A 56,768-nucleotide genomic window follows, 5' to 3' on the forward strand; every position below is an offset into this window, starting at 1 on the left:
TCCTTCCCAAGCTGAGACTGCCACTGGTGGCGCTTCTTATCTGGCATACGGAACCTCCCAGGGTAGCGTTGTAAACAAGATGTACATACATTATACACTCGGAGACAACCCTACTTGGTGATATTCGTCACAATCCGGCGCGTCGTTCTTGGGAGTCGTAGAACTCTATAGACTCCTCTAAGTCTCTGTCGGTGACATCTGGCCAGAGGAGATCAAGGAAACGAACCTCGGCATATGGAGAGTGCCACGGGACAACTTCGGATATCCGACTCACCTTACCAGTCCGGATAATGAGATCGATCGGCTTCTTGATGTCACTCTGCTCGATGATATCATCTCGAGTCACCTCGCTCTCGATGTCCTTAAAGTGATTGACGAGGCGGACGACTTCGTTATCAAGCGACCAACCAACTAGGTAGTGGACAAGGAGCGCACCCTCTCTCTTGGCGGTTGGCAGTTGTTCATATCCAACGCGATGTTTCTCACTGAGTAGCTGGCTACCGGTCACCTCAAAAGTTAAGGGTATGTCGGTATAGTCTTGGACATGAAGAAAGTGACTAAGATACGAATCAACTTGCTCAGAAGGCCTCTTAAGGTTGTTCGTCGTACAGACGAGCACCCAGACCTCTTCAATCCCTTGTCTTTTAAGCCAGGTAAATGACTCTCCTACCTTCCTAGCGCAGCGTTTGTAGGCTTCATCAAAGCCGACTTCATTTTCCTGCGCCCATCGCCTGTTACCGTCTGGGATAATAAGAATATTCACCCAAGAAAACTCCTAAAAACAGGATTCATTGTACAAGAATGGTTAAACAGGGGCAATCGGATAAATATTTCCCCTGCAAAAATCAGTCGGAAAGTTGGTCCGGATGAGCCGGATAAGGGATACGACTCAATATCCTAACGATACGTGGTGGTTTGTACGTCTGCGGGACAGGCAGAGGTGTATCGCGATTGTGTTGGTTATGCCAGTACGCCAGGGCACCGACTGCCTTCACGCCAAGGTGGAGGTGTGGACCTCCGAGTAGCGCGTCAATCCCTCGAAGGTCATCGTCTGTCAGCTGCTCCGGATAGGCCAAGACTGCGGCATGTGCGAGTCGGCTGTGTTCCCATCTCTCAGGGAATGTGGCTCTACTACCAAGCGCAACAGTATATCGTGGGTGGCCGCTGCTGGTCTCCATACCCATAACGTGCAACAAAAAAGCAGGAGCGGTTGCCCCCAGGATGGTCATGGCCTCAAGTCGCGTCCCAATTCGTCTGGTTGCGCTCGCGGCTGCCTTTCTGTCGTAACCCGCCATAATTAGCATAGCCTCAAAGTTAGCGGGCTCTCTGGCGAAGACGACATTGTCGATGACGTCAATCCCAGCAGGCGAAACGAAGCCCTTGAAGCCATCTTCACGGCTGTATCCATCAGGTAGTCCAGGTGGCGGTGATAAGGCTTCAGAAAGGTCTATGAACGGAGCTCGAGCCATGGCAGCTCGCAATGCAACCGCTCTGAAGTCGGTAAGGTATGCTGGCACCGGCTCTCTAAGAGCCGACGGTTCCTCGTAGCTCATTACACATACTATACCATCGTTTTACTAAAAGCGCACGGTGATGAAGGCGTATCTATCGATATGACATAATAGTCAGCATGTGCAGGAGTATCAAACCGCTTTTCAACTTTGACCCACCACCCACTGAAGATGAGGTCCACGACGCAGCGCTACAATTTGTGCGTAAACTGTCTGGGTTTCGTAGCCCTTCCAAGGTAAACGAGCGTATTTTTAATCAAACTGTCGATGACATATCACAGACGACCAGCCACCTACTGAGCCATCTCAAGACCGATGCCAAACCTAAAAATCGCGATGTGGAGACTGCTAAAAAACGAGCGCGGTACGCCACCCCAAATAATTGAAGCTGCAAACTTCTCGGTAACTTAGCAGCCATCAAAAAAGACCCTTCTTTATCAGAAGAGTCCCGTTGGTGAACCACCTCATGTTGAATTGGAACCGTATCTTGCCTGAGATTAGTGAATGGTATGAGATATTAAGACGGTTACCTCAGGAAATACACATCCCCGTGAGAGATGGATCCGGCTTTGACCTGTAAAATATGTCACGTCAGGCTCCTTAATGTATCGTCTATAGCATTTAGCTGTCTCTTCACTTCAGATCTCCTTAGCGCCGTATCGTTAATCGCTTGGGCGGTCTCCCTGACCCATCTACCGAACCATCGTGCTACACGCTGCTGGTGTTGCTCGCAGCGCACACCTTTTGCCTTTGCTTCTTTCCTGACCGCTGTACTTATCAATGGGCACCTTAAACGTAGGCTTGTCTCTTCTCCTATGCCTCCCTCAACTCCTTCAAGCCTCACACTAAGACGGCAACCCTCTCCGCACGGTGGCCTTGATGCTGAAAGCTGGCTATCTACCCTTGTTCGCAGGCCAGGGAAACCTTCTCGCTCTACAAATGAAAGTTGGCGGGTATCAATTATTGCGGATAGCCACAGATGCACACTACTCCCGATCAATTTTGGGCGCATCTTTGCTACTGGATAGTTACTTTGGGGTACTGACTCAAACCGGGTTACTTCGTTGATCATTTCAAGACATTCCGTTTACAAGGAACACCCTACCCCATCATTTAACCCAAGTTGAGTAACCCGTTTTACCTAAGAAAGTTGCGACGTAAGTTCGATCACGGTTTTATCCACTGGCCAGTTAATAAAAGCTTCGACTTCCGCAAGTGTGTTTGGTACTCTCCCATGTTCGTTCAGCCATGTGCTACTACCGTGGATTGTATCCGTCACTATCGATGGCCCAGTGTAGTCGGCATACCAGACAGTCACCATCCGATGAGCCACAAGCTGGCCTTGGTCATAATAACGGATGTTAGCCAGCCCGAGCTCCTTAACGTTTAGAACCGTTTCAAGGTTAATATTGCGTTTATTTAAGATACGTTCAAAGGTACCTTCTAAACTATCCCCTAGCCGGAGCTTACCGAAGGGGAAACCAGTAAACCCGCGAAGCGGTGCTCTTTTAGATTCGTAAAGCAATATACCGTGTTGACCCGAGTGTAACATCACCGACATGCCAGACGTAGGGCGTAGTTTAAGCTTCATATTCTCTAGGGACACGCTGTCTACTAGGAGTCGGCCTTTAGCGGTGAGCCTGTACTTGTCACCTATCTTCTCGACGAGATTCTGCTCCGTCACGTGACGAAGATGATAGTTAAATGAGTTGCCAGTGAGTTCTTTTGGTTTTAGATCTGAATACACACTGGAGTCGTTGATGTAAAGATGATGTAAGATGCTACGTTGAATGTGATTTAGGTTCTCGAGATCTATAACAAAGAGGTCAAGAGGAGTCTTTGAACTTGAGCTGCTGCTTTCCTGAGATGACATAATCTAGCCATATCATAACAGAGTGGCTATGGGAATCGAATTAGTGATGTCTTCGGGAGTTTACATAAAAAGCCTCTGTGAAAATCACAGAGGTTGAAATGCTTATGGTGACCCTATCGGGAGTCGAACCCGAGTTTTCGCCGTGAGAGGGCAATGTCCTAGACCACTAGACGATAGGGCCGTAATCACCTTAAAAACACTGGCAATGGTAGCATAAACAGGGGCGGACGTCTAGCTTAGACGCGTTCCTGAGGAACGTCTTTAGCTCCAGGTTCACGGGGGAATAGCTGACCGATGATCTTGACCAATTTACTAGGCGTAATATTGGCTTTGATAAGATATCCGTCCGCCTGAGCCTGCATGACCGCTCGTGATTCCTCATCTTGGTCAAAGTTGGTCATGATAACGACACGGGCATCACGGACGTTTTCATTGGTGCTCTCACGGATCTCCTTGAGCACCTGCATGCCGTGTTTTATCGGTAGCATGATATCGAGCAGGATAACGTCAAAACGTGTTCTGAAGGCGGTGTCGATGCCCTCCTGGCCAGTCGTCGCGATAGCCACCACGTACCCGGCCTTTTCGAGTGTCCTCGCATACATCTCACTGATGAAGCGGTCATCCTCGATAATAAGTATGGTTTTTGATCCAGCCATGTGAGCCTCGAATTACATCCTTATTGCTATTATCTTCACTTTGCATACGCTTAGCAACCGACGCATAGGTCGGTAACCTGACGCCGAACGTCGCACCCTCACCTTCTTCAGAGCGCACCCAGATTGAGCCGCCATGAGACTCGACGATGGCTTTGCAGAGGTAGAGACCGAGACCCGTACCTGTTATCGTCGAGCTACTTCGGTGTGAACGATAGAACTTCTTAAAGAGCTGGCTGACGACCGATTGTGGTATGCCGATACCAAAGTCCTGGACCGTCGTCTCGATAAAGTCGCCGTCAGTGTAGGCGCTGATAACGATCTCGCCACCCTCGCGGCTGTATTTGATAGCGTTGTCGACGAGGTTGGTGATGACTTCCTGCATACTGCTGATATCGGCAGCAACTTTGGGTAGGTCGGCCGGGACTTTCAACGTCAGCGTACGGTGGTGAGCATGGGCGCGGAGTTCAAGGTCCGGCAAGTAGCCACGTAAGAGCTGTCCCCAGTCCTCTTCCTGAAGATGGAGAAAGAGATGGTTGTGGTCAAAACGGGCGACGTTAAGGATATTGTTGATGTAACCTGCAAGCTGGCTGGCGGAGACATCAAGCCGCTCGATCAACTGCCGCTGATCCGGTTCGAGCTTTGACGATAACTCGTTGGCTAGAACGTCCAGGTAGCCTCGAATAACGGTAATTGGTCCGCGCAGCTCGTGGGCGGCTAAAGCGATGAAGTCCATAGACTCATCGCTGGCGGCATACTCGGCAGTACGGTCGATAACGACAAGTGTTGTCTCGAGTCCATGCTGTTCGTTCTTCATGTAAAGGGCTACGACGTCGAAGATGCGTCTACCTGCCTGACCGGGCTCCTTATCCCCTATCCGCTGCCAGATCCTAATCTCTTGTATCTTGTCTCGCCGGCAGTTATTAACCCAGTCAGTCAGCTTGGCCGTCAGTGGGAAGAGCAGATGAAGACTATCGAAGGTATAGTTGCCATCTTTGAGCGCCGGGAATAGCGAGCGTGAAAGCTCGTTACCGAAGATCAGTCTATCTTCGTGGTTAAAGACCATGACGGCCACCGGTAATCGGGTCAGCAGCGGCAAGGCGATGCTCTGCTGGGCGTTCATCTTATCGAGGCGCTTACTCAGGAGCGGGTCCTTGACCGCTAGCTGGTAGACGGCCTGCACCAATGCTTTGAGACCGCTCTTTTCGGATCGGCGATCGTTAACCTGGGGAGGCGGCATATCGCCCGATTCGCTAGAGACATGCTGGATGGCCTGAGTTATGGTCGAAACGGGCTTGATCAGTTTGGAAACAATCAGAGGGGTTGTGATGACTTCGATAAAGACGATGGCAACGACGGCCAAGATGACCTCGCCCGCTCCGTTGGTCGGGTTGCTGCGTGCGTACATCCAAACCAGCCCGCCACCAACAACTGCGCTGACAAGCTGTTGAAGCAGTAGCTGTGCTGTCGCGACGGTCCGAAAGTAGTTAAGAAATCGCCCAATCATATGCTTGTTTTGTCATGTGCTGGTATGACCGCTTTAAACCAGTCACCATGCCCACTCTTACTCATCGTGCCTGCCGATATTATAGGCTATTTACCTAAGGATAACCATTTCTAGAGTGCTTTCAGGCGATCAAGAGTTCTCTCTTTTCCAATAACATGGAGAGTTTCGAATAATCCTGGTGCAACCGTAGAACCTGTCACCCCCATACGGATAACCTTGAAAAGCGCACCCGGCTTGGTGGCAAGTCTGTCGACCAGCCCTCTCATTCGTTGTTCAAGGTCCGCTTCGCTGAAATCGCTCTCCCCTAATTCGGCAATAGTTGCTTCTACAAACTTCCTGGCAGCTGTCTCGTCAGTCTGGCTGTCCGTCAACTTCTCGATGTCAATCTTTGGGTCACTGAAGAAGTAGCCCGTCAGTTCTGGCAGCTCGCTCAGGAACTTAAGGCGTTCGTGGAAGAGCTCGAGTACAGCCCGCCTATAGTTGTCGTCATACGCTTTGGCCGATTCGGGCCAGAACTTCTCTGAGAGCCTGTAAAGTTCGTCAAGCGAGAGCTTGCGAATATAGTGGCCGTTGAACCAGACAAGTCGTCTCTCATCGAATATGCCGCCGCTCTTCTGGACTCGATCTAGGCTAAACTTTTCAATGAGCTCCTGTCTGCTATAGATCTCTTGGTCGGTTCCGTCGTTCCAGCCGATAAGGGCCAGGAAGTTGACAATCGCATCTGGTAGAAAGCCCATTTCTCGGTATTCGAGCACAGGCTTGGCGCCGTGGCGCTTGCTCAATTTACGCCGGCCCGTCTCGTCCATTACCTGTGGCGCCGTGGCGTTCACCGGTGAGTCCCAGTTGAGGATTTCGTGTGTGGCTAAGAACTTGGGGATACTTGAGAGAAACTCCTGGCTGCGTAGAATGTGCGTGATCTTCATCTCGTGGTCATCGACAATATGCGCGAAGTTATAGGTTGGGAAACCGTCCGCTTTGATGATGATAAAGTCATCAATCATCTCCGGGCCCATAGAGACCTTGCCCATAATGGCGTCATCCCAGCTCCAGTCCTTCGGCTCCAACTTGACCCGCAGTGCTTGTGAACCGTCCCATTTCGGTGGTGACTCTGGGCGATGATCTCGATACAAGAACGGTCGCTTCTCCACCTGTGCTTTCTCTCTAAACGCCTGAAGCTCCTCGGGCGTGTAAGGATCGGCATAAGCCAGGCCCTTCGCAATCAATTCTTCGGCCACTTGCTTATACTTTTCGAGGCGCTGTGACTGTAGGTATGGAGCGTATGGACCACCAACATCGGGTCCTTCCTGCCATTCGAGCCCGAGCCATCTAAGTGTTTCTTTTATGTTCCCTACCCCACCTTCAACCTCACGTTTCTGATCGGTATCTTCAATGCGAAGAATAAACTGTCCGTTGCTCTGTTGAGCTAGCAGCCAACTGAATAACGCTGTTCGAACGACTCCACTATGGAGTGCTCCTGTTGGGCTGGGGGCAAAACGTGTACGCATATTGTCCCAAGTATGACCTACTGGCCACCCTTAAAGCAAGATAGCTGCCCTGGCTATTCCTGGATGTAGTTGAGAACGGTGTCGGCAACTGCCTCGGGTTGCGGCGAACTGTCAATCAAAATAACTCTGTGACGCCGACAAAACTCTTGGAAACGCTGATTCCATGCGAGTAGTTTCTGCAACTCTTTTGAGCCGTCCGACCATCTATTGGGATTACGTTGCCTGAGTCTTTTCGTGAGTGTCTCGTCGTCGACATGTAGGCCGAAACATCGCTCAAATGAGCCGAAAAAATCCCGGTCATTCTCTGCCCCACCACAGAAAAAAGCGATCTCATTGCCCACTTCTGCTAGGAGTTCTTTCATCTTGTCGGTGTCCCATACGCGTCTATGGGATAGCGCCCAGTCATGCTGGTAAGGGTGTTCGGGCACCTTTGCTATCTGCCTGCTACTTCTAAGGTCTGTCCAGTCAATGAGACGATCTACAAAATCTAAGTCCGTGACATGAAAACCACGTCGTTTAAGTTCTCGCCCGACAGTCGTTTTGCCTGAGCCTGCCGGTCCAAGAATTAGATATGCACGCATAACTTACATACTAGTTGCGATATTGAGGATCTGATCACTAGAGAGGTTGGCATTACCGGCTACGCTGTAAAAGATGCCGCCGTTAACCCAGGCAGCGTCTCCATTATAGATATAGATTGTCAGCCCTTCATCTTGATAGGTCATGTAGTTAGAGCTCTGTTTGGTAACATAGTTCTGCAAAAGAGCCTGTGTATCCCAAGTCGACTGACGCTGCGTCAAAGTATATGCCGTCGCCGGTGCCGCGTTCGAGCCGTATTTCAATTGAATCTCACCAGCGGTATAAGCTACTGGGCCGGTCAGACTATAACCAGATGGTTTGTAGGCTGGCATGGTGGCTGAGAAGCCGGCTCTATTTGCAGCAATACGTAGCGAGATGTTAGGGATATTGAGATAGACAAGGTAGCCAACAAAGAGCAAGACAGCCAACGCACCCGTGGCTGCTGAGAGAAGCTTCGGCTGCTTGGCAAAGAACTGTTTAACGCGGTGTTCGTGTCTGTCGGCCTTATGATGGCTGCCGTGTATCGTCTCAGGTTGCGACTTGGAGTGGTCAGCCAACATATGCTCCAGCTTCTCGGACATTGCCTGTGAACCTTCAGCGCTATGCGGCTGGATAGCCACGTCCTGGGCGACTGCGGCAGGAGTCAACTGCGTTAGAGCAGCAGACTTCTCGACGGCTTCATCTTTAATGGGCTCAGGAGCAACCGGTTCTTCTTTTTTGGTGGCAAAGTGGTTGATCGCCTGATGCCGTGGTATGTTGGCAGCCCTGTTGAGATGAGATGGAGCTCTGTGAGCTACGATGTCGTTAACTGGGCCTGCCGATGGCGCAACGGCTCTGTGCTGAACTCCTTTGTAGAGTGCATGAGTTCGTTCGGGCTGCCGGTGGATAGATCGCGCCTGAACGTCAGCAAAGGGAGCGGTTGCTTGCTGGTGATGAGCGGCGTGATGAGTAGGCGGGACTTGGTGTGCATGATGAGTAGAAGCCGAAACTGAGGCTGACGGTCGGTTGACCGGAGTAGCTGGTCTCACTATGTCACTGACGACACGTGTCGGTTGCGCGGCAGGTGAAATCTTCACCTCTTGAGAAGGTGTCTTTGGAACCCTATGGTGTACTACTGGGAGCCCCGTCACCGCATCGTATGTTTTGCCATTGATAACAAGGGCGTTTTGTTGTTTTTGCTTCATATTCTATCTAAATTATGCCCCAACTCTACACATCCGAGTTACGCGCTTACGCTAGTCCTATGGTAATCGAGAAACGTGTCTGCATGCAAGTCTTTTTGCGTTATACTGTGTAGAAGATAGCCGACCGAAGTCTGAATATAAATAGGACTGAAAATATAAAGTAAGGATATTCCCTCACATGCCTACATTCAGACCCACGCTCAGGGTCAATCTTGAATCGAAGCGCGTTCAGATGGCTGTTCGCTTCTTCACCTATGGTCTGATGACGGCCGTAACGGTTGTCTTAAGTGCCATCGTTCTTCTGCTGGCGCTTGGTTACCGCTTCAATCGCGATACGTTGACGTTCGTAAGAGACGGGCTGGTCCAGCTCTCGACAGCACCCGTTAATGCCAACTATGTCTTCAATGGCGGTAAGTTGCATATGGGATCGGCACCGGCTCGACTAACCCTTAATTCAGGGCTCTACCATATACAGCTTAGCTATCCTGGCTATAGACCGTGGTCAAAGGACCTGACCGTTATCGCCGGCCATGTCCATTGGATAACGTACCCCCGTCTCATACCGATCAGCCTTCACCCATCCCAACTCAAGAAATTTGATCAACTCTCATTTGCCGAGGTTTCGCCAAACGGACAGTGGCTGCTGCTCTACTTCGACCAGGGACCCAATAATAAGAATCAGATTGAGCTAGTTGATCTGAGCAATCCGAAGAAGCTGGTCTACTCTACCCTCACGCTGCCTGCCCAGACGCTGACACAACAGTCGGGACCAGTGCCCGGAGATCTGTCGTTCCTCGAATGGTCACTCGACTCTCAGCATGTCCTTTTGAAATACACTGCAGGTACTACGGCGGACTTTCTCTCGCTCGACATCACTGATCCTTCGGCTGTCGTCAACCTGACGCAGCTCTTCCAGTTGCCGATTGCAGAGGTGCACTATAGCGGAAGCGACCCGAACACGATCTATGCCTTAACGTCAGACAATGTCCTGAGGAGCCTGAATGTCTCATCAGATGAGGTAACCGGTGCCCTGCTTGACGGTATCCGGCAGTTTCAGGTCTACGGCAGTGACGAGATTGTCTACGATCGGACCTTTTCGGCCAACGGTTCAGCTGGCTCGCAGCCTGTCCAACAGACGGGACTGCTAATCGGCGGCACGAAGACGATTGTCGAGACCCTCCCGGCTACCCATAATGTCTTCGTCGACTACAACGAATTTGATAATCACAGCTATTTCGTTGTCTCGGATGCCACCACCCATACGGTGACTGTCTGGCAGGACCCGCAGAACCCTGCTACCACTCAGCCTTTCCTGACAATCAACGATATCGCTCCGCAGTACGTTGACTTTGATGCAGCTGGTCGGTTCCTGTTGCTCCAGCAAGGTGGCCACCTTATCGTCTATGACTTCTATGAGAGCCAAAAGTTTGATTACAACCTGCCATTCTCGCTACCGGCAGCTCAAGACGTCTACTGGATCGACGACTTCCACCTGGCCGCAGCTATCGACGGTCAGCTAGAGATGTGGGAGTTTGATGGCACGAACTACGAAGAGATGATTCCTTCTTCCTCAAGTCTCTACGAAGAGTCGATACTCGATAACGGCAACGACATGCTCTATAGCTTCTCTACCCCATCAAAGAGCAAGCCTGGGAACATCGGTTTCTACCAGACGAACCTGAAATTACATTAGAAGATATTTGTCAGCCGGTTAAGAAGCGTTGGAGCATTTGCTCCCGGTAACGTCCCTGACTTATTCTGGGTACTGTTTTTTTGTGGAATCGCCTGTGCGGCTGTAGACGGGTCTGGGCTGATCTGCTTGGCCTGAACGATCAGTCGGTTTAGCGAAGTTCCTGGCGGCGTGCAGGTGATCAGGGAGAGCGTAGGTGTCGATGGGCTGGTGTCGATCAGTGAGAAGTCGTTCGGCGAGACAACTGCTTTGTTATAGACCTGATAGACATAGCGAGTTCCCTGGTAGTTCAACTCGACGACATCACCGTTATCGAGGTCACTAAGCAGGACAAACGCGAACTTGTAGTTACCTGGTGCATAGATTTCGTTGCTGGAGTGGCCGACAATGACGTCGTTGCCTATCTGACCCGGATACGTCGTCGTGCCGTAGTGGACAACCCCGTTTTCAAGGCCGTTTTCGATGTCGGTGTTGTCATATGAAGTGATACCGTAGACAACTGGCACGTCGACCCCGATCTTCGGGATGATGATCTCGGGGTTTGGTCCGATGTCGGCAGCGGTTGTCGGGTCAATGATTATAGAGCCACCCTGGTCTGTTTTGGTGCCCGGGCTGACGTAATACTCGAACTCGGCAGCAATAACGCTGTTGAACTGGACAAGCAAGAAGAGCAACCCCACCACAAGTCCACTAACTAGTGGTTTGAAATGTGGACTACGACGAACTTTTTTGGCTCTCTCTTCGACGTCCTTTCTTAGTCGCGACTTTATCTTTTTAAGATCCTCTTCTTCCTGTTCGGCTTTACCGGTGACCGTTTCAGTTGGCTGATGGATAGGTGTCTCTTTGGCTGGACTTGCCTGTCCGACCTCTTGCTGCTTCTGGGCGTGTAGCTGGTGTAGATAGTAGCGCTGGTAGTACTGCTGATAGTAGCTCTGCCAGGCGTTGTGGTACGTCTGCCAGTCGGGTTGTGGTGGCTGCGGCGGTTCTTCCCGATAGGTCTGCTGGTAGGTCGGAGGAATGGTTTGAGCTGAGGGCTGGACCTGTGGTTGCACGGGAGTAGCTCCGCTCTTCTGATCGCTCTCATCGTAGATCTGAGCAATCTGTTTGCGGATTAAGTCAGTAGCCTCGTCCTGGTGCGGTTGCGGATGGGGCGTATCACGGGGTGGTATGTGGAGTGGCCTGTCCATGAAGTTACCCTGTTTCTTCTTTCATTAGTGTACAATCATAGAGGTTATTTCTCAATTTGCCGGAGTGGTGGAATTGGCAGACACGCGGGACTCAAAATCCCGTGAGGGCGACCTCGTGAGAGTTCAAGTCTCTCCTCCGGCACCATTTTGACATTATGCTTGATGACCGTTACCCGCAATCGCTAACCTCCCTGATGTGGCGGCTAATCGTTGGGCCATGTCGCGCCTGAACGACCTCATCAACTCTGTCATAGAGGCTTTTGTGTAGCCACCTTCGCCCCTTGTAGCAGATATGAGTATCCGAAGTGCCCTTAGGGCCGTATCTCTGTCTGTTGTACCAACGCACTCTTTAATGCCCCACGAAGTTATCTCCGGTATATAACCGCTGCCGCGAGTTCGTACACTGATACCTAGGGGCTTACTCCACTTATCTGAAGCTGCCCGTCTTCTACTTGGTTTCAATACTTGGCCCCCACCAAGGCTACCCCTAAACCTTGGTTCTCTGGGCGGGCGGTCTCTTACAAAGCTGACAGCAAGGCCGTTCTCAGCCTGGATCTTAGCGCGCAGAACCCAGCCATTATCTCGGGCATGATGGAGACCGCTTGGTAGAGTAACTTGTGAGCTAACCAGAAGTTGTGCGACTGGGTCTAGCCCGCTTACGTTTTGTATCGCTTCTGCGTGTAAGCCAACGACAGAGACGTCCCAATTTTCGCGTAATCTACCTCCGTTATCAAGATCTTCCGATCTAGACATAGCACCAGGGTATGCAGAGCGGTCTTGACGTTCAGTAGAGTTGAGAGCGACATACCTCGCGTGTCCAGACCTATCATGCGGTGCTCTGAGGTTGATGGCTAATATTGCAAAGAGCTCTGGAGTAAGACCTAAAAGAGCCGCCTTGGCCTCGTCGTGCGGTGTCTTCTGCCAGGCATGTAAGACACGCTCAGCAACTCCGGCTACTGCCAGTGAATAGCCACGGGTGTGCTCACTGGTGATCGGACCTCGTCTGGCTAACTGACTATAGATTGGGAGGGCCGCCAGGGCGAGTTCATAACGAAACGGCCGATCGGCGAATCTGGGTTCACCTGCCGTATTCGGACCATGCGTAGAAAATAGGCGTTGAGCTTCTGTTAAGTGCGCCTCGACCTTACCAGCGGCTTCAGCTGTGCCGCCATCGATTGAACCACCATGAGCTCCGTACCAGAAAGCCGTTTCGACCTGTGGCCAACCAGCCATGGCCCTGTCGGCGGCATATGGGGAATCCACTAGAGCTCCACCTATTCTGTGCAGCTGTCTAAGATCAATCGGAGCAGATGGCCCAGATAAAAAGTAGTGTTTCGACTTGTCGCCTTGCCGAACCCAGTCTTCGTGACGTTCGGGATCGGACATGTCTGCGTGCACCATGATTACTAATCGTGGGGCAGGTCACCTCATAGAGTTTGTGAGTACTTCAAAAGCCTTGGTAGGCTGCTGGAGTAGTCCAACGCATGCGGTCGCTGCCCTCGCGCCTTTTACTAACACAAGGCTGTCGCCGCACGGTGTGGTACTTACCTTGCCGTTGCTCGCAACGACCAAGTGTTGTTGATGCAACGTTATTATATGACACCTATACGTGATTGTAAACTTATGCAATGTATCGACAAGTTGCGCAAGCTGCATACTGAAAAGTAGCAGTTTTGGGAAGTGAACTGTCTGAAAGATCTTCTGAAGCTGCCCAAAAGTAACCATGACACAGAGATTTGACGAGTTGAGCCATTCGCCTGCTTCCAGCCGGGCAATATCGACCGCATCGCGAGTAATGAGAGTCGGTATGTCTAACTTTAGCAGCTCGACCATGACTACGGCGGTTTCGGAGTTTCTGCCGGTGTCGCCAATGAGCAGAATCCCGTTGGCCCAACTAGCATAGGCTTTGATATCACCAAGTGCCTCTTTGCTAATCCCCCCGTTGGGCGTACTCGATACGAATAGGCACTCAAATGGCGCGCTCTTGATATGGCGCTTAAGGGCATCGGGCAGGACGACACGACACTCCCCCACTCCAGATCGTAGTGCGGCTTCATAGGCTTGCATAACGGCCCCCATGCCGTGAACGTTACCGCCGACAATCAAGAGCCTCCCGGCTAGCGACTTCTGTTCGGGTCTGTTCCACTCGATCTCGGGGAACAGAGGCCTATCTGTCACCTGCTTGTGCCAGTACGTCATCGCATCCGGTGTCACGCGTGGTGTCCTATGCGTCTTTAACGATTGCCCTGAGACGATCGAGATTAGCTTTATCTGGGCCCTTGCCTTCAAGTCCTGGTACTTCGAGGATACCAGGGATCGTTTTGAGCTTCGGGTGGGTCAAGATAGCTTTAAAGCCGTCGCGGCCGATGTAGCCGTCACCGATATTCTCGTGCCGGTCACGGTGCGTATCGAAGTCGGCTTTCGAGTCGTTGATATGCATAACGACGAGGTGCTCGAGGCCAATAAGACGATCAAAATCGTCGAGCATCTTGTCGCAGCCAGCCTTAGTCCTGAAGTCTATCCCGGAAGTAAACATATGGGCGGTATCAAGACAGAACTTGATCCGAGGATGCCTGCCTGTACGCTTAAAGATTTCGGCTAGTTCCTCAAAGCTGTTGCCCATATTGCCACCAGCGCCGGCTGAGTTTTCGAGGACTGCGTAACAGCTTCCACCCTTGTCTATCTCAACCGCTTCAAGAAGCCCGTCAGCAAGGGCCTGAACGCGCGAGTCGAAGCCGTCTCCTTTGTGTGAACCAAGATGAGTCACCACGCCGATACAACCGAGTGTTGTCCCAGTCGTCAGCATATTGCCAAGCCCGTCGATGGACTTTCGTCGTAAGGCTTCGTCGGTCGTTCCGTAGCTTGTTAGATAGAGCATGTGGATGAACGGAATCATGTTCTGCTCCTTGCAGGCCGCCTGAAAACGCTCACCTTCTTCCTTGGTGTAGACTTTCTGCTGCCAGCCTCGCGGATTGCCGGCAAAGAACTGGACGGCATCGCAACCGATATCCCGAGCTCGCTTCGGAAGGCCGGGCAGATCACCGGCGGTTGAAAGATGGGCACCGAATAACATATCCGTATTATACGGTTAGACGATCAGATAGCCAAAATCTCAGTTGAGGATCGTTTTTGGGTATGGTCCCTCTTTGAGTATGCTGTGGACCATATTCCATTCTGACGGGTCGTGGAACTTGGTCATTCGCCAGTACCACCATTCACTGCCCCATAAGTACATGGTATGGATACCCGCTCCGTAACTGTACTGAACGTTCTGTTCAATCCCTTGAGCCGTCATGCTCTGAGCTTGCTGGGCGCTCGTCATATCGATCGTACCGACTGGCCCCCACGGCTCAGCCTGGAGTTCGTGAGTAAAGACCGATACGTGGAAGAGAAGCTCCAGAACACCAGCCCGATATGAATCCCACAGTGTCGGGACAAAGCTGTATGAGAAATACGTGTGGATGATGCCAAACTTGGCATACACCTTGCGGTAGATTGAGAATCCAACTTCGTCGCCAATCGGGCCAAAGAGCGGAATTCCGGACTGGTTGCTGGCGTTGAGAATGAGCGGATGCTTCGAGTCGATGGCTTTAACTGCTGCTACCTCGGTCTTCAAGAAGCCTCTATTGAATGACGGACAGAACGGGCTAAATAATCTGTTGGCGACCTCGTTTTCGAGCTGATAGCTCTGCAGAGCCGGATTATTCTTATAGCGGTCGACGACGACCTTTAGAAAACTGAGCACCTGCTGGTTCTGTTCGGAAGTTGGCAGATTGACCGCCCAGCCGGGGTCGTGACACTCAGGCCACCTAGGCTGTCGGCGGCCAATCGATAAGCTGACTTTGGCGCCATACGCCTGAGCTTCGTTCATCTGCCAATCAAGATCAGTGAAGTTATACTGACCTTTCAAGGGTTCGACATCGTTCCAGTAACTCATCAACCGGAAGTTCTTAAAGCCCATCTTAAGGAGTGCTAAGTAGTTGGCTCTCCAGTCAAGCCCAAGTGACTCTGAGTAGTCTTCCGAGAATGAGACACCTAAAACGAATGGATCATTTCGGTGTTTATGCTGATACCAGACACCTATCGAGATGGCTAAGATCAACCAGGCAACGATCACTCCGAGTAGTATAATGAGGATGCGTTTATAATTGCGTTTGAACCAATGGCCAAGACTCTTCAGCAACGTAACAATTCGGTCGAGTGGTTTAGCGGTCTGTTTTTTCTTTTGCATATACCCGAACTATATTGTAGGATGTCTGTCCCAAAATGAAAACGTTTATTGTCATACCCGTCTACAACGAAGAGGCTGCGATTGCCGAATGCCTCAAGTCTGTGACGGCTCAAACTGTCCCCTTTGACGGCATCGTAGTCGTTGACAACAACTGCCGTGACAGAACTATGGAGATCGTCAGGCAGTACCCGCAGGTCACAATTGTCGAGGAACCCCAACAAGGAATGTCGTTTGCCCGTAGCTGTGGCTTTGACTATGCGGCCCATCACGGAGCGGATATTCTCTGCCGGATCGATGCCGACGTCCGACTGCCAGAAAACTACAACGAGGTTGTCCAGGAATACTTTAAAGTGCCTGGCCACTTCAAGACAGTCGCCATTACCGGGCCTTTACGGATCTACGATTCGTCACTCAAGCACTTCTTGCATCTGGAGAGCCATATGATCGGTAGCCTGACCAAACGTTTCATGGGCGGTAAGGTCTTCATCAGGGGCTGCAATATGGTCTTGCGTGCTGAGACCTGGCTGCAGATCCGTCGGCAGATGTCAGGCTTGGAGCGCATCCATGAGGATATGGATATAAGTTATCAGGCGGCTAAGTGTGGGCAGAACGTCTTCGTGTCGGATCTCATCGCCTACGTCTCATCACGGACGTATATTAAATCTCCTCGTCGCTCAGCGAACTACGTCTGGCGCTGGGTCTATAGTTTTTATTATCTACGTTCAAGCTAGCGTTGTAGAGAATGGTGCCGACTTTCTTACGTGGCTTTCGGGCAGCTAATTTGTCCTGCATGCGGTTGTAACTTTCAGATGACGTAATAATGCCGATGTACTTCCGCCAGCGGACCAGCAGATAGAGGCACACGAAGTAGAGTCCAAAAAGAGCCACCCATAGGAATCTAAAAAGTGTCTGTGAGTGAGCCAGAGATGGGGAGATCAAAGTCAGACCGAGAAAGCTGGCCGGGTCAAGATTATCAGTATGACCCCCGAAGATACCGGAAATGAAGACCAGTGCTAAATGAAAAGATCCGCCGACAAATACGGTAAGGATTAGGGCCTGGAGAGCTCGCCTCCCGAAGCTGAACATGGATCCCATTATACCGTGCCAATCTATCTTCGCCTAACAGTGATCTGTTTATAAAACTCAGTCACCTTATTGTGTTTGTCGCAACTATGTATTATTGTCATCGATATGACGATGGCAAGTTTAGAGCCACTGCGCCCATCTCCGCTGGTTGAGCACCTCAATGAGCACGGAAACGGCTGTATCTATGTCGAAGCTCCGGAGTCCGAGGAAGATGAGACGGCCGGCTACATCATCGATGCCAGCCCCAGCACTTTACGCTATGGCACAGTTGGGATTGACGACGAAGAGGCCTTTCTCAACGAGACGCCGTACCTAACTCGTCGAAGCTACATCCGCCGCGGCCTCGGTGCTGCCGGCGCCTTTCTTCTCGGCCTTGGTGGCCTTGGCATTCAAAATGAACTGGCGCCAAATAGCACGGCGGCTCAGTTGGGTTCCCTGGCCTTCATGGCTGCCAGCTACACCGCCGGTTTCTTCATCGGCAGGCCGCTGTGGACGCACCGTAGGCTGGAGCAAGAACACCAGGATGCGCTCAGAGAGGCCGAGCGCGGCATGCGAACGATCAGACGTGAAGACCTCTGGATGAACCATGCTGAGCTTGAGGAAGCGACCAGGGCGAACGGGGTACTTGTGATGTCGCCGGACCTGAAGCTTGCCCGCCGAGGCGACACAATACGCGTCCGAGAAGAAGATATTGTATCTGTTGTCTCGTCTGTACCCGAAGAAGACGGACAGTTCCGCATTAACCTGGCCGACATCGCTCTGGCTGGCCTTGAACAGCTCAGTACTCAGGAAGCGAGAACCGCGTATTGGCAAGTAGCTGATTCGATCTTGCGGCGGCTTTATAGAAACCAGCTCGATCAGGATTTCGTACATTTGAGAGTCAGAGAACCTGGTCTCCGATACACTCGCTATCCGATTCCATTTGAGGAGAGAAGTGAGCGCATTCGCGGGGTGCTGCACATCGCCGGTACGCTGGCCGTAAGCGCTGCTCTGCTTGCCCGCGAAGAACTGTTAACCATCGATGGTCTTGGCGATGACTTGGAACCCGAGCGTACTGAAATGAGGGCGGTCGTTGAAGGGGCTAACCCGATAGATAGCAGGTGGACCACATGGATTCCTAGGCTGGCACTCGAGCGACAACCTACCGCCACAGCAGCTTAGAAGTCAATTCCCTTATTGGCTAGATATTTCTCGTCAAAGTGATGCTTTATCTTGGTCATCGAAGTGGCGATGTCAACCAGGTCGATAAACTCCCTCGGGAAGTTTCGACCCGTCAGACAGAGGCTTGTCTTTGAAGCCCGCTCAGTTATCAGTGTCTTGTACTGCTCGTCGTTAAGTAGCCCATCGTGAAGAGCGTTATTAATCTCATCACATATGACGAGGTCATAGTCGCCCGAGCGGAGGCAGTGGAGGGCAAAATTGTAGGTCTCTTGAGCGGCTTGCCTATGCTCGGCTTCGGAGACGTTTTTGGCGCTCATCTCTCCAGCGTTGTAAAAGCCTTTACCGCCCTTGTAGAAGGTCAGTTTATCCTCAAAGACGGGCTGGATCCTGCGTATGAACTTGTGCTCCCCAACCTCCCAGTGCTTGATGAACTGGATATACGCTACCCGCCAGTCGTTACCAAGTGCCCGGCACATCAGGCCAATACTAGCGCTTGTCTTGCCTTTGCTTTCTCCGGTGTAAACAAGAACCACGCTCTCCTTGGTCTTGTAATCATCGAACATATATCTAGAGCGCGCCAACTTCTTTTAGACGAGATTCAATCTTAGGACGATCAAAGCCGATGATAATGTCGCCGTCGATGTCTGTTATGGGGACAACGGGCTGGTTGGCCTTCTGGATCGCCTCGTGATAGGCATCGACATCAGTCGTGATGTCTTTCTCAGTAAAGTCGACTTTCTTGTCCTTCAGCCAGACTTTCTCCATGTGGCAGAAGCCGCAAGTAGGTGTGGTGTAGATAGTAACTTTTGCCATAGTCTTACCCAAGTTTCTTACCTATTAATTATAGCCTTTTCACGCTGATTTCTCAACATAAGTGTCGCTAACTTGAGGCAATATCCACTTCATGCTATATTTTAGGTATATGCAGAGTCCACATGCAGAGCGTGGTCGGGATGACGTTGCCTTGAAGACAGCGTTACTTCTCTTGGTTACGCTCGCTGATACGACCTGGCGGATTTTTGTGCCAGTCGGCGGTCTCGCCGGCATCGGCATTTGGGCGGACCTTCACTACCATACTAAGCCGTGGATTACGTTCAGCGGCGTGGCGGTCGGCTTCGTCATCGCTTTCTTCCTCATTCGCCAGCAGCTTAAGGCAGTTATGAAAGGGACTCACTAGATGGTCGGAGTCCCCTTTTTCGCTACGGCCGCTCCAAAAGTCAGTATCGGTGCGGAGACACTCTTCCATGTTGGCCCCATCCCATTCACCAACTCGATGGTCTTAGAAGCAGTCGGCTATCTGCTCGTGCTCGTTATAATGTTCGGAACCGTAATTATGATTAAGCGAAAATCACGGAGTCGTCTACACTACGGCATCGTCTGGGTTTTCGAGACACTGCTCGACACCATAACTGAGGTAACTGGCAGCCGTACACGAGCTAAGAAGCTAGCGCCGCTGGCTATGACTCTCTTCTTCTTCATCCTCATTAACAACTGGCTTGGTTTCTTGCCTTTCCTGAATGGAGCTGTGACTTACCATGGAACAGCTTTCTTTCGGGGCATGGCGTCTGATATGAATACGACTTTTGCGATGGCCATTATTACGATGGTGACCGCCCAGATCTGGGCCATTCGCAAACTTGGACTACTCGGTAACCTCAAACGATACTTCCCAAATCCTTTCACCGACCCGATGCATGCTTTCGAGGGGTTTTTGGAACTCGTAGCCGAATTCTCAAGAGGCTTGGCCCTCTCCCTCCGACTCTTCGGCAATGTCTTTGGTGGCGAAGTTCTCCTGGCGGTGATTGCCTACTTGAGCCACTGGGCAGCACCACTCAGCTTGCCGCTCTTCATGGTCTTTGAGCTTATGATCGATACCATCCAGGCCTACATCTTCTTCATGCTGACCGTGGTCTATATCTCAATTGGCGTGACCGATCCGGATGCCTCACATTTGACTGACGAACGAACGCACCCGACTCACAAAGTGTCAACCCGAACGCTTAAAGCGGAGGCGGCAAGCAGATGAGAGTGTGCTCTGTTAACAACGTAATCGTAAATAAGGAGAGAAATAAATAATGAATGAGCTCGCATTCGGTCTAACCTACGCGATCAGCGCCGGACTCTGTGGAGTCGGTCTCGGCTTGGTCGGTCTCGGCACCATGCAGGCTGCTGGGCGTAACCCAGAAGCCATCGGCAAACTGCGCTCGCTGATGATCCTGACTATGTCGTTCATCGACGCCCTAGCCATCATCGGCTTGGTGGTCGCGCTTATTATTAAGTTCTTGGGTTAGGAAAACTTCAAAAGAGTCTATGACCGATCTTCTCTACTCACCACTGGGCTACTTGGCAGCTGCTGGCCCCAACCTCTTCCAGGGTCTTGGGATCAACTGGGAACTGCTTGTCGTGCAGGCTGGTGCCTTCCTGATTCTGATGTGGGTGCTTGGTAAGTTCGTCTATCCGTATATCATCAATTCGATTGATGAACGACGCAAGACCATCGAGGACGGCCTTGCTAATGCCAAGAAAGCCGAAGACAACCTGAAGACCGCCGAGGAAAAGACGGCCGCCATGTTGATGAAAGCACGGGCTGAAGCCGATGAGATTATAAAGCGCGGACAGCAGGAAGCGATGTCTGCGATCGAAGCAGCCGAAGATAAAGCCAAACTTCGAACGGCTCAGATTATCGAGGACGGCCGCCGTCAACTGCAAGTAGATATCGAAGCGGCTCGCAAGGCGCTCCGCAAAGAGACGGTTAGTTTTGTTTCTATGGCGACCGAGCAGATCATCCATGAAAAGCTTGATGTCGAAAAAGATGCGGCTCTGATTCGAAAAGTTATTGATAAGAAGGAGTCTGCGTGAAACGTGTCAGCCGACGTAGTCTAGCTAAAGCTATCGTTCGCGAGATGCTGGCCGGTCGTCAGCCGAAACCACTCATGAAGAGTGTGGCTGCCTACCTACTACTTCATAGGATGACCGATCAAGCCGACCTCTTGATCCAGGATATCGCCTATGAGCTTTTCAACGAGACAGGACATCTGGTTGCGACCATGGAGAGTGCCAAGAGACTGAGTCAGAGCCTTGAAGCCGACCTCAAGCAGTACTTGAAACACGTGACGGGTGCGAAGCGCGTTGAACTGGGCAAATCGATCGACCCGAGTCTTATCGGAGGTGTTCGCCTGTCGATACCTGGCGGAGAGCTTGACCTCACGATTAGCCGCCAACTGAAACAACTGCAAGGGATACAGACATAGGAGAAAATATGCCAGGACTTTCAATTCAAGAACTATCCAGAGACATTCAGGATGCTATCCAGACACTGCGTCAGGAGCGCGGGCTCGAAGAATCGGGAATCGTCACTCGTGTCGGTGACGGAGTAGCCTGGATCTACGGGTTGCACGGCTGTGGTTCGTCAGAGGTCATTGAGATCGACGATAGTACTGGCAAAAAGGTAAAAGCCTTCGCCCTCAACCTACTTGAAGACGAGATCGGAGCCGTTCTTCTGGGTGATGACTCGCAGGTTAAAGCTGGAACGCGGGCACGGCTGACGGGCAAGCTCTTGGATGTCCCTACAGGACCGGAACTGATCGGGAGAGTCGTTGACCCGCTCGGCAGGCCGCTCGATGGACGGGGTCCAATCAAGGCCTCATCTCGCGGACCGATTGAACGTAAAGCGCCTGGTGTTATTGACAGGCAGAGCGTATTTGAACCCTTGATGACTGGCATTATGGCTATTGACTCCATGATTCCTATCGGCCGAGGTCAGCGCGAACTGATCCTGGGCGACCGTCAGACAGGTAAGACGGCCATCACTGTTGACACCATGATCAACCAGGCCAAACAGAAGACCGGTGTCGTCAACATCTACGTCGCGATTGGCCAGAAGCTATCCAAGATCGCCACCCTGATCGAACGGCTTAAGCGTGAGGGCGTTATGGACCAGACGATCATCGTTGCTACCAGCCCTGCCGATCCCGCCCCGCTGCTCTACCTTGCCCCATACGCCGGTACGGCTATGGGCGAATACTTCCGCGACAATAAGAAGCACGCCCTTTGTATTTACGATGACCTCTCCAAGCACGCCGTGGCCTATCGTCAGATGTCACTTCTTCTCCGCCGCCCTCCTGGCCGCGAGGCATATCCTGGTGATGTCTTCTACCTCCACTCCCGTTTGCTTGAGCGTGCCTCTAAACTGTCGAAGGAGCTTGGCGGAGGCAGCTTAACGGCTCTGCCAATCATCGAAACACAGGCTGGTGACGTGGCAGCCTATATTCCGACCAATGCCATCTCAATTACAGACGGTCAGATCTATCTTGAAACCAACCTCTTCTACCAGGGTATTCGACCGGCTATTTCAGTTGGGAACTCCGTCTCGCGAGTCGGCGGAAACGCCCAGACGAAAGCGATCAAGAGCGTGGCAGGCAGTCTCCGTGTCAGTCTTGCCCAGTTCCGAGAGTTAGCTGCTTTCGCCCAGTTCTCGTCCGATCTCGACGAGGAGACCAAGAGACGAATTGAGCGCGGTCAGCGTCTGACCGATATTCTGAAACAGAAGCAGTACTCCCCATTAAGTGGAGCTGAGCAGGTTGCGCTACTTCTGGCAGCGAATGAAGGGCTTTTCGACCAGGTACCGTCTGAGCGAGTCGGTGACGCCAAGCGGGAGCTCCTGACTGCTCTTAAAAGCGACGCTGCCGCTCAGATGAGAGAGCTTGAGATTGGCGATAAACCATCTGACGCTACCAAGGCAAAGGTGCTCACAGTCGCCAAGAAAGCGCTCCACTCCTTTACCGTTAAGGCCGACGAAACTAAAGGGAGTGGACAGAAAGCGTCATGAGTTCAACCCAGCAAATACGACGCCGGATCAACTCGGTTAGAAGCACCAAACAGATAACCAAAGCAATGGAGATGGCTGCCGCCAGTAAGCTGCGCCATGCCCAAGAGGCTGTCGAGAAACCACGCGCCTTTAGTCTTGCGGCCCGTGAGCTTTTGACTGAACTACGACGTCTAAACGGTGCCAGCGATTTCGGCTGGTTTAAAGAGCGGCCGATTAAAAGTCGTCTACTCGTACCAATAACCAGTGACCGAGTGCTAGCCGGAGCCTATAACGGGAATGTTATCCGTACCTATCTCAAAGAGCTTCACAGTGATGCCGGTGCTCACGTCGAGAACATGACCATCTGCATTGGCCGGCAGGTCGCCTTGCATGCTACTCGTCTGAAAGAGACGGAGATCATCGGACTCTATGATCAGATGCCGGATGCCTTAACGGCTAACGATATCCGACCGATCATCAATACGGTCATTAACGCCTTTTTGGAAAAGGAAGTGGATGCCGTTGATCTTATCTATACCGAATACCACTCTACCCTTTCCCAGCAGGTGGTCATCCATCGCATCTTGCCAGCCGGCTTTGAACAGGTACCCGTCTCTCAATCGATCGCGACCGCCGAGTTCGAGCCGTCCGTTGATGAACTACTTGATAGCGCCGTCCTACGACTAATCGAGGTGCAGCTCTATCAGGCCATGCTCGACGCGGCCGCTTCAGAGCATTCCATGCGGATGCTGGCTATGAAGAATGCCACTGACAACGCCTCGGCTTTGGTTGATGATCTGACTCTAGCCTACAACAACGCCCGCCAAGCAACGATTACGCAGGAATTGGCTGAGATTACCGGCGGCGCTGAAGCAATGAAGGACGACTAAGAAGGAGAAGCTATGCCTACGAAGACTGCAACAAAGAAACGCCTCGGGACCGTTACCCAGATAATCGGGGTCGTCGTTGATATAGAGTTTGCCGACAAACACTTACCTGGGATCAATCAGGCCTTAGACTGCGATCTTAACGGGCAGAAACTTGTTCTTGAAGTCGCACAGCATCTCAGTGAGGCGACCGTCAGAGCTATTGCTCTTGCGAGTACCGATGGGCTTCGACGCGGTGATCAAATCACTGACACAGGCAAAGCTATCTCAATACCAGTCGGTAAGGAGACGTCAGGCAGGATGTTTAACGTCATTGGCCAACCCATCGACGGCAAACCAGACTCGTTTAAGTACTACGCTCCAATTCACAAAACGCCGCCTCCCTTGACTGACCAGAGCGTAAAGACGGAAATTCTTGAAACTGGCCTGAAAGTGATCGACTTGATCGCTCCGATTACCAAGGGTGGCAAGGTTGGTCTATTCGGCGGCGCCGGTGTCGGTAAGACCGTCCTGATCCAAGAGCTGATCAACAATATCGCTAAGTTCCACAAAGGTAACTCGGTCTTCGCCGGTGTCGGTGAGCGAACCCGCGAAGGCAACGATCTCTATCACGAGATGGCTGAATCTGGAGTGCTCGATAAGGCTTCGCTCGTCTTCGGACAGATGAACGAACCACCTGGTGCCCGATTGCGTGTCGCACTCTCAGGTCTGACAATCGCTGAGGGCTTTCGCGACGAAGGTAAGGACGTCCTGCTCTTCATCGACAATATCTTTCGTTTCACCCAAGCGGGTTCCGAAGTTTCAGCCTTGCTCGGTCGCCTGCCGAGTGCAGTTGGCTATCAGCCGACCCTGCAGCAGGAGATGGGAGCACTGCAAGAGCGGATCACCTCAACGACAAAGGGCTCAATTACTTCCGTCCAAGCCGTCTATGTGCCGGCCGATGATTTGACCGATCCCGCCCCTGCCACAACCTTCTCGCACCTCAACTCGACGATTGTTTTGAGTCGTGCGCTTGCGGAACTCGGACTTTACCCGGCTATTGACCCTCTTGATTCGACCTCTAACATCCTTGATCCCGAGATTGTCGGCCAAGAGCACTACGACGTCGCCAGAGACGTCCAGAAGATCCTCCAGCGCTATAAGGACCTTCAAGATATCATCGCCATTCTCGGCATGGAAGAACTCTCAGACGAGGATAAGCAGATTGTCAACAGGGCCAGACGTATCCAGCGTTTCCTGTCACAGCCCTTCTTCGTTGCCGAACCGTATATCAACATGCCAGGTAAGTATGTCTCTCTGAAAGATACCATCAAAGGATTCAGAGAGATCTTGGATGGGAAACACGACGACAAACCGGAATCCGCTTTCTTCCTGAAAGGCACCATTGAAGAGGTCAAAGGTTAAACTATGAGATTTCAGCTGATCACACTTGGCGGCGTCAAGTTCGACGAGGACGTCTATGAGGTTACTCTCCCGACCTCAACCGGCGAGATCAGCGTTTTACCAGAACACATGCCTTTGGTCAGCCTAGCCGTACCCGGCGTTATTACGGTACGCCACAAACTTCATGACTCCTCGGACAAGTTTGAGCATTTTGCCACCGAAGGCGGCATCATCGAAGTCGATCAGAGCGGTGTACGTATTCTTGTTGATGAGGCTGCCCATGGTAGTGAGGTACATGCCGAAGCTGAACAGAAGGCACTCGAAAATGCCCTCAAGCTGCGCGAGCAGGCCAAAGACAAAGTATCGCTAGATCAAGCGCAGGCAGCCATAGATCGTTCACAGGTTCGTCTCAAAGTAGCTGAATTGCGTCGTCGACACCAACGAGGCATATAACGCTTATCTTGACCCATAGGTCAAGATCTTTCTAACAGGTCGGATTAGTAGTAAATACTACGCTAATAACGCTGTTGCCAGCGACTGTTAAAGTATGGCAATAATGGTGCCCGGCAAGAGCGGAGGGCGGAATGCTTCTAATCGTCTTTGTGCTGGCAAGCCTGGCAACTGTCGGACTGGTTGATATGGGCCGGAAGGTCATGGAAGGTCTAAAATGGCGACGTAGCCTCGTCGCCGTGAGGATTCGTCTCCCTCAGCTTCTCCTCGAAGACCAGATAACCAGTTGGCTGGCAATGATCGCCCCACTAGCCACTCACAGACCAATAGCCGTGGAGATACTGGCTACCCACAATGGCGTTGACCACTATCTCCTAATGCCGGCCTCCCTCAAGCCTCAGATTATCTCACAGACGCGGGCCAGCTTTCTGGGAGTTCGGATTGAAACGATACCATCTCCCAGACTGGCACGACAACGAGCCAAAGTAGTGGCGGCAGAGCTGAGAATGACCCATCGTGGCCAGCCGCTGACAGCAGACAGCGCGCACTCATCGATACTGGCTATTCTGCTCGCCCTCCAGCCGCTTTCAAAGGGAGAGGCCATCCACCTCCAATGGTTGCTAAAAGGCCACGCCTCATCACAGTTTCGACTGAGCGGACGCGTCATTGTCGCCTCCTATCACCGAAAGCGGGCCTATAGCCTACTCAGTCGAGTGATCTCTTCATGCAAGGTCATGAATAACGGCCGAAACGCCATAATCCGTCATCCGACTCCTGACCTGGTCGCTTTACGACGGCATAGAAGTCGGACGATGCCCTACGGTCGGTGGCCGATTCATGCCTCCACCGATGAGGTTAAGGGTCTGCTTGGCTTTCCGCTGTCGGGCATGCATGTCTCTGGTGTCAACCGGACCGGCGCTCGCCAGCTGCCGCCGCTAAAAGACCTGAGCTCGGACGGCGTGCGAGTGGCTCGCAGTAACTACGGCGGAGCTGACAGAACCCTATTGCGGCTTGGAGTAAACGAACGCCTTACGCACGTGGCGGTGACCGGGCCGACAGGTACGGGCAAATCCGTCCTGCTCGCCAACATGGCAGTTCAAGATATTGAAGCAGACAGAGGTGTCGTTGTAGTGGACCCGAAAGGGGATCTGGTTGATGACATCCTATCTCGTCTCCCTGACAAGAGAAAATCTGACGTAGTTGTCATCGACCCGAGTGTCACAGACGGGTCGATCGGTTTTAACCCGCTGCAGTTTTCTTCCGGAAGCGAGCATGCGTCTGAGCTGACGGCGGATTATGTACTCCACGTCTGTAAGCAGATCTGGCATAGTTACTGGGGGCCAAGAACGGATGATATCTTGCGCTCCACGCTGATGACGCTCTTAACGACTAAGCCTGAAGGCGGACATCATTTTACTCTTTGCGAAGTACCGGAGTTGCTAACTAACCCCGCTTTTCGTCATATGATCATAAGCCAAGCCAGTCTGCCTGGGCATCTTGCAAACTACTGGCGCTGGTATGAGGCTAACAGCCCAAGTGAGCAGCTACGCATGATAGGACCAGTCTTGAGCAAGATACGCTCCTTAACAAGCCGGAAAGCCCTCCAGCTTCTGCTTGGCCAGGAAAATGGTTTTGACTTACGAAGAGGGCTGGATTCAAAGAGGGTTATTCTCGTGCCACTGGCGAAAGGCAAGATCGGCAGTGAGAGCGCCTCGCTTATCGGTTCTCTCTTCATGACCTCGCTTTGGCAGGCTGCTTTAACGCGCATTGAACTGCCAGCCCAAGAACGCACGCCTGTTTTTGCCTATGTCGACGAGTTTAGCGAGGTAGTTCGTCTGCCAGTTGAGCTTGCCGACGTCATGACTCAAGCTCGTGGCCTCGGTCTTGGGTTAACTCTGGCTTGCCAGTATCTTGATCAGCTTACGCCACCTCTTCGCAGTGCCATTCTGGGCACTGTTCGTACTCATATCGTCTTCCAACTAGGCCAAGACGATGCCCGTATCTATGAGAAAATGTTCACTCCGCATCTAAATGCCACAGACCTTAGCCAACTCGCTGCTTACGAGTTAGCTATTAGGACATTCAGTTCAAGCGGCCCATTGACGACGACTGGCGTAGCGCTACCTTTGCCACCTCAGCTCAGGAAAAGTAGCCACCTTGCATCTGCAAGCAACCGACGTTTTGGGAAGCGTCGACGGCACATCGAGATGACACTCGGAAGCCGCACTAGATTACCGTTTACACTGGGTGGCGAGGAGATTCGAGCCGCAGGCGATAGTCAGATACGACTCTTATGAACTCTCCTCTATCAACATATTTTCGAAAGCAATCTGCCCCTTAAGGTTCTGTTCGAACTGACTCGTATCTGGGAAGTCGAGTCTCATGATATGGTCCCAGACTGCTTTCATGAGGAGCTTAAGCCTGGCGATATCCTCGTCTGTCGGGACGAAAGTGGAAGGATCTGCCAGTCTACCTTGTGAGTCGGGTTCGACAAAGTCGATTGCAGTCTCAGTCACCCTACTATTCGCGCCAAAGACTCTGCTCTCTTCAACGAGAAGCCTATATAGATTGAGCTGGCGTTTATATCCGTGCAGCTGGATACTGTTCTTGGAAATGTCTTTCGGCCTGCCCGTTTTAAAATCAGTCAGTCGATAGGTATTGTTGCCGAGAGGTGTGATGCGGTCGATTTTGCCCGTCACGCGCACTCCCCCCTCGATGACAAGACGCCGATGGGCAAAGTCATACTCAAAACGTTCATCCGGCTTAAAAGAGTCGTAGCGTTTTTCGAAATACTGATTCAGTACGCGGGCTCCACGTTCCTTTAAGCGTGCTTCGTCATCTGGGTCCAAGCGATAGCGATGAAGTTCTCGCTCAAAGTCGGTAATGAGGACCTCTATCGGTCGGTGGCTGCCATCGTCTTTTACGGAGTCATGGGCAATTTTGAGTGTCGTGTGAATGGCGTTTCCGAAAGCAAGCGGCGGCCGGGTACGCTGTGGGAAATGCAGCAGATAGTTTAACAGAAACTGTTTTGGTCCAGCACGCTCGATATCAAGAAAAGCACCTAGGTGCGTAGCGCTTAGACGATAGCTCTCGAGTGTCGGCAGTAAGAGATCATGGAGTTCGGGCTTCATCGGTGTTTGTATGTGTCGCTCATACCAAGTGTTGAGCATCTGATCAGTAAGATCTGCATGGCTAGACTCATCTACTGCATGTACTCGGGGCACCAGTTCTTCGGGAATGTTCCCGTTTTCATCGGCCGTCAAGAACTTAACGGGTTCGTCCCCTTTGCTCGAGGACGTGTAGCCTGTAACAACCAGCTCGCGAGCCGGTCGGGTCATAGCCACGTACAGAATTCGTCGGTCTTCACCTTCTGTCGCTGTGGCTCGTTCGATCCGCAGGTTTGATGGCAGCATGATCTGTCCGTAGTGTGATGTTCTTCTCGCCCACTTGTCTTGGTTGGCGTCGATTATGAAGACATGATCGAACTCGAGCCCTTTAACGCCGTGAGCGCTATTGAGCTGAACGGCATCGTTCCTCTCCCTGTGAGGAGTCGTGTCGACAAGCCGTATGCCCGCATGTTCACAGAGTGTCAGGTATGCCATGAAATCATTCAGTGTCTGAAAGTCTCCCCTACCGTTGAAAGATCTGAGCTTGGTGCGCAGAAAGTTGAGGTGAGAAAGCAGTTCGAGATAGTCAAAAGTATGTTCGTGTAGTTGCTCCTCACCGAACCAATATTCTTTGTACGGCGACGTATAGCTTTGTTCTACGAACGAGAGAGTAGTCTGTCCGTTTACTTCTGAGTCAAGCTGCAATTCGTGGACACCAATAATGTAGTCGAGCATTGTCTCTAAGGATGTATCTTTTGTTCGCATCGCTAAAGTGAGTAGAAAGTCGGCGATTACAGATGCACGTCTATCATCGTTTGCGCGAACGATCTCTAACCACGGCCTCTGTTTACGATAGTTCACAAGGTAGAGTTGCCAAATTGCTTCTGTCGTAAGCCCCCAGAATTTGTAACTCAGCACCTCCGGCAGCAAAGCGTCGGCACTGTTCTGGTCGTTTCTGGCAATCGCCAGGACTAGCTTGGTGAGCTGAATCAATTCCTGCATGAACACAGTCTGGAGGATGTTCTCTCTACGCTCGTAAGCGGTTGGGATGTCAGCCTGGCTCAGAAATGGTGCCAGTGCTTGGAGACTCTTATGTTCCCTTGCAATTATGGCAATCTGGCCAGGCTTGACGCCATCGTCAATTCTTTTTTTGATCTCGTTAACCAACCACTGGAACTGCTGTGTTTCGCTAGCAAATCGATGATGTGCGACGCCATCACCTGTCTTCCTCTCTTTGACCGCCTGGATTGTCGGGTCGCTCTCCCCCAACACAAAGGCTGCGTCGTCTATTATCTGTTGGTGGGACCGGTAGTTTTTGGCTAGCTTAATTACGGTTGTCTCACGGAATTCGTTGAAGAACAGTCTCGTGTCTGACGTATTGGCGCCCTGGAAGCTATAGATAGCTTGGTTGTCATCACCCACGGCCATAATGTTCGGCCGGTCTTCGTTGACAGGGTTATCCGTTAGGGCTTTAAGGAGACGCAGCTGTGAACCACTGGTATCCTGGAACTCGTCGACTAAGATGTACTGGTACGTCTCTTGTAGGCTGAGGCGTAGTTCATCGTTGTCTTCCATAGCTTTGGCGACTTTTAGAATCATGTCACTGTAATCGAATAGGTTCTGAGCGCGTATGGCACGAATATAGTCACGGTAGATCTGAGCCATAGCCAGTAATTTCAAGTTTGCGTCGGTATCTTTCAGCTTCCAGCTGTCCGGCCCGTCTCTATCAAGGAACGCTTCCTTAAACTTGGTGAGTGGCTGGGTCCTACCCGACTCTGCGTAGCTGTTAAGTGCCACTTCAAGCTCTAAGGCGATATGCTCGCTGAGTGGGCTAACCTTTTCAAATGCGTCGTATGATTTTTTCGACGTAGGACCCTGGTACTGTTTAAAGCTCTCGAGTATTGCATTGAAACTTGATGGCGTGGTCTTGCTGTTGATCTTTACAAATCCAGCTGCGTGATCAGCAACTACTCCGTTAGCAAACGCGATAAAATTGAGGTTATCTCGAGCGATTACTTCAACATCTTCGGGCAGCAGGCCGTCTGACTTGAAGTCGCTGATGGCTCGGGTAGCCCCTCTCAGAAAGTAATATGACTCTTCCCACTGGACGGCCAACGGGTTATCGCTCGGAAGCTTCTTAAAGATCTCTTCGAGAATGGTGTATTCTTTGATCTCATCGAATGGTTCCGCGCCGATTTCTTTGAAGAAGTATTCACCGTTTTGGCCGATGACCGATGATCCAAAGCCGTGAAAAGTCATGATAGGGACATCGTAGGCTGGGCGTCCGATAATTTGGTTGAGTCGCTCGCTCATGTTGCGTGCAGCCTCCTCAGTAAATGTCAGGCAGAGAATGTTCTCAGGGTTTAGGTCGGTTTGACGAAGGATATTCGCTGCCCGCATGCTAAGAAGCTGTGTCTTACCCGTTCCTGGCCCAGCTACAACGAGCACGGGGCCGTCTATCGTATCGACTGCATTGCGTTGATCGTCATTTAGAGCGGCGTATGCTTTGTCAAAAGTGTCAGTTGATGTCATCTACACCATTGTAGACGATGGGCTATATACTGAAGTTAACTTTACTAGTATTTACCTGCTTCATGTACTAGTCTGGTCGTGGATTTGTTAAGGAGAATTAAACATGAAAATAGACGATACGATGCACCCCGCCCAAGTTACCATCCTACATGCTTTGCTATTTCGGCCGGCCGCAAACTTTAGCGAGTTGCAAAAAGCCAGCAAGCTTTCAAGTGATCACTTCAACTTTCATCTCAAGCAGATGGTCGAACAGGGTGTTGTGCTGAAAAAAGACGACGGGACCTACGAACTGACCCAGGCTGGCAAGGAGTATGCGAACCGCTTCGACACTGATGAGCGAGTTGTTGAGCGACAGCCGAAGATTGGCGTACTCGTTGTCCTTGAGCGTGACGACGGCAAGACGCTCGCTCAGCAGCGTCAGAAACAGCCGTTTTTCGGTTACTGGGGCCGCGTAACTGGCAAAGTTCGCTGGGGTGAGACGATCATGGAGACTGCTGCTCGGGAACTGATGGAAGAGACCGGGTTAACTGCTGACCTGGAATTCAAGGGCGTCTATCACAAGATGGATTATAAGGACGGGACGCACGAGATGCTCGAGGATAAGGTCTTTATGCTGGTCCACGGCACCAATCCACGTGGCACACTCAAAGAGCAGTTTGATGGTGGCACCAACGCCTGGCTCTCACCAGAAGAGCTATTGGGCAATGAGAAAGTTTTCGAAGGCATCGTTCAGATAAGCGACGCGATCCACAAACCCGGTATTCACTTCGAAGAGACCTCTTACTTTCACGACCCCAAAGACTACTAGGCAAATTGAATTCAGGGGCGATTCTCTATATAATGAGCGCTGTTATTGGGGAGTCGTCTAGTGGTAGGACACTGGGTTTTGGTCCCAGCAACGGGGGTTCGAGTCCCTCCTCCCCAGCCAATAAGCACGTCTCCAGCGACAGTCTCTATCTACCAACTTCCACCATACAGCATGCCACCGACTGCAACTGCCCCTTCGAATAGAGCAAATAACACGGCACTTATAATAACGGCTTTTTGTTTATTATCTATTCCGTACCATAGCCACAACAGATCAAAGAATACGTAAATAATCCAGCTAACGATAGCGATGCTCGTTGCATTACGATGCTGATAGATGGTGATGACCTGCGGTATGGAGCCAAGCGGTTGTATGGTTGCCGCGAGGAGAATGATCTTATTTATGAACTTTTTCTGGAGAGAGTCTTCAGGTTTTGGATGAGCTCTTTTAGGCATTAGCGCTATGATAACACGCGCTACTTATGGTTCGAAACTTGTTCGTTAAAGCCAGCTATCTGCTTATGCTATGATGACTTTATGAGTGGATCGGTTAAAATATTCTTCTTCGTTTGTGCTATCGCCCTCTGCTTTGTCTGGCCCGTCAAGATCTGCACTTCTTCGTCAAATCCAAGCTATCCCTATCAGTCGACTCGTGCGACGAACGTCTCCTGCGCTACCACATGGTTTGGAAGTACGAAAATCATCGGGGGCACAGATCAGTTTGTCCCTGGCGGATCGAAATGGGCCTATACATGGCCATTTTTGATATCCTTGGCTCTTACTGGGGTATATTGGATGGTAACAAATAAGAACAGGTACAACTAAAGAGTTCGTTTCCTAAGCTATAATTGGATCAGCAATGAAAAACGTCATCCACAGCATCTCGGTTAATATATCCCAACTGGCTGGCTCAACATGGACTTTCATGCTGGCAATTTTAGGTGTTTTGGTCTGGATAGTTACAGGCCCCTACTATCACTTCTCCAACACATGGCTGGTGGTCATCTCCGCTATTACGGATGTGGTGATTTTCGTGATGGTATTTTCAATTCAGAACACGCAGAACCGCGACAATAAAGCCGTTCATCTTAAGCTGAACGAATTGATCAGTGCTGATCAGAAGGCCCGCAATACCTTCATCGGTTTGGAGGAGCTGACCGACGAAGAGCTCGGAGATATAGACAACGAATTTAAGAGCGTCCTCTCTGAAGTGGGCGCGAATCACCCCCTGCATAAGCTCCATAAGAGGATATTAAACGAAAAAAACGCTCGCCTAAAGGCAGAGTAAACTTTGACAATCTGCTCTGCTAAATAGGCTTGCATTATGTGGAGTAGGCGTATAATGTAGCCAGCATTTGATCGAAACAAAGATATGTTTACGTCTACACCACACTTTGCCAAGAACGTATTTTTCAGCTGCATTGACGACCGATTGTCGAACGCCCACGCTGAGTTTATTAAGAATATCGGCGGCGCGTTCGCAATAGCTATTGCGGGTGGCGGACTCGCCTTGCTCTCGCCGGACGACCGAAAGGTCGCGCTTAAAGAGATCGCTCTCGCCTACATGATCAATAAGATTGACCATGTGTATCTCGAAAGCCATATGGAGTGTGGCGCATACAAGTTCGCAGGGGTCCACTTCAACGATCCTGAACAGGAACTCGAGTGCCTTTACAGTGATCTTGATAAAGCTGCCGCTGCCGTTCGGACGGAACTACTTCGCGCGGGCGCGAAATCAGACGAGGTTGAAGTGACGGTTCGTGTAGTCGATACGGACGGCCACGTTGTGCAGCGGGCGAAAACACTTCAACCCCAGGCGTAACGCGCAGAATTATATGTAATCGCCCCAGTTCGGTCCAGACGGCGGCGTAGCGTCGTTTCTGTAGAAAACACCTCCGTGCGAACGATACTCCTGGGGCCCACCCAGAAGTTGAAGCGTTCGTCGAATCGCGGCTCTTGCCATGATCAATAGCCGCGGGAGACGGCGTTCTCGATTGTCTGTTGGGTTGTGATCTACTTCTGGATTCATGAAGAAAGTATAGTACTTTTTCGCATGCTATAGTGAATTTGTGCACTACTTGGGTCTCAGACATAAATCGGAACACCAACATCAACTCGACCGACCACCAAAATCAGATTACTTGGTCTTTCTCGATAAACTGACCTTCGTGGTTGGCATTATCGGGCCGTTTACAGTTCTTCCCCAGATATATAGTATCTTTTCGACTAAGTCGGCCTCAGGCGTCTCACTCACAACCTGGCTTCTCATCTTTATCGTGACGTTTCCATGGATTCTCTATGGCGTGGCGCATAAAGACAAAAGCATTATTGTTAGCTTTATACTCTGGGAAGTTGTCAACTTGACCGTCGTCACTGGTGTCGTTATGTACGGACACGTCTAGATTTAGGCCGCATCCCTATTTTCCCAGACGACCTCCTCTTCGGACCCCTGATCCCGGAAAATCTTCCGGCCCTCTACGTGGTAACTGCGATAAACTCCTCTACCTTCACCTCGGATAAAGGCCATCGCTTCCTTGTGCCTCGGTTGGGTCCGAGCAAAAGCGGCAAAGTATGGGCCGGTCCAAGCGCAGTAGGATAAGCCGTCTCCCTCAGGAGATAGTTCATTGTCTGGCTCGTAATGGTAAAACCCGGGCATCAGCATAGCCTCTTGAGTTGCAGCACTATCTAAAGAAAGAAGTCGCTCAACCACCCAGCTTGCTGCCGCAAGGTTACGTCTTGAGCGGAACGATACAATATACAAGCCGCTTGGTCCCGTCTCGATAACCCCGTCGCCCCAAGTGAATGCATGCTCAATTGGCTGACTGCGAAAGTCGGGTCCTACTGGCACGATCCGCTCTGGATCTATACAGCCGCCTCCAAGTGATCGTATCCTTGACATATTTTGTATTGTGACACAATTGAGGGTGTGATTTCTAGCACTGTTTTATTTATATTCGGCTATGCTGAGAGATTGATGATTATCGATCCATTCCCGAGTTAAGCGGGCCAGTTCTTCAACATCGTCAATTGAAGTCTCATGGATAAATGATAATCGCACGACATCTTTGATCGGTTTTACATAAACAGAGTGTTGCTTGAGATAGTTAGTTAAGCCGACAGGGTCGTTAACTTTCATAGAAACAATATTCCCCTGATTCTCACCGTGATCTATGAAGGGAATGTCATATCTTGTAAGACATGACTTAATTTCGGCCAGCAGCTGCTTGTTCTTGGCTTCGATTGCCTCAATGCCTAGTTCATTAACGTGTTTTAAGGCGGCTAGTAGCGCAACTATACCTGGGAGGTTCTGCGTGCCATCCTGGAACCGAGCCGTAGTCGGCTTGAGTGCGTACGAGTCTTCATCAAATCGCTCCATGCTCCGAATGCCGACTTTAACGTCATTCAGTTTTCCGAGTGTTTTACGATTGACGTACATAAATCCCGTTCCAGGACCCGCTTGTAAGTATTTCTGTCCCCCACAAACGAAGATGTCGACAGATAGCTGCTGGAGGTCGATCTTGCGTACCCCGACCGTCTGGACGGCATCAATAACCAGGTAAATTCCCTTTTCACTACATGTCTTTGCGAGATACTCCAGGTCTGCCGTGTATCCATCGTAGTATTGGGTTGAAGAGACTGAGATTGCCTTAGTCTTTGGGCTGATAGTATCCATAAGAGCTTGGAAAGCACGGACGTTGTCAGTTCCCTTTATAACAGTAACAATTACACCGTCTTTTCGCTTCCTGAGCCAACTTAACAGATTGGCAGGATACTCATTCCCCATTACCAACACCTCGTCACCCGGCTTAAGTGGCAGAGCCTCGCTAGCGATATGTATGCCCTCGGTTGTGTTCTTAAGGTATGTGATCTCGTCTGGATGGCAGTTCAAAAGCTTGGCAGCTTCTTTGGCTAACTCATCTGAGAGAGGATCATACATGTAGAGCACGTCTGGCGGGCCGATAGTATAGAAGTCGTCGAGGTACTGACGTACTGCTCTGTAAGCGTATTCGCCCATGGGGGCGACAGTTGCATAACAGAACAGCTTCTTATCACTGATTGTTGTGGTTAAAGCCATGACCCCACTCCTATTTTCTGGAGTGACTTACTGTAGGAGTTGCTAAGAGTGCGTACCTTACGCAAGGACCGTTTTATCCTGCGCGGGTCGATGTCGGACTCCTTAACGACCCAATCAACCTTCGGCATAATAATTGATCGGTCTATATTTTCCTTGTAACGTTTCGTAAATTCGATCATCTTGCGAAGCTCATCTTCCAGCTTCTTATCCTTGTCCGCGTGGCTGTCCTTAACGGCCAGGTGTACTTCAACTTCACGGGCCAGCTTACCGAAGTTCTCTTGACGTGGATTCTTGACGTACTTAATCTTCACGGATGGGTCAATTGCAGCTATCTTCTCAGCGATCTCCTTGATTGTGAGACGGTGCGTGTAGTTATGAACTATGACATGTTTGCCGGGCTCGATATTCATCTCAGCGAGTCGTAGGAAATTGTCGATCGTGTCACTTAGGCTAATGAGGCCTGTCTTCTGTTCGCCATCACCGTAGACTGTTAGTGGATGACCGATGGCTAACTGGCAGATGAACCTGTTCAGCACGGTACTGAAGACCGCATCATAGTTGAAACGGGCTGACAGACCTCTGTGCCCTGCAGGGTGATTCTCGTCTATCGTTGCCCCAAAGATTGTAGACTGTTGGACAGTTACAACCCGAAGCCCCCAGATCTTGGCACAAAGATCATCTATTAAGAAGTCGCTGATCTTTGATTGGTGGTAGAAGTCCGTCGCCTGCATTGGTAGGTATGCGTCGACAACCCTATGAGTCTTGCCGTTGTGTTTGAATGTAAAGTCCTTCTTAGTTAACGGGACAAAGCTGGTATCGGAGTCCATATAACAACCGGCTGATCCGAGCTTTATATACCGTATATTCTTATCTGTCTCAGCAATCGCCCACAGTACGTTCAGGTGCCCCACGATGTTATTCGAGAATGTCTGAGCGGCATTACTCGGGCTTTTCATTGAGAATGGAGCTGATGGCTGTTGAGCTGCATTGATTATCAAGCCTGGACGGTACTTTTTAACTAACTTAGTAACGGCCTTCGGGTCTAAGAGTTCAGTTTTCTCGAATGAGAGGTTGGTTTTCCCGAATATACGTTTATACTCTGCAATCCGAGCTCTAGGACTTTTGAGTGGGACGAGGAGCTTTGCGTCGACTTCTCTTTCCCATTTTCTTTTTATCAGGTTATCTACGAGGATAACCTGTTTGTCAGTTCTGTTGGCGAAAGCAAGACCCAGGCTCCACCCAAGGTAGCCATCACCGCCAAGAATAAGAATTGTCTGTTGATCGAGTTGTTTCATGCAATAATAAACCCACGTCTGCACACAAACAGACTGTTGTGTTATCGAGGAATATGATAGAACAAAGTAGACAAAATGTCAATGCTTATTTATGACATTTTTGTGCTAGCCGCATATATACAGCAAATTTAGACACCATATACTTAACAGTCGAGGAGGAAAGTAACGTGACACAAGCACCTAACTTTAAGTTAGCTGACCAGGATGGGGTGATTCGTAGTCTTGACGACTATCAGGGGAAATGGCTCGTTCTCTACTTCTACCCCAAGGACGACACTCCAGGTTGCACGAAAGAAGCCTGCAGCTTTCGAGATGCCAGGGAGGTTATCATGCAACTTGGCCACACGGAAGTAGTTGGCGTAAGTAAGGATTCAGTTACTTCGCATAAAAAGTTTGCTGTTAAACAGAGTTTAAACTTTACACTTCTCAGCGATCCAGATCATCAAACCATCGAGGCTTATCACTCTTGGTCGCCACATAAGTTTATGGGACATGAGTATATGGGCACCAAGCGAAACACGTTTATTATCGATCCATCTGGCGCCATTGTTAAGGAGTATGAAGGCGTCAATCCCCAAGACCACATCGCACAAATCTTAGCTGATCTAAAAGAATTGCAGGCATAGAGACCTTCGTTTAACTCTTCGAGAATTCAGCTATATTAGCTGGGTAAGTATTTTTTGTAGAAGTAAAAGCCCGGCGGCAGGCTTATGAGTAGGTTGAGGATCCTATAAACAAGCGTCACCGATACAGCTAATGCAAGCGGTTGTCCTAAAGCCACAAGTGTACCCGCCATACCAAGCTCAAACACACCAGTACTAAAGATTGCTCCTCCAAACAGACTTGCTATGTTGGCTAGCAAGTAGCTCATAATTGCGATACCGAAGCCAACAGTTTTGCCAAATGCGAGAAAGGCTAGATAGAATGTGAAGATCTCGATGACGATATAGATCATTGACCAGACAAATGGAGTCCACATCAATCTCTTCCGCTTGATGATCGCATGGTAACCGGCATAAAAGTCATTCACAAACTTCTCAACCGCTTGTTTCTCGAATCTTGCGAAAAGCCTCTTGAGACGCCTCTCAAGTAACTTTATAAACCGTCTCATCATCTGTTCGTGGTGAATAGCGGTTATGATAAGAATCGCCGCTGCTAGTATCCCTGCCACAGAGAATATCGTTATTCTGTAGATTGTGGGGCTAGTGTGCGAACCGAAGTATATCAAGGTGAGTCCAACAGGTAGCATCAGAAGCACTGCTAGTGAGCTGAATGCATAGCGTAGGAATTGTGCTAGGACGCCCTCCCCTCTCGGAACGTCTGGATATAGGACCTGGGACAAGAATCCTGCCCCTGCAACACCCGCACTCGGCACGAGATAGTTAACGAAGTTCGTGGCCAATGCACCCTGAAAAAGACGACCGGTTTGAATACTGTAGCCGAATACTTTAAGGATGGATTGATAATAGAGTGCGTTGATATAGTAGCTGGCTACCTGGACGACGATTATCGCGACGATTACATACCATCGGAGACCCTTTAAGAGGTGGACGAACGTGTTTAACTGATGGGTATTAAGCGCGATGATAACTGCTAGGCCTATGAGCCCTAAGAGTAGTAAGGTCGTGTGGATTCTCAGTTTCATTATGGACGAGACGGCTTTTCTATCTGTATTTTGTTGTTATGTCCCGCCGATCTCATTTGTTATGATAACACTGTGAAGATACATTTTCGTCCGCTTAAGCGTGATGACTTTCCGCTGTTTATTAAGTGGCTAGCCAAACCGCATGTCAGTCGCTGGTGGAAAGAACCTGCCACCATGGAGCATGTCGAAACGAAATATGCTCCCGCTGTAGATGGCCATGATAAGACCGCCATGTTTATCGTTGAGGATGACGACAGACCCGTGGGTTTTATCCAATCATACTGGATTGATGATTATCCTGAACACGCCGCCTCTGTACGAGTAAAAGCTGCCATAGGTGTAGATCTCTTTATCGGTGAGGAAGACCGTATCGGCAAAGGTTTCGGCCCGGCCCTTTTAAAGGCTTTTATTACAGATGTTATATCCTCCAAGTACCCTGATGCTCGAAGAGTGGTGGCTGACCCGAGCGTAGATAATCTTGCTTCAATCCGCGCGTTTGAAAAGGCGGGTTTTTATAAGGGCGAAATCACGCGTGATGACGATGGGCCGGAGCAGCTGATGATAATCGATTTAGACTAGAGGTCGACCCCTTGACACCACAAGCATAAAGACTATGATTGGTGTGTAAAGGTGACAAAAATGAAAAACATACGTAATCTTATCATTTCAGTCATTCTGCTTGCCGGGATGACAAGTTTCAGCGTTGTCGCACAAGTCAGCGCATTCAATTTCAATAGTTTTAACGGTTTTAATTTCAACATTAACTTCCCGAATATGCTCTCTGGCGGACACAAATGGGTCTGTGGCACTAGCAACAGTGCCGTTACGGCCGACTGTCTTTCGCAGGTTGTTACCGACAGATCGGGCAACCCTGCAGCCGCTACCCTACCGGCAGGCTACGGGCCACTTCAATTCCATACCGCTTATCAAATTCCTTCAACTAGCAGCAATCCTGGCGTCATCGGCATAGTCGATGCCTATGGAGACTCGACAATAAGCTCTGATCTAGCAACATATGATAAGACCTACGGTCTTTCATCTTTCCCGACGTGCTCTACATCTGTTAAGACGGCATGCTTCGAAAAAATCAGCCAGACGGGCAGCACCACGAGATTCCCTGGTAATAACAGCGGTTGGGCCCTTGAGACGTCACTTGATGTCGAGGTAGCTCACCAGACCTGCCAGAATTGTAAACTGGTTCTTGTTGAGGCTAACAACTCCTCATATAGCAACCTGATGGCGGCCGTTGATGAAGCACATTCACTCGGCGCAACGGTAATATCTAACTCGTATGGATCCTCCGAGTTTAATGGCGAGACTAGCTACGACTCTCACTTCAACTACACAGGTACAGCGATAATCTTCGCGGCCGGTGATAGCTCATATGGCCCCATCTACCCCGCTGCTTCACCTCATGTCGTCTCTGTCGGCGGCACGACCCTTAACTTGTCTTCGTCAAACGCATGGCAGTCTGAAACCGTCTGGAACGGCACAGGCAGCGGCTGTAGCGTATACGAGCCACGCCCTACATTCCAATCGGACTCTGCCTGTACAAATCGCACGATTGCCGATGTTTCGGCGGACGCCGATCCAAATACCGGTGCGGCTGTTTACGACAGCGTCGGTTACTACTGGTCTCGAGGCTGGTTCCAGGTTGGCGGCACAAGCCTAGCCACTCCCCTTATTGCCGGGATCTATGCACTTGCTAATAACGTTGGCTCCTCGGTCTACGCGAATAGCGTACCCTACAGTGCCGTCAGCTACGGCGTCAACATGCACGACATAACCACTGGATCAAACGGCAGCTGTAATGGCACCAACCTCTGCCAGGCATCGGCCGGTTATGACGGTCCAAGCGGTCTAGGCTCGCCAATCGGGCTCGGCGCATTCTAGTCGCCATTAAAATTGTTCGCAGCATGTTCTTATATGTGTTTTGGTAGCCGTTCTCGATAGAATATTGCGCAATTAATTTATTCAGTAACTATTTGTACATCTCACCAGCTTTTGCTTTGTTGCGCAAATGAGAGCCGTTTACAGATGAGAAAAAGCAATGTCACGAACCAGCTATCATACTATCTTTTTGACATGCTCGTGCTTAAAAATATGACCTAGTAATGAGCCATACAGAGGAATCTTTACTAAATTATTGGCTTGTGCAATGCTGTGATATATTTCACGTTTACCCCTGTCGAAAGTGAGCACAAGCAATATTACAACAATGTGTTCATAACAGATGAAAATTCAAGAGTTAACAGATTGATTTGCTGCTTTGTCATATTGTTGACAGAAGCGATATAGAGTCTACAATGGAAAGTAACACTTTAGCAAGGGGCCATTACTTTGAGGGAAAAAACTGGGGGAAATAATGCGAGGACGGTCCTACATCGCTCACACGATGTGGCGTCAGAGAGCAACCCAGTGAATCATCAAGGCCACTTGGTACTGACACGTAGAATCATCTTTTGGCTAGTGGCAGCAACAACGCTAGCCTTTTTAGTCCTTCTGCCTTCTCACGTTGGTGATCACCAGCAGGCTCATACAAGCTCGGTCAAGATGAAACCTGCGGACCAGAGTACGGCTTCAGTTTCAACTCAAAACGGTAATACAGCAAGCTCATCCGTCTCATCGTCTAGCACGCAAACAGGTAGTAGTAATCAGAGCAGCTCTTCGACACACGTCACTATCAATGGCCAATCGGTTGATATCCCTGGTAATGGGTCGTATAGCAAGACGACGACCACCAGCAATGGGACATCATCCGTTAACGTTAATAGTTCGTCAACAACGAGCGATGGTTCATCAGTCAACGTAAACGTCAGTAGCAACAGTAACGATTCATCGGATTAGGAGGTGTCGATGGACTTTTAATAAAGAATATCTGCTTGTCGCTCGATCTGAGTGGTTAAGAGGCATTCAGATCGGGTTACCAGCCCGAGGCATCAACAAATTAACATAAACGGAAGGAGCAAATATGAACAAACTAATGTTTGTCAGATTTGTCGCTACGACCGCAGCCTCATTAGGCCTAGTGGGCGGTATGTCAGCAGTTGCCTTTGCTCATGGTGATCACAATCATCACGACAACGGTAGCAGCAGCGTGGTTCTCAACGCAGACAATGGGAACGTCAAGAATAACAACCACGTAAACGTGGCTAACCTCAGTGGACAAGTTACCCAGTCAGGTGACGCCAGCGTATCAAGTGGTCAGCAAAAGCACGACCATGGTGATGACAATGCGGCTGGTAGCAACGCTGCAGTAAGCGGTGACGCTTCAGCAACTGTTGGCCAGTCTAACAGTGTTGACATCAGCAGCAGTGCGCAACCTTCAATGCCGTCAGCTGCTCCAGCATCTGACCCAAGTGGCGAAGGTGGCAGCAACTCACTCGTCGTGAATGTTGACAACGGCAACGTTAACAACAACAACGATGTAAACGCTCTAAACGGCAGCTTCCAGTTGACCCAATCAGGCAACGCTAAAGTTACTGGTAGCAACACCAGCGGTAGCAGTGCTTCAAGCGGTGACGCCAGCAGCTCAGCTACGCAGAGCAACTCCGTCACTATCTCAGAGTAATCTTCCCTAACGGATAAGATTGTACGAGAAGTGATGTCTCGGCAGACGGGAGAGGTTGAGCCACTCAACCTCTCCGAAGCCGGGGAACAACTAATAGAAAGGGTGGTAAAGGATTATGATGATTATAAGCAAAGGACGTTCACTGTTCGCGATGTTGGTGATATGTGGCAGTCTTCTGCTTGTAATCTGCGTCCATCCCGGTTATGCACATGCCCTAAGTAATGCTAACGTTACTTCGCCTGTGAAGCCGACACAACCCATCTCGCCTTCTTCGTTGACGACGAACTCAACGTCGTCGCCGTCAACGACGAGTAGCGGGAGCCCAAGCGGCAACAGCACAGGTTCCACCCCTTCTACTTCCGGGTCTGACAATTCTGGTTCATCAACTGGCACAACCCCTACCTCAGCAGTTGCCGGGGGTTCAAGTTCAAGCCAGTCAGACAATTCGACCCTAGGCGTCTCCACGCAGACGAACACCACCCCCGATACCCCGCCTACGACGTCTACAGACCCGACTAGTAACAACCAATCTCAACCCGACACCAGCAACCCTATCTATCAGGCCAGTGCGGCACTTGCCGAAAGTATCCGTAACAGAGTAAACGCAAGAGTTGAAGACCGCCTCATGGCCATATCAGGGGATGCTACTGTTTCAGATAACACTGTAGCTGGTAATGCCACTACTGGTAACTCGACTGACACGCTCAATATAGTCAACGAACTAGCTTCACTTGTTAGTCTCGGCACCGGATCAGGTATCAGCACATTCAGCACAAATGTCGATGGTACAGTCGATGGGAACATAAATATCGACCCTTCCCAGTTGGCTCAGCTCACAAGTGCAACGACACCAACAGTTGATCCGAACCTTAATGCGAGTTTAGATTCATCAATTACGAATAATGCCAATCTTAATGCAAAGACTGGTGATGCCAAAGTCCAGAACAACGGCACTGCGGGCAATGCGACAAGTGGAGCTGCAAACGCAGTCGCCAACGTTGTCAATATGATCAACTCTATCATCGCCGCGCAGGAGTCATTCATTGGTGAGATAAACATCTACGGCAACTTGGATGGTAACATCCTCTTGCCCGCTCAACTGGTTAGCTCTCTCCTCAACGATCCGACGAGCGGTGTCGGCGGTGGCGCCCTCAACCTCTCCAATAACCAGACTGTCGTCAATAACATCAATCTGGCAGCTAGCTCCGGTACTGCTACGGTTATGAATAATGGTGTCACGGGCAACGCAACCAGTGGAAGCGCAAAAACCGACCTGACTCTCTTCAACCTGACTGGCGACCGGATTGTTGCTTCAAATGCTCTGCTGGTCATCGTCAACGTTCTCGGTCAGTGGTACGGGCTTATCATGAACGCACCAGCAGGCTCGCACTCCGCTCTACTCGGTGGAGGCGTCACCCAAGATTCTGTTATCCCGCCAGCTGTTAACGCCACGGTTCATAACAATGCGTTCATTGACAACAGCCTTAACCTACGCGCTAGCACCGGTAACGCCACAGTCCTTGATAACGGTACTGCAGGTAACGCCACCACTGGCAATGCTTCTGCAAGTGCCAACGTTATAAATATCCTCGGCGATCAGTTCGATCTGTCTGGCTGGTTCGGGATCCTGTTTGTAAACGTCTTCGGAAGCTGGGAAGGCAACCTGAGCACCTACAACGAGCTGGCCTCAGTTCTTAACCAGGTCGGCACACCGTCTGCGAACAATACGAACTATGTTACTCAGTCGTTCAGTGGCAACAGCAACAATGGCAATTCAACAGAGTATACGGCTGTCTACAAGGTCGTTTCTGACAACAGCAACACAAACTCAAACACGAACAGCAACAGTACTCACAACGATAAAGGAAGCATCGTTCTGGCCAGCAACTTCAGCAAACATGCTCCCAGCATTCTTCCAACGACAAACGCAAGCTCACAAACAAACTGGAGTTACGTCTTAGCGGCAATCGGCCTTAGCACGGGTACAGTCCTCTTTGGGATCGAGCGCTACCTCACTTACCGTCAGAACAAACTTAACTAGCTAAACCCCACTTTGGTGGATAGAAGTAACTTATCTTTGCTAGGTTTGGTGTGTGACGAGCCTTAATGCGCTTGCGTGCGCTTGCAAGCTCAGGAACTGCCTCTCGGCAATATTTATCCAATTCACAGAACAATCCCTGGCAGTCAATGGCGTGAAGTTTTCGGCCCCCCAGACCGGCAAACTGCAGATTGAGCCTCGTAAACTCCTTATCCTGCACTTCGACCATCTGTAGAATGATCTGTTCGGGACTTAGACTACCGAGTGACTGGAAGGCTTTCTGGATGCCGCGCAGCGCCCCAGGGCCAGCTTTTGTAAAACTGTTCTCGTCGAAGTCCAGATACGGAGTATAGTTCAAGTCAATCGCTAACTGATAAGCCATAAAGTCACCGATAAGGGGATATGTTCTCAGAAGGCTGTAGATATCCTTGAGCGATTTTGCAGCTAAAAGCCTAGCACCTAAACGGTCTTCGATAAACATCTGGCGAAAAAGAGCCAGGTGGTTTTGATACTTTTTAGAGAATCCATAGGCATTGTTGGCGCACAGTATAAACGCACCGGTATATAATCGACCATTCTTTTCTTGAGCGTGTTCAATTGCCCTTTCAAAGTCGACACTCTCGAGGTCGCTTATGCGTGGCCGGTGGCCGAGATATTCGGTAATTGCTTCCCATGTTTCGGGACGGCTAAAGAACCGGAAAGCGATCACACCGAATAAGATATCTGAGACATCCTCATCTGACCCACCGTATGCCACTTCTCGTATAAGGTATTGAGAGACTCTATCACTGGCTCGAAAGACGTTACAGAACTTATACGTAGCAAGAATTGGATCATCTGTCCACGGCCCCCTGGGATTAGACTGGCGACGCTCGAATACAGCTTGCCGTTCGGAAGCGAAATACCAGTAGAGATCGTATATCGGTTGTCTTACTGTGGGTTGTCGCACCCAATCATTATAAGTCGACTAGCTCTTATTGCATTGGCATTGGCGCGAGTTCGTAGACTTGCACCGAAAACTTACCGGTCTTATCTGCTAAGAACGGGTGATCTTTAACGAGATCTATGGCTCCGTTCATGTCGTCTGCTTGGATGATGCTATAGCCATTGAGCTGCAGAGCAGTGCCCTGTGAGCCGTCATCTACGACCGCACGTCCGTCAACCATTGGCTGACCAGCATCGACAAGCCCGTCCTCTATTCGGTCCATCCAGACTTTCCAAGCATCCATAATATCTTCTCTTTTCTCTGGTGGGATGTCTTCCATCGGTGTAGCTGGACCATTGTAAAGAATGATAAACTTTTTCATCTCTTGTCTCCTCCATATTACCTACCTATCGTAACAGATTAGAGCCATCCTAGACAGCATGTACATAAGTGCGCTTTGTCACATCTGTTATTTATATAATGAAATAATACTTGCAATAAATCAAGAAAAGATGTATACTATGCAATAGTTTAAGTGTGATAGCAAATGGCACGTAGAGACGAAGACAAGCCATCTGTCGCCCGGACGAGGACGACCGTTCTAGAGAACGCTCATAAAGTGAGCGTACCTAAACGTGGTGTAACAAAGCGCCGCGCAGCTAGTACGTCCTCAAGAGCAAAGACAAAGATAACCTCTTCTCGACAGGTGCAACTAACCAGTAGCCGCACGCTGCCAAAGAGAAAACTGTTGCCAAGAAGCCTGATGGCCAAGACCAAGCCTGCTCGTATCCATAAGCACAAGCTAGCTCTTCTGATTGCTTGTCACAACGAGGAGATGGTACTCGAGACGACCATCAAATCGGCCGTCGCATCGGGTCAAAAGATCGAAGATATCTTTGTTGTTGACGACAACTCAAGTGACAAGACCCGCGAGATAGCCGTCAGGGTGCTCGGCGTGCTGAACGTTTTGACTGTCCCCCGAAGCGGTAAGGCAGGCGCGGTCTACCAGGCTATTAAGGTCTTCGGCTTCGAGGAGCGGTACCAGTGGGTGCACATCTCTGATGGTGACAGTATTTTCGGAGAAGACTACTTCCGGAACTATCGCCGTGGACTGACTGGCAAAGAGTATGTTGTGGCTGTTGGTTTCATCCAGAGCCTCAGGGGTAACTGGATCGCAAATTATCGGTCTCTCTCATATACTTACTCCCAGCACGTAATGCGTCGTTTTCAGTCATGGTTCAATATGATCTCAGTCCTACCCGGTCCGATTACGTCGTTCCGTACCGATATCATCCAATACCTTGACTTCAGGACGGGAGTTATCGCCGAAGACTTTGATGTAACACTCCAGATTTATCGTATGGGACTCGGTAAAGTTCGCTATATTCCCGATGCCATCTGCTATACACAGGATCCTCAAAACTTGCGCGACTTCTGTAAGCAGACATTTAGGTGGCAGCGAGGCTTCTGGCAGGGTGTTACTCGCCATCGAATCGGCACTAAACTGCAATCGATCGATATCAGTATCGGTTATCAGGTCTTCCAGATGGTTCTATGGCTCTTTGAATTCGGCTTTCTCGTCCCCTACACCATGTTTGAGACTGGGAAGTGGATTATTCTACCTATTCTAATGGTCTTGGACTTTACGGTTGTCTCGATCTTAACTATCTTCTCGGCCATTGTTGCAAAGCGTTACTGGGTACTTGCCGCGCTTCCCTACTACTACTTCTTACGATATGTCGAACTCGGTATCTTTCTGTGGGCATTTGTTGAGATCGTCATCCTGAGGCGATACCACAGTACTCTGCAGAAGGGTTGGGTTACTGAAGGCCGTCGCTATGCTATCGATAAGGCAGCCCTAAGGGAGGCACACGGATGAGTGTCAACATCTTTAAGTCCTCAAAGAAGTCAGCCCGTCGCAAAACCCGCCGTGACCATAAGGTCCGGAATATAATCCTGACGGTTGTAGCTGCTTCTTACTTTATCTACCAGATCTACCTGATAGTTCGCGTCTTCTGGGTCAAGTAGACTTAAAAAGCTACCTAGTTTGTCTTAGTGTAGCCAATATATTCAAAGCTAAACATCTGGCGATTCTGCCAGAAGAGACCTGAACAGGTCTGCACGAGGAGCCGTGGTGCCCCTGTATAGCTTAAGACCGATGTCTGTGACGGCTGGACGGCATAGCTGTCGGTTAGCTTATACGTAAAGGTGTAACCGTTCTGCGTCTTCACTTGGGCAGTGTCACCTATGTGGAGACCGGCTAGCAGGGGTCCGAACATCGTTCGTAGAGCATGCCCATAGATGAATGTCTGTCCACTGGTATTGTTTGGCTCGACACTGATGGTTGCGTACTGGGCGTTCGTATCGCTCAGCGTCCAGCTGTTGGTACGAGCATCGTAATATCCAGGGATGATGCTTTGGTTAATACCGAGACTTGGGAAAGATATAGAAGTCGGATAGCCACTGATGATTGACTGTGCTGGATGACTGGCTGTTGGTTGGGGCACCGTTGCTCTGACTTGCTTGGAGCTAGCGGCGTTCACAGTCGCTGCCTGATCGGCCTCGAAGTTTGAGATCAGAGTTGGGGCCGTGCCGATGAGGCCTGAGACAAAGATAAGCATACCGACAACGGTCAGTATCTGTAGTTTGGTTAACTTTATCTGTGGTCTAATCGTCATAACGTATCTACCTTCATGACCGAAACGGGCTACAGAATATATATCCTGTAGCCCGAGTCTTTAGTGAGCTTCAAGCAGCTGCTTAGGCTTTGTTGCCGAAGTGCTGCTTGACCTTCATCGCGCCGGTGAAAGTGAGGACCGTAAGGCCGAGCACCATCATAACGACTGCGAAGACAAAGGCTAGCTTGAAGCCACTTGTGTTGGGCAGAGTAGCTACTCCAGCTACACCTGCGGTTGTGGTAGCGACACCAACGCCGCCTCCCATACCATATCCAGCCATTGCATTCTCTCCTGCTTAATAGCTCGAGCTGATTTGTGACCTCTTATCCTGCCGCAAGCCCTCGCAGGCGCTGCGGAGGAGAAGAGTCCTCGCCTCAACTCGTTTACATACAATATATACTAAATATGCGCTTATGTAAAGTAGATTATTTAACATTCTTATGTTTAGAGTTTATTTCACCATCTCATTGACAAAAGTACTGAAAGAGTTGTATAATTATGTCCAATCGTTACTATCACTAATGTTGGAGAATCAGGTAGATGCGAAAATTCTTACTAACCCTTATGTCAATGGTCCTCTTTGCAGGACTTTTAGCAGGTCCAGCTACACTGGCCCTCGCCCAGCGCGCCGCTGCGGCTAGCCCTACCAACCTTATAGCCAATCCTCTGGTAGAAACGGCTGATCCGAGCAACCCATCACAGCCGCTCGACTGGAACGAAGGAAACTGGGGCACCAATAGCACCACCTTCTCCTACCTTAATAGTGGTTCTGGAATCGACACCAATAGTGTCCAGGTTCAGATGACCAGCTACACCAGCGGTGACGCTAAGTGGTACTTCAACCCAGTAGCCGTAACTGCCGGTCAGACCTACAACTATAGTGATAGTTATCTCTCCAACGTTCCAACTGAAGTCATGGTCCAGGATCAGACTGCAAGCGGCACCCTTTCATACCAGGACCTTGGTTCAGCTCCTGCCGACACTTCGTGGGCAACGTTCACCCAGAACTTCACCGTTCCAAGTGGCGTCACCGAGCTTACCGTCTTTCACCTCATTCAGAGCGTTGGTACACTTCAAACTGATAACTTCTCATTGAGCCCAGTAAGCGCTCCTTCAGTCAACATCTCTACCCCGAACTCTGGTGCAACTGTCAGTGGTAGTACGACTATTAGTGCTAATGCCAGTGACACTAACGGCATCGCCAACGTCCAGTTCATGCTTGATGGCCAGGCTCTCGGTAGCCCGATCACTAGTGCTCCCTATGAATATACGTGGGATACCACTGTCGCCACGAACGGTAGCCACAGCCTGACAGCTGTTGCCACCAACACTGAAGGTATCAGCACTACTTCGGCTGCCATTCCAGTAACCGTTTCTAACGGTACGGTCGGAAGTAACCTTATTAGTAACCCGCTAGTCGAGACGGTTGATCCGTCTAACAGTTCTCTACCTGAAAACTGGGACCAAGGCAACTGGGGCACCAATACGGTTACCTTCTCATACATCACCAACGGCTCAACTGGTGATAGCCGCAGCGTCGGCATCAATATGACCGCTTACACCAGTGGTGACGCTAAGTGGTACTTCAATCCGGTCAATGTCACCCCAGGTGCTACCTATAACTACAGTGACTACTACCAATCAAGCGTCACTACAGACGTTATGGCCGCCTTCATCAACGCTAGTGGCGTAACTACATACCAGGATCTTGGTTCAGCTGCCGCCAACCCATCAGCTTGGACGCAGTACAACGCCAGCTTCATAGTTCCTGCCGGTACCCAGACAATGACCGTCTACCATCTGATCAGCGCCGTCGGTACACTTCAGACTGATAACTTCTCGCTGACTGAGAGCACGAAACCGTCTATCCAGATCTCTGCTCCAGTCGCAGGTGCTACAGTTACAGGTACGACCACAGTCTCAGCTAACGCAAGCGACCCGAACGGGATCACTAGCGTTCAGTTCTTACTGGATGGCCAGGCTCTCGGTAGCCCTGTTACGAGTGCTCCCTACCAGTACAACTGGGATAGTACCCAAGCATCAAACGGTACCCATAGTCTAAGTGCTGAAATCTTCGAAGGTAACAGCGTTGTTGCCACCTCAAGCCCGGTTTCCGTCAAAGTCAGCAACGCCGGCACCAATCTCGTTCCTAACCCTAAGGATCTCGTCGTTGACCCAAGCAATTCGAACATGCCAGCTGACTGGACGACCGACACTTGGGGCACTAACACCCACACCTTTACTTACGGCGCACCTGGTTCAGGTTTCGATGGAAGTCGAAGCCTAACTACTAAGATCACCAGCTACACCAGCGGTGACTCAAAGTGGTCGTTCAACGCGGTACCTGCCACTAAAGATGAGATGTACAAGTTCTCAGAGTACTACAAGGCGACCATCCCGACTCAGATCGACGCTGCCTTTAATATGAGCGACGGCACCACCGACTACCAGATCATCGGCCTACCCGCTGCTGTCAGCAGCTGGACCAAATTTACGACCGAATTCGCCATCCCTGCTGGTACCCAAACGATCGCTATCTACCACTTCTTTGACAGCACCGGTACCCTTTCAACAAGTGACTTCAGTATGACGAAGTACGTCCCAGTCGGTTTCAGCGAACCGCTGGTCAGCTTGACCTTCGACGACGGTTACGAGTGTAGCTACACCAACACCGCTCCGATGCTAAAAGCTGCCGGTTTTACCGGTACCCAGTTCATCATCACTGCTCTTCTTAACCAGAGCGGCTACCTGACCAAGGCTCAGGTTAAGGCAATCGGTCAGGAGGGCGAAGAGATGGCCTCTCACACCGTTGATCACGTCGACTTGACACAACAGACGCCTGCCAACTTGATCAAGCAGCTTGCTAACTCGCAGGCGGCTCTAAAGACCATCACAGGTGTCTCACCGACCGATCTGGCTTACCCGTTCGGTCTCTATAACTCAGCCGTTATGACGGCCACTGCGAAATACTACACGGCTGCCCGAAGCGTCGACGATGGCTTCAACAGCAAAGACGACTTCCAGCCCTACCGCCTGAAAGTCCAAAACATCTACGACAATACGACTACCGCTCAGGTTGCCGACTGGATTGCCCAGGCACAGGCTACCAACACATGGCTGATCATCACCTACCACTCAGTCGATGACCACCCGAACCCGGCAACTGACGCTGGTATCTACAACATTACAACTGCTCAGTTTCAAGCTCAGCTCGACGCCATCAAGGCTTCAGGTATCAAAGTAGTTACCATGAAGCAAGGCTTCGCTGAGACAAGTGCGCAGGTCAAATAGAGCTCGTCAGAGCTGGTGGCGATCTATCATGGATAGACAAGTACGTCGTGGGCTGAGAGAACCCGGTGATGAACCACGGGGCGAAGACGACCCAAGAGAATACTCTCGACGAACCGGGTTACTACTTGGCGGTCTCGCTGCCACGGCTGGTCTAAGCGCCTTTGTCGCTTGGAAGACAGGTCTCATCGGTAGCTTGCTAAACGGTGGTGGCACGCCTTCTCACCTTGAGGTACCCAATCACTCTCCGACTTCTGGCTCTAGTGCCGAGAGACTTCATGGCATGCGCGAAAGTGGGGACTCACAGTTACCGCTTCTTGCGAACTACGAACAGTACGGCGTAGATACCGACCAGATGATGATCTTTAGGAATATGCCGACTACACCCGAAGAAGCACTGCTAAGTGGTGAACAAGACGCCGCAACACTAAAGACGTGGGAGCAATTCGGGGTTGCACCACTCTTCATCATGCAGCCAAGTCCTAATATGGACCTTACCCTGTTTGAACACGGTAAATACGATCACGCGCTTCGCATCTATATGGATGCAATGAAACGTGCCGGTATAACGAATGGTACGTGGGTCCCCTTTGCGGAAGGAAATTTCTTGGCTCAGGATACTAGACAGAACCACGCGACCGGGCCTCAGCAGTTCGTCTCGTGTGTTAAGCGGGCTGCCAACATCATCAAAGAAGCCTTGCCGGCCGATCAGTCTAAGATCTCTGTTCTTCTGAACAACGTCACCTATCGTGATCACAGCTATAACAGCGCGACCACTAGCCCAGATGCATTTCTGCCCTATGTCAGAGGACTCAGGGGGACAGTCGATTCGATAGGTTATCAAGGCTTCCCATGGGTTCCCGAAGACACTGGAGCCAGTGTTGTAGACGCAGGTCTCGTCACTCACTTGGCTCAAGCTGCTGGTGTTGAAGACGTCTGGCTAAACTTCGGGACCTGGAACGAGATGAACAATGTCAACTACCCCGGCCAAGGCCCAGAACTGTATACTGTTAACGATGCTCACAGGCACCTACTCTTGATCGAGTTTCTCTCTCAGGTCCAGCAGATCAGGCGGAGAGTACCTAACGTATCAGTCAACCTATTCGCCTATAACAACTTCCAAGCAGGTAATGGCGGCACGGCTACTTTCCAGATGCACACCCCTAACCAGCTCCGCATTTTAGATGACTTCGCGCATGGCGCAGCCAGAATCGGTGTCCCCGTTACTATCTTTGATTCAAAGTAGGATAACTCTTTATGTCAGACCGGCTCAACCCAATTGACAGGTATCTAGCACTTCCACTAGCGGGAGATCTCCTAGGCGAAGAGTTTGAGCCGCATAGCGATCCGAAAGGTCGTAAGCATACTCTCGGTAGGTTAGCCCTAGCGGTCCGCGAGAAAGGGACCAGCCTGCAGTCATATTTTGGACGACCTATGCCTGACGGCGTAGTTGCATGGCAGTACATGCCCACTTGGGCTCCGGGCGTTGATGCGACCCTGACATGTCGCGTACAGCCAGGGAGGGGCTATATTGAGGAGTTTGCCGGTTTGACACTCGAGTACTCTAAAGAAGACGATCTCGTTGAACCTGGCAGGCCGCGCAGGCGCCCTGCGACAACCTATCTTGACGTTCAGACAAGGATGGTTGGGGCCAACACCCTTGGCTATGAGATGACGGAGTGGCACCAGGGCGTACGGCCTGGTGCGTTCCAGCGTCGTGAGGCCACATCCGGACCGAGTATCATAGAAGCGCGTCTGCTTGTCGGACGGGCAGCCCAGCGATTCTTTGACGCTCTTCCAGAAGCCGCCTAGATAACAGCGTCACTGTCTTAAGCCCATGGGCTGGTTTTAAGACCCGACAAGGTTAAACAAAGGTTTGATGCTACTTCTTAGCGGAACGGTGTCTAGAGACACGGGCAAGGATAGCCACCATCTCATCAGGCGTTGGGGTCGTCTGAGATCGGGCTCGGGCCATCTGGTCTCGAAGAAGCGAATCGAACTGGGGTGGCATGCGATGTATCGTAACCTGTGGAGGGGTAACCCAGCGAAGCGGGAACGTCCCAGGTTCTGCCCCAAGCGCTTCGGCAACCAGTCGCTCTGCTCGCCTGTCGGCTCGGAAGCCATCGGCAAAGTCTGCCACTTCTCCAGCATCGGTGAGGCGCCGAGGAACGTCTCCGCCACCATGAGAAAACTCAGTTGGAATACCGGCTGCAACCGAAGCAGCCGTTTCAGCATAGCTCTCCAAGTCACTCCCACCACCATATTCTGTGTTGTGGTGACCTTGGATATAGACGGAGTTACGCTGCGCATGAGAGAGGCGCGGATCGCCAGCTGGAACGCTGACGGTTTCGGTGACCAATCGGCCTTGTCCATCTGGGACCTGATAGGTAACCTCAAAGGTTGGTGGTACGGTGCCAGGTCGAGGTTGACCAACCGGCAACTGAGCAAGGAACGGGAAGAGTGGGCCCATACGGTGTCGCATGTGATCTCTATCGAGGATGTGTGCGTTAGCGATACCACGAACGTGAACTGGCTGTAGAACGAATAGCTCGTCGTCAACGTCGGTACCATGTCCGGCTGCTTCATGGAAAATTGTCCAAAGCGGCCCGTTACGTCGTGCTAAGTCAGCAATAAGCTCGTCACCCGTAAGGTCTGTCCGTACGTGAAGCTCGGCCTGTTTCATTACGCCGATGAACTCACCAATAACATCCTCGTCAGGCACCTGATTGTCGATTCCGAGGGCGATCTTTCTCGGATCACTGTGAGCGACACCTGCCGAGCTACGCGGGAAGATAAAGATACCAGTCAGCTTATCGGCGACTCCGGTTTTCTCATGGGCCGCAGCGAGCGACTCAAGGAAGCGGCCGTAGGCTGCAGCAGTCTCCTCGTCAGGTGTGTGATCGACGAACATAAGGCGCATATCCCTCTGTTCACCGTCAGCTGTCTGCCAATCTGCTCGCATGACTTGTTGGATGCGATCTGCGTGCATACCGTCTTTTAGTAGGTGCTCCGTCTTTCGATCGTAGGCCCAAGGGTGCCGCACCAACGTGCGATCAGCCTGAAGGGCCTCTTTTCGAACGCGGATCCATGCAGTCTCCTCGGTCTCTTTGATTATCTTAGGTCGGCCGATAGGGTATGGCTGCCAGGCCCAGCGGCGTCTTTCTCGTTGTTCCCTGTCCCGTCGGAACTTAGGAATGGGTGGTAGCGGTATGAAGCCGTAGAAACCCCAGCCGACACGCTTGTGGGCTGGAATGTGCTCTTTAATGGTCTTGAGCACCTTATGCATCTTACCCGGGAGTTCCATCTTAGCGATAACCTCGACACCACGTTTGCTGGTGAAGTACTGCTTGATCTCAGAGGCGAGGTGTCGCGGCACATGCTCACCGCTATCTACGGCCGTAATAGCGTCTAAGATGTTGCCATAGCCATCACTGACCGCTTCAGCCTCAAGTCGCTGTTCGGTGGCAGGTCTGAGCGGGTAGTCTCTAGGCTCGATGACATACGGAGCCTCGCTGGCAGGGTTGCCATGGAGAGCTTGCTCGGTAGCGCCCTCAACGGTCATTGCCCGGTCGGTACCGAGACGACGGTTGTCTGCGTTATTACCGTCAGTTATGGAGGCGATAGTACCCCATTCAGGTGACGTTCTTCCTATGAATGTCAGCTTGAGTGGGAGCCATCCCCTTCTCTCAAGTCCGCGTACTCTGCGGTTAAATGTTCCAATCTCACCATGAGCAGTCTGGCTGATGACTGTCGAACCGACTGTGTCGGATGTCTGTACGTCCTCGTGGACGGTCGTGGTCCTACCCGGCACCTCTTCGGTGCGATGGATGACGCGAATAATGCTGTGTGGCGGATGAATTAACTGCCAGAGAGCTTCGGCGTTACCGGCGGCGTTGGCAACTGCCAGGCTACCGAGCACGACAGCGCCTGCGACAAGTGGGCGGACATACCACTCCCCTTTGCGTCGGTGGTATCTGGTAACTTCGCGAGTACCGGCAGCAACTCGTCTGGGCAGGAGGATTGTCCGAGCGGCGGAGAGGATACCGATACGGGTACGTGGTCCCTCGGGCGTAAGACGCTCGTGGAGATAAGTCGTTGTCCGACGTGCACCGTCTCTGTCAATGACGTATGAAGGATCATCACCGTTAAGTCGGTCGTGATCGGGGTATAAGTTTTCGACTACCGCACCGGGGTCGTGCTCGACCGGTTGCGGGATTCTATCAGGGAAGGGACTAGGGGTTGACATACTTTGCTGCTCTCCTTATGTAAGCTAACTACGCGTCTTAAACCTATCCACCCTGTTCGTTTTCTGGCTCTACTATAACATACTTATCCGTTAAATCAATACTTTGTTCACATGGCAGGTTATTCTGTCAATACTGGAAGCCGCAGTATAATTAAGGTATGAAGCGGCACTTGAGGCGATTGAAGCTCCATGCCTATCAGCTCGCTACTGGCGGCGTTGTGCTGGCCTTTCTGATCGTTTTTCTGAGTTTCGGCCGTCTCTTTAATGACTCTCACCTCGTAACTACCAATAATCCGCCGGCTAAAAAGCCATCTTCAACTGTCACTCAGGTTCAACCAACTCAACCCCTGCCCGCTCTTGTCGAACCTATCGATCAGTTTCATCAGCGCATCACCAAGATCTTCTTTGGGACCTATGTCACTCCCCAGAACTCGCCCATCCAACCGGAGCGCTTTACCGGTTATCATACTGGGGTCGATGTTGAGTACGGGGATGTGACCGGCACGGTCCCGGTATACGCTATCGCCAACGGGATAGTCACCTACTCTAATTGGGCCTCTGGCTATGGTGGTGTGACGGTTATCCAAGTGACAATTGATGGTGCTCTGCACCTGGTTCTTTACGGACATCTTGATCCCTCTTCAACGTTGCCAGTGGGGACTCAAGTCAGCCAAGGCCAGCAGATTGGCATCTTAGGTATCGCCTACTCGCAGCAGACTGACGGAGAACGGCGCCATCTTCATTTTGATATCCTGGCCAGTGATACTCTCGATCTGCGAGGCTACGTCCCTGTAGCTAGTGAACTATCTGGCTGGATTGACCCGCTCAGCTTGCAGTATCGCAATCTGCCGAATGATAGTTCTAGCA

General features: G+C 50.8%; 59 protein-coding genes and 3 tRNA genes (2 of these 62 cut by a window edge). 32 read left to right on the plus strand and 30 right to left on the minus strand.

The genetic code is table 11. The features are described from left to right. The 10 genes from VGS28_04665 to VGS28_04710 form a co-directional block, all read right to left on the minus strand. Nucleotides 1-47 carry the beginning of a Crp/Fnr family transcriptional regulator gene (locus VGS28_04665; GenBank protein ID HEV2413063.1) on the minus strand. Its footprint begins 655 nt before the window's first position, so only the first 47 of its 702 coding nucleotides appear in the window; it begins with the start codon at nucleotides 45-47; the stop codon falls past the left edge of the window. A gap of 80 nt (nucleotides 48-127) precedes the next feature. Further along, nucleotides 128-763 carry an undecaprenyl diphosphate synthase family protein gene (locus VGS28_04670; protein HEV2413064.1) on the minus strand — a complete coding sequence of 212 codons (636 nt, stop codon included), beginning with the start codon at nucleotides 761-763 and terminating at the stop codon, nucleotides 128-130. Between the two features lie 82 nt (nucleotides 764-845). After that, entirely contained in the window at nucleotides 846-1,553 is a 708-nt protein-coding gene (locus VGS28_04675; protein HEV2413065.1) for a hypothetical protein, read from the minus strand. Between the two features lie 1,099 nt (nucleotides 1,554-2,652). Next, nucleotides 2,653-3,384, minus strand: coding sequence for a hypothetical protein (locus VGS28_04680; protein ID HEV2413066.1), 732 nt, complete (start codon nucleotides 3,382-3,384; stop codon nucleotides 2,653-2,655). Between the two features lie 105 nt (nucleotides 3,385-3,489). Further along, a tRNA-Glu gene (locus tag VGS28_04685) sits at nucleotides 3,490-3,565 on the minus strand. Between the two features lie 55 nt (nucleotides 3,566-3,620). Continuing rightward, nucleotides 3,621-4,040 (minus strand): response regulator, encoded by a 420-nt coding sequence (locus tag VGS28_04690; GenBank protein HEV2413067.1) that lies wholly within the window; start codon nucleotides 4,038-4,040, stop codon nucleotides 3,621-3,623. Continuing rightward, a complete protein-coding gene (locus VGS28_04695) occupies nucleotides 4,003-5,544 on the minus strand; it encodes a HAMP domain-containing sensor histidine kinase (protein ID HEV2413068.1) in 1,542 nt (513 codons plus the stop codon). Before VGS28_04695 ends, VGS28_04690 begins: the two co-directional genes overlap by 38 nt. Nucleotides 5,545-5,654: 110 nt before the next feature. Continuing rightward, complete coding sequence (gene gltX / locus VGS28_04700; protein HEV2413069.1) at nucleotides 5,655-7,049, minus strand: glutamate--tRNA ligase; 1,395 nt, start codon at nucleotides 7,047-7,049, stop codon at nucleotides 5,655-5,657. 53 nt (nucleotides 7,050-7,102) lie between these two features. Continuing rightward, the gene (locus VGS28_04705; protein ID HEV2413070.1) at nucleotides 7,103-7,630 is read right to left on the minus strand and encodes an AAA family ATPase; all 528 of its coding nucleotides are present in this window, start codon (nucleotides 7,628-7,630) and stop codon (nucleotides 7,103-7,105) included. 3 nt (nucleotides 7,631-7,633) lie between these two features. Continuing rightward, entirely contained in the window at nucleotides 7,634-8,812 is a 1,179-nt protein-coding gene (locus VGS28_04710; GenBank protein HEV2413071.1) for a hypothetical protein, read from the minus strand. 178 nt (nucleotides 8,813-8,990) lie between these two features. Between VGS28_04710 and VGS28_04715 the strand changes: the two genes are divergently transcribed. Further along, complete coding sequence (locus VGS28_04715) at nucleotides 8,991-10,505, plus strand: PEGA domain-containing protein (GenBank protein HEV2413072.1); 1,515 nt, start codon at nucleotides 8,991-8,993, stop codon at nucleotides 10,503-10,505. On the opposite strand, the gene VGS28_04720 is transcribed toward VGS28_04715, so the two are convergent. Further along, entirely contained in the window at nucleotides 10,502-11,689 is a 1,188-nt protein-coding gene (locus VGS28_04720) for a sortase (GenBank protein ID HEV2413073.1), read from the minus strand. The genes VGS28_04715 and VGS28_04720 overlap by 4 nt on opposite strands. Before the next feature lie 58 nt (nucleotides 11,690-11,747). Between VGS28_04720 and VGS28_04725 the strand changes: the two genes are divergently transcribed. Further along, nucleotides 11,748-11,834 (plus strand) — tRNA-Leu (locus VGS28_04725). A gap of 8 nt (nucleotides 11,835-11,842) precedes the next feature. Here VGS28_04725 and VGS28_04730 read toward each other — a convergent pair. The 4 genes from VGS28_04730 to VGS28_04745 are packed head-to-tail and all read right to left on the minus strand — an operon-like array spanning nucleotide 11,843 to nucleotide 15,920. After that, nucleotides 11,843-13,090 (minus strand): hypothetical protein, encoded by a 1,248-nt coding sequence (locus VGS28_04730; GenBank protein ID HEV2413074.1) that lies wholly within the window; start codon nucleotides 13,088-13,090, stop codon nucleotides 11,843-11,845. A 21-nt stretch (nucleotides 13,091-13,111) separates the two neighbouring features. After that, nucleotides 13,112-13,888 (minus strand): hypothetical protein, encoded by a 777-nt coding sequence (locus VGS28_04735; GenBank protein ID HEV2413075.1) that lies wholly within the window; start codon nucleotides 13,886-13,888, stop codon nucleotides 13,112-13,114. A 25-nt stretch (nucleotides 13,889-13,913) separates the two neighbouring features. Next, nucleotides 13,914-14,762, minus strand: a complete 849-nt coding sequence (locus VGS28_04740) for a deoxyribonuclease IV (GenBank protein ID HEV2413076.1) — start codon at nucleotides 14,760-14,762, stop codon at nucleotides 13,914-13,916. A 39-nt stretch (nucleotides 14,763-14,801) separates the two neighbouring features. Continuing rightward, complete coding sequence (locus VGS28_04745) at nucleotides 14,802-15,920, minus strand: hypothetical protein (GenBank protein ID HEV2413077.1); 1,119 nt, start codon at nucleotides 15,918-15,920, stop codon at nucleotides 14,802-14,804. A 35-nt stretch (nucleotides 15,921-15,955) separates the two neighbouring features. Between VGS28_04745 and VGS28_04750 the strand changes: the two genes are divergently transcribed. After that, nucleotides 15,956-16,651: a glycosyltransferase family A protein gene (locus VGS28_04750; GenBank protein HEV2413078.1), complete on the plus strand. Its 696-nt coding sequence runs from the start codon at nucleotides 15,956-15,958 to the stop codon at nucleotides 16,649-16,651. Here VGS28_04750 and VGS28_04755 read toward each other — a convergent pair. Beyond that, a complete protein-coding gene (locus VGS28_04755; protein HEV2413079.1) occupies nucleotides 16,578-17,006 on the minus strand; it encodes a hypothetical protein in 429 nt (142 codons plus the stop codon). The two genes, VGS28_04750 and VGS28_04755, sit on opposite strands and share 74 nt — an antisense overlap. A gap of 105 nt (nucleotides 17,007-17,111) precedes the next feature. On the opposite strand from VGS28_04755, the gene VGS28_04760 reads away from it, so the two are divergent. Further along, on the plus strand, nucleotides 17,112-18,167 hold the full coding sequence (locus VGS28_04760) for a hypothetical protein (protein HEV2413080.1): 1,056 nt from the start codon (nucleotides 17,112-17,114) through the stop codon (nucleotides 18,165-18,167). Here the strand turns inward: VGS28_04760 and VGS28_04765 are convergent. Both VGS28_04765 and VGS28_04770 read right to left on the minus strand, forming a co-directional pair. Next, nucleotides 18,164-18,730, minus strand: a complete 567-nt coding sequence (locus VGS28_04765; GenBank protein ID HEV2413081.1) for a cob(I)yrinic acid a,c-diamide adenosyltransferase — start codon at nucleotides 18,728-18,730, stop codon at nucleotides 18,164-18,166. The genes VGS28_04760 and VGS28_04765 overlap by 4 nt on opposite strands. Nucleotides 18,731-18,734: 4 nt before the next feature. Continuing rightward, nucleotides 18,735-18,980, minus strand: a complete 246-nt coding sequence (locus VGS28_04770) for a glutaredoxin domain-containing protein (protein ID HEV2413082.1) — start codon at nucleotides 18,978-18,980, stop codon at nucleotides 18,735-18,737. 109 nt (nucleotides 18,981-19,089) lie between these two features. Here VGS28_04770 and VGS28_04775 point away from each other — a divergent pair, with 109 nt between their 5' ends. The 10 genes from VGS28_04775 to VGS28_04820 all read left to right on the plus strand — a co-directional run bounded on the left by VGS28_04775 (nucleotide 19,090) and on the right by VGS28_04820 (nucleotide 27,991). Next, nucleotides 19,090-19,344, plus strand: coding sequence for an AtpZ/AtpI family protein (locus tag VGS28_04775; protein ID HEV2413083.1), 255 nt, complete (start codon nucleotides 19,090-19,092; stop codon nucleotides 19,342-19,344). Further along, nucleotides 19,345-20,193, plus strand: a complete 849-nt coding sequence (atpB, locus tag VGS28_04780; GenBank protein HEV2413084.1) for a F0F1 ATP synthase subunit A — start codon at nucleotides 19,345-19,347, stop codon at nucleotides 20,191-20,193. A 49-nt stretch (nucleotides 20,194-20,242) separates the two neighbouring features. Continuing rightward, on the plus strand, nucleotides 20,243-20,458 hold the full coding sequence (locus VGS28_04785) for an ATP synthase F0 subunit C (protein ID HEV2413085.1): 216 nt from the start codon (nucleotides 20,243-20,245) through the stop codon (nucleotides 20,456-20,458). A gap of 19 nt (nucleotides 20,459-20,477) precedes the next feature. After that, entirely contained in the window at nucleotides 20,478-21,026 is a 549-nt protein-coding gene (atpF, locus tag VGS28_04790; GenBank protein ID HEV2413086.1) for a F0F1 ATP synthase subunit B, read from the plus strand. Next, a complete protein-coding gene (locus VGS28_04795) occupies nucleotides 21,023-21,418 on the plus strand; it encodes a F0F1 ATP synthase subunit delta (GenBank protein ID HEV2413087.1) in 396 nt (131 codons plus the stop codon). The genes atpF and VGS28_04795 overlap by 4 nt, the downstream gene beginning before the upstream one ends. An 8-nt stretch (nucleotides 21,419-21,426) precedes the next feature. Then, nucleotides 21,427-22,995 carry a F0F1 ATP synthase subunit alpha gene (gene atpA, locus VGS28_04800; GenBank protein HEV2413088.1) on the plus strand — a complete coding sequence of 523 codons (1,569 nt, stop codon included), beginning with the start codon at nucleotides 21,427-21,429 and terminating at the stop codon, nucleotides 22,993-22,995. Continuing rightward, nucleotides 22,992-23,864 (plus strand): ATP synthase F1 subunit gamma, encoded by an 873-nt coding sequence (atpG, locus tag VGS28_04805; GenBank protein ID HEV2413089.1) that lies wholly within the window; start codon nucleotides 22,992-22,994, stop codon nucleotides 23,862-23,864. Before atpA ends, atpG begins: the two co-directional genes overlap by 4 nt. Before the next feature lie 12 nt (nucleotides 23,865-23,876). Further along, nucleotides 23,877-25,265, plus strand: a complete 1,389-nt coding sequence (gene atpD, locus VGS28_04810) for a F0F1 ATP synthase subunit beta (protein HEV2413090.1) — start codon at nucleotides 23,877-23,879, stop codon at nucleotides 25,263-25,265. A gap of 3 nt (nucleotides 25,266-25,268) precedes the next feature. After that, a complete protein-coding gene (gene atpC / locus VGS28_04815) occupies nucleotides 25,269-25,697 on the plus strand; it encodes an ATP synthase F1 subunit epsilon (protein HEV2413091.1) in 429 nt (142 codons plus the stop codon). A gap of 131 nt (nucleotides 25,698-25,828) precedes the next feature. Next, nucleotides 25,829-27,991, plus strand: a complete 2,163-nt coding sequence (locus tag VGS28_04820) for a type IV secretory system conjugative DNA transfer family protein (GenBank protein HEV2413092.1) — start codon at nucleotides 25,829-25,831, stop codon at nucleotides 27,989-27,991. On the opposite strand, the gene VGS28_04825 is transcribed toward VGS28_04820, so the two are convergent. Beyond that, complete coding sequence (locus tag VGS28_04825; GenBank protein HEV2413093.1) at nucleotides 27,986-31,333, minus strand: ATP-dependent DNA helicase; 3,348 nt, start codon at nucleotides 31,331-31,333, stop codon at nucleotides 27,986-27,988. The genes VGS28_04820 and VGS28_04825 overlap by 6 nt on opposite strands. A gap of 103 nt (nucleotides 31,334-31,436) precedes the next feature. On the opposite strand from VGS28_04825, the gene VGS28_04830 reads away from it, so the two are divergent. Continuing rightward, on the plus strand, nucleotides 31,437-32,141 hold the full coding sequence (locus VGS28_04830; GenBank protein HEV2413094.1) for an NUDIX domain-containing protein: 705 nt from the start codon (nucleotides 31,437-31,439) through the stop codon (nucleotides 32,139-32,141). A gap of 46 nt (nucleotides 32,142-32,187) precedes the next feature. Beyond that, a tRNA-Gln gene (locus VGS28_04835) sits at nucleotides 32,188-32,261 on the plus strand. A gap of 29 nt (nucleotides 32,262-32,290) precedes the next feature. On the opposite strand, the gene VGS28_04840 is transcribed toward VGS28_04835, so the two are convergent. After that, nucleotides 32,291-32,596: a hypothetical protein gene (locus VGS28_04840; GenBank protein ID HEV2413095.1), complete on the minus strand. Its 306-nt coding sequence runs from the start codon at nucleotides 32,594-32,596 to the stop codon at nucleotides 32,291-32,293. A gap of 81 nt (nucleotides 32,597-32,677) precedes the next feature. On the opposite strand from VGS28_04840, the gene VGS28_04845 reads away from it, so the two are divergent. The 3 genes from VGS28_04845 (at nucleotide 32,678) to VGS28_04855 (ending at nucleotide 33,962) form a co-directional block, all read left to right on the plus strand. Continuing rightward, nucleotides 32,678-32,965 (plus strand): hypothetical protein, encoded by a 288-nt coding sequence (locus VGS28_04845; GenBank protein HEV2413096.1) that lies wholly within the window; start codon nucleotides 32,678-32,680, stop codon nucleotides 32,963-32,965. Between the two features lie 34 nt (nucleotides 32,966-32,999). Next, nucleotides 33,000-33,428, plus strand: coding sequence for a low affinity iron permease family protein (locus VGS28_04850; protein ID HEV2413097.1), 429 nt, complete (start codon nucleotides 33,000-33,002; stop codon nucleotides 33,426-33,428). Between the two features lie 84 nt (nucleotides 33,429-33,512). Further along, nucleotides 33,513-33,962, plus strand: a complete 450-nt coding sequence (locus VGS28_04855) for a hypothetical protein (GenBank protein HEV2413098.1) — start codon at nucleotides 33,513-33,515, stop codon at nucleotides 33,960-33,962. Between the two features lie 9 nt (nucleotides 33,963-33,971). Here VGS28_04855 and VGS28_04860 read toward each other — a convergent pair whose 3' ends face one another. After that, on the minus strand, nucleotides 33,972-34,169 hold the full coding sequence (locus VGS28_04860) for a hypothetical protein (protein HEV2413099.1): 198 nt from the start codon (nucleotides 34,167-34,169) through the stop codon (nucleotides 33,972-33,974). 40 nt (nucleotides 34,170-34,209) lie between these two features. Here VGS28_04860 and VGS28_04865 point away from each other — a divergent pair, with 40 nt between their 5' ends. Continuing rightward, nucleotides 34,210-34,542, plus strand: coding sequence for a SemiSWEET family transporter (locus VGS28_04865; GenBank protein HEV2413100.1), 333 nt, complete (start codon nucleotides 34,210-34,212; stop codon nucleotides 34,540-34,542). Between the two features lie 2 nt (nucleotides 34,543-34,544). On the opposite strand, the gene VGS28_04870 is transcribed toward VGS28_04865, so the two are convergent. The 3 genes from VGS28_04870 to VGS28_04880 are packed head-to-tail and all read right to left on the minus strand — an operon-like array spanning nucleotide 34,545 to nucleotide 37,510. Continuing rightward, a complete protein-coding gene (locus VGS28_04870) occupies nucleotides 34,545-35,039 on the minus strand; it encodes a hypothetical protein (protein ID HEV2413101.1) in 495 nt (164 codons plus the stop codon). A gap of 45 nt (nucleotides 35,040-35,084) precedes the next feature. Continuing rightward, complete coding sequence (locus tag VGS28_04875; GenBank protein HEV2413102.1) at nucleotides 35,085-36,215, minus strand: aminotransferase class V-fold PLP-dependent enzyme; 1,131 nt, start codon at nucleotides 36,213-36,215, stop codon at nucleotides 35,085-35,087. Continuing rightward, nucleotides 36,206-37,510: an NAD-dependent epimerase/dehydratase family protein gene (locus VGS28_04880; protein HEV2413103.1), complete on the minus strand. Its 1,305-nt coding sequence runs from the start codon at nucleotides 37,508-37,510 to the stop codon at nucleotides 36,206-36,208. The genes VGS28_04875 and VGS28_04880 overlap by 10 nt, the downstream gene beginning before the upstream one ends. A 167-nt stretch (nucleotides 37,511-37,677) precedes the next feature. Here VGS28_04880 and bcp point away from each other — a divergent pair, with 167 nt between their 5' ends. Continuing rightward, entirely contained in the window at nucleotides 37,678-38,136 is a 459-nt protein-coding gene (gene bcp / locus VGS28_04885; GenBank protein HEV2413104.1) for a thioredoxin-dependent thiol peroxidase, read from the plus strand. A 35-nt stretch (nucleotides 38,137-38,171) separates the two neighbouring features. Here the strand turns inward: bcp and VGS28_04890 are convergent, their stop codons facing one another. Further along, nucleotides 38,172-39,155 carry a lysylphosphatidylglycerol synthase transmembrane domain-containing protein gene (locus VGS28_04890; GenBank protein HEV2413105.1) on the minus strand — a complete coding sequence of 328 codons (984 nt, stop codon included), beginning with the start codon at nucleotides 39,153-39,155 and terminating at the stop codon, nucleotides 38,172-38,174. Between the two features lie 72 nt (nucleotides 39,156-39,227). Here VGS28_04890 and VGS28_04895 point away from each other — a divergent pair, with 72 nt between their 5' ends. The 5 genes from VGS28_04895 to VGS28_04915 all read left to right on the plus strand — a co-directional run bounded on the left by VGS28_04895 (nucleotide 39,228) and on the right by VGS28_04915 (nucleotide 44,767). Further along, nucleotides 39,228-39,734 (plus strand): GNAT family N-acetyltransferase, encoded by a 507-nt coding sequence (locus VGS28_04895; protein ID HEV2413106.1) that lies wholly within the window; start codon nucleotides 39,228-39,230, stop codon nucleotides 39,732-39,734. A 60-nt stretch (nucleotides 39,735-39,794) separates the two neighbouring features. Further along, nucleotides 39,795-41,048 (plus strand): S53 family peptidase, encoded by a 1,254-nt coding sequence (locus tag VGS28_04900; GenBank protein HEV2413107.1) that lies wholly within the window; start codon nucleotides 39,795-39,797, stop codon nucleotides 41,046-41,048. Nucleotides 41,049-41,624: 576 nt separating this feature from the next. Continuing rightward, on the plus strand, nucleotides 41,625-42,002 hold the full coding sequence (locus VGS28_04905) for a hypothetical protein (protein ID HEV2413108.1): 378 nt from the start codon (nucleotides 41,625-41,627) through the stop codon (nucleotides 42,000-42,002). A gap of 124 nt (nucleotides 42,003-42,126) precedes the next feature. Then, complete coding sequence (locus VGS28_04910) at nucleotides 42,127-42,726, plus strand: hypothetical protein (GenBank protein HEV2413109.1); 600 nt, start codon at nucleotides 42,127-42,129, stop codon at nucleotides 42,724-42,726. Nucleotides 42,727-42,841: 115 nt separating this feature from the next. Then, on the plus strand, nucleotides 42,842-44,767 hold the full coding sequence (locus VGS28_04915; GenBank protein HEV2413110.1) for a hypothetical protein: 1,926 nt from the start codon (nucleotides 42,842-42,844) through the stop codon (nucleotides 44,765-44,767). Here VGS28_04915 and VGS28_04920 read toward each other — a convergent pair. Continuing rightward, nucleotides 44,760-45,713 (minus strand): nucleotide kinase domain-containing protein, encoded by a 954-nt coding sequence (locus VGS28_04920; protein ID HEV2413111.1) that lies wholly within the window; start codon nucleotides 45,711-45,713, stop codon nucleotides 44,760-44,762. The genes VGS28_04915 and VGS28_04920 overlap by 8 nt on opposite strands. A gap of 25 nt (nucleotides 45,714-45,738) precedes the next feature. Next, nucleotides 45,739-46,071, minus strand: a complete 333-nt coding sequence (locus VGS28_04925) for a YciI family protein (protein HEV2413112.1) — start codon at nucleotides 46,069-46,071, stop codon at nucleotides 45,739-45,741. Between the two features lie 165 nt (nucleotides 46,072-46,236). Here VGS28_04925 and VGS28_04930 point away from each other — a divergent pair, with 165 nt between their 5' ends. Both VGS28_04930 and VGS28_04935 read left to right on the plus strand, forming a co-directional pair. Next, complete coding sequence (locus VGS28_04930; protein HEV2413113.1) at nucleotides 46,237-47,568, plus strand: glycosyltransferase family 2 protein; 1,332 nt, start codon at nucleotides 46,237-46,239, stop codon at nucleotides 47,566-47,568. Then, entirely contained in the window at nucleotides 47,565-47,717 is a 153-nt protein-coding gene (locus VGS28_04935; protein ID HEV2413114.1) for a hypothetical protein, read from the plus strand. The genes VGS28_04930 and VGS28_04935 overlap by 4 nt, the downstream gene beginning before the upstream one ends. 14 nt (nucleotides 47,718-47,731) lie before the next feature. On the opposite strand, the gene VGS28_04940 is transcribed toward VGS28_04935, so the two are convergent. Beyond that, nucleotides 47,732-48,367, minus strand: coding sequence for a sortase (locus VGS28_04940; protein ID HEV2413115.1), 636 nt, complete (start codon nucleotides 48,365-48,367; stop codon nucleotides 47,732-47,734). A gap of 82 nt (nucleotides 48,368-48,449) precedes the next feature. Then, entirely contained in the window at nucleotides 48,450-48,647 is a 198-nt protein-coding gene (locus tag VGS28_04945) for a hypothetical protein (protein HEV2413116.1), read from the minus strand. Nucleotides 48,648-48,907: 260 nt separating this feature from the next. Here VGS28_04945 and VGS28_04950 point away from each other — a divergent pair, with 260 nt between their 5' ends. Genes VGS28_04950 through VGS28_04960 form a run of 3 tightly spaced genes read left to right on the plus strand, consistent with a single transcriptional unit; the run spans nucleotide 48,908 to nucleotide 53,467 of the window. After that, nucleotides 48,908-51,658 (plus strand): Ig-like domain-containing protein, encoded by a 2,751-nt coding sequence (locus tag VGS28_04950; protein ID HEV2413117.1) that lies wholly within the window; start codon nucleotides 48,908-48,910, stop codon nucleotides 51,656-51,658. Between the two features lie 28 nt (nucleotides 51,659-51,686). Beyond that, entirely contained in the window at nucleotides 51,687-52,901 is a 1,215-nt protein-coding gene (locus VGS28_04955; GenBank protein HEV2413118.1) for a hypothetical protein, read from the plus strand. 11 nt (nucleotides 52,902-52,912) lie between these two features. Then, nucleotides 52,913-53,467 (plus strand): hypothetical protein, encoded by a 555-nt coding sequence (locus VGS28_04960; protein ID HEV2413119.1) that lies wholly within the window; start codon nucleotides 52,913-52,915, stop codon nucleotides 53,465-53,467. Between the two features lie 70 nt (nucleotides 53,468-53,537). On the opposite strand, the gene VGS28_04965 is transcribed toward VGS28_04960, so the two are convergent. After that, nucleotides 53,538-55,901, minus strand: coding sequence for a hypothetical protein (locus tag VGS28_04965; protein ID HEV2413120.1), 2,364 nt, complete (start codon nucleotides 55,899-55,901; stop codon nucleotides 53,538-53,540). A gap of 158 nt (nucleotides 55,902-56,059) precedes the next feature. On the opposite strand from VGS28_04965, the gene VGS28_04970 reads away from it, so the two are divergent. Then, nucleotides 56,060-56,768 carry the 5' portion of a M23 family metallopeptidase gene (locus VGS28_04970; protein HEV2413121.1) on the plus strand. The gene runs 8 nt beyond the window's last position, so only the first 709 of its 717 coding nucleotides appear in the window; the start codon lies at nucleotides 56,060-56,062; the stop codon falls past the right edge of the window.

This window comes from Candidatus Saccharimonadales bacterium (genome assembly GCA_035945435.1).
Taxonomy (GTDB): Bacteria; Patescibacteriota; Saccharimonadia; order Saccharimonadales; family DASZAF01; genus DASZAF01.

Bases quoted from the DNA above. Each gene is read 5' to 3' on its own strand.
- VGS28_04680 (HEV2413066.1), bottom strand. From the start codon at position 3,384: ATGTCATCTCAGGAAAGCAGCAGCTCAAGTTCAAAGACTCCTCTTGAC.
- VGS28_04730 (HEV2413074.1), bottom strand. From the start codon at position 13,090: ATGGTGCACGCAGACATGTCCGATCCCGAACGTCACGAAGACTGGGTT.
- VGS28_04770 (HEV2413082.1), bottom strand. From the start codon at position 18,980: ATGGCAAAAGTTACTATCTACACCACACCTACTTGCGGCTTCTGCCAC.
- atpG (HEV2413089.1), top strand. From the start codon at position 22,992: ATGAGTTCAACCCAGCAAATACGACGCCGGATCAACTCGGTTAGAAGC.
- VGS28_04875 (HEV2413102.1), bottom strand. From the start codon at position 36,215: ATGGCTTTAACCACAACAATCAGTGATAAGAAGCTGTTCTGTTATGCA.
- VGS28_04765 (HEV2413081.1), bottom strand. From the start codon at position 18,730: ATGTTCGATGATTACAAGACCAAGGAGAGCGTGGTTCTTGTTTACACC.
- VGS28_04750 (HEV2413078.1), top strand. From the start codon at position 15,956: ATGAAAACGTTTATTGTCATACCCGTCTACAACGAAGAGGCTGCGATT.
- VGS28_04760 (HEV2413080.1), top strand. From the start codon at position 17,112: ATGACGATGGCAAGTTTAGAGCCACTGCGCCCATCTCCGCTGGTTGAG.
- VGS28_04775 (HEV2413083.1), top strand. From the start codon at position 19,090: ATGCAGAGTCCACATGCAGAGCGTGGTCGGGATGACGTTGCCTTGAAG.
- atpD (HEV2413090.1), top strand. From the start codon at position 23,877: ATGCCTACGAAGACTGCAACAAAGAAACGCCTCGGGACCGTTACCCAG.
- VGS28_04695 (HEV2413068.1), bottom strand. From the start codon at position 5,544: ATGATTGGGCGATTTCTTAACTACTTTCGGACCGTCGCGACAGCACAG.
- VGS28_04735 (HEV2413075.1), bottom strand. From the start codon at position 13,888: ATGACGTACTGGCACAAGCAGGTGACAGATAGGCCTCTGTTCCCCGAG.
- VGS28_04740 (HEV2413076.1), bottom strand. From the start codon at position 14,762: ATGTTATTCGGTGCCCATCTTTCAACCGCCGGTGATCTGCCCGGCCTT.
- VGS28_04900 (HEV2413107.1), top strand. From the start codon at position 39,795: ATGAAAAACATACGTAATCTTATCATTTCAGTCATTCTGCTTGCCGGG.
- VGS28_04945 (HEV2413116.1), bottom strand. From the start codon at position 48,647: ATGGCTGGATATGGTATGGGAGGCGGCGTTGGTGTCGCTACCACAACC.
- VGS28_04850 (HEV2413097.1), top strand. From the start codon at position 33,000: ATGAAAAACGTCATCCACAGCATCTCGGTTAATATATCCCAACTGGCT.
- atpB (HEV2413084.1), top strand. From the start codon at position 19,345: ATGGTCGGAGTCCCCTTTTTCGCTACGGCCGCTCCAAAAGTCAGTATC.
- VGS28_04720 (HEV2413073.1), bottom strand. From the start codon at position 11,689: ATGGACAGGCCACTCCACATACCACCCCGTGATACGCCCCATCCGCAA.
- VGS28_04860 (HEV2413099.1), bottom strand. From the start codon at position 34,169: ATGAATCCAGAAGTAGATCACAACCCAACAGACAATCGAGAACGCCGT.
- VGS28_04855 (HEV2413098.1), top strand. From the start codon at position 33,513: ATGTTTACGTCTACACCACACTTTGCCAAGAACGTATTTTTCAGCTGC.
- atpA (HEV2413088.1), top strand. From the start codon at position 21,427: ATGCCAGGACTTTCAATTCAAGAACTATCCAGAGACATTCAGGATGCT.
- VGS28_04830 (HEV2413094.1), top strand. From the start codon at position 31,437: ATGAAAATAGACGATACGATGCACCCCGCCCAAGTTACCATCCTACAT.
- gltX (HEV2413069.1), bottom strand. From the start codon at position 7,049: ATGCGTACACGTTTTGCCCCCAGCCCAACAGGAGCACTCCATAGTGGA.
- VGS28_04825 (HEV2413093.1), bottom strand. From the start codon at position 31,333: ATGACATCAACTGACACTTTTGACAAAGCATACGCCGCTCTAAATGAC.
- VGS28_04690 (HEV2413067.1), bottom strand. From the start codon at position 4,040: ATGGCTGGATCAAAAACCATACTTATTATCGAGGATGACCGCTTCATC.
- VGS28_04915 (HEV2413110.1), top strand. From the start codon at position 42,842: ATGATGATTATAAGCAAAGGACGTTCACTGTTCGCGATGTTGGTGATA.
- VGS28_04880 (HEV2413103.1), bottom strand. From the start codon at position 37,510: ATGAAACAACTCGATCAACAGACAATTCTTATTCTTGGCGGTGATGGC.
- VGS28_04870 (HEV2413101.1), bottom strand. From the start codon at position 35,039: ATGTCAAGGATACGATCACTTGGAGGCGGCTGTATAGATCCAGAGCGG.
- VGS28_04890 (HEV2413105.1), bottom strand. From the start codon at position 39,155: ATGAAACTGAGAATCCACACGACCTTACTACTCTTAGGGCTCATAGGC.
- VGS28_04925 (HEV2413112.1), bottom strand. From the start codon at position 46,071: ATGAAAAAGTTTATCATTCTTTACAATGGTCCAGCTACACCGATGGAA.
- VGS28_04935 (HEV2413114.1), top strand. From the start codon at position 47,565: ATGAGTGTCAACATCTTTAAGTCCTCAAAGAAGTCAGCCCGTCGCAAA.
- VGS28_04840 (HEV2413095.1), bottom strand. From the start codon at position 32,596: ATGCCTAAAAGAGCTCATCCAAAACCTGAAGACTCTCTCCAGAAAAAG.
- atpF (HEV2413086.1), top strand. From the start codon at position 20,478: ATGACCGATCTTCTCTACTCACCACTGGGCTACTTGGCAGCTGCTGGC.
- VGS28_04675 (HEV2413065.1), bottom strand. From the start codon at position 1,553: ATGAGCTACGAGGAACCGTCGGCTCTTAGAGAGCCGGTGCCAGCATAC.
- VGS28_04955 (HEV2413118.1), top strand. From the start codon at position 51,687: ATGGATAGACAAGTACGTCGTGGGCTGAGAGAACCCGGTGATGAACCA.
- VGS28_04910 (HEV2413109.1), top strand. From the start codon at position 42,127: ATGAACAAACTAATGTTTGTCAGATTTGTCGCTACGACCGCAGCCTCA.
- atpC (HEV2413091.1), top strand. From the start codon at position 25,269: ATGAGATTTCAGCTGATCACACTTGGCGGCGTCAAGTTCGACGAGGAC.
- VGS28_04845 (HEV2413096.1), top strand. From the start codon at position 32,678: ATGAGTGGATCGGTTAAAATATTCTTCTTCGTTTGTGCTATCGCCCTC.
- VGS28_04930 (HEV2413113.1), top strand. From the start codon at position 46,237: ATGGCACGTAGAGACGAAGACAAGCCATCTGTCGCCCGGACGAGGACG.
- VGS28_04745 (HEV2413077.1), bottom strand. From the start codon at position 15,920: ATGCAAAAGAAAAAACAGACCGCTAAACCACTCGACCGAATTGTTACG.
- VGS28_04755 (HEV2413079.1), bottom strand. From the start codon at position 17,006: ATGTTCAGCTTCGGGAGGCGAGCTCTCCAGGCCCTAATCCTTACCGTA.
- VGS28_04705 (HEV2413070.1), bottom strand. From the start codon at position 7,630: ATGCGTGCATATCTAATTCTTGGACCGGCAGGCTCAGGCAAAACGACT.
- VGS28_04960 (HEV2413119.1), top strand. From the start codon at position 52,913: ATGTCAGACCGGCTCAACCCAATTGACAGGTATCTAGCACTTCCACTA.
- VGS28_04820 (HEV2413092.1), top strand. From the start codon at position 25,829: ATGCTTCTAATCGTCTTTGTGCTGGCAAGCCTGGCAACTGTCGGACTG.
- VGS28_04950 (HEV2413117.1), top strand. From the start codon at position 48,908: ATGCGAAAATTCTTACTAACCCTTATGTCAATGGTCCTCTTTGCAGGA.
- VGS28_04785 (HEV2413085.1), top strand. From the start codon at position 20,243: ATGAATGAGCTCGCATTCGGTCTAACCTACGCGATCAGCGCCGGACTC.
- VGS28_04710 (HEV2413071.1), bottom strand. From the start codon at position 8,812: ATGAAGCAAAAACAACAAAACGCCCTTGTTATCAATGGCAAAACATAC.
- VGS28_04940 (HEV2413115.1), bottom strand. From the start codon at position 48,367: ATGACGATTAGACCACAGATAAAGTTAACCAAACTACAGATACTGACC.
- VGS28_04965 (HEV2413120.1), bottom strand. From the start codon at position 55,901: ATGTCAACCCCTAGTCCCTTCCCTGATAGAATCCCGCAACCGGTCGAG.
- VGS28_04715 (HEV2413072.1), top strand. From the start codon at position 8,991: ATGCCTACATTCAGACCCACGCTCAGGGTCAATCTTGAATCGAAGCGC.